Source organism: Aliiglaciecola litoralis (assembly GCF_039523355.1).
In the GTDB taxonomy this organism is placed as follows: domain Bacteria; phylum Pseudomonadota; class Gammaproteobacteria; order Enterobacterales; family Alteromonadaceae; genus Aliiglaciecola; species Aliiglaciecola litoralis.
In genome coordinates, this window is the sequence record NZ_BAAAFD010000004.1 from 173,015 (window position 1) to 230,685 (window position 57,671).

A 57,671-nucleotide genomic window follows, 5' to 3' on the forward strand; every position below is an offset into this window, starting at 1 on the left:
TTGTCGACTAAGATGAACAATAATTATGATATGTCGACCAACGCGCTCACTGCCTTTGAAAATGCTCGATTAGAGGAATTTAAAGGGGCAATTGCAAAAGCAGATTCTAATGCCAGTCGTGCTATTTGGGTTGGCGTTATCATGGGCGTTATTACTACCGTTTTGCTGTTTGCCACGGCAATTCCAATCGTTAAAGGGATCAGAGACAGTATTGTTAAAGTGGTAGAATCTTTAAAAGATATCGCCCAAGAAGATGGCGATCTTACGGTTAGAATTCAGACCAACAATGAAGACGAAGTCGGTGATTTAGTACATTGGTTCAATCAGTTTATGCAGAAATTGCAAGGTGTCGTCAAAGACATCGTAAATGCATCATTGCCGTTATCAGAACTGGCGCAAAATCTCAATCAGTTAACCGATGACACCAATAAGACAATCGTGGTGCAACAAACCGCAGCTAATCAAGCCAAGCAAGCAGTCGATAATATGACCAACAGCGTATCCGCGGTAGCAACTAGCGCAGCAGAAGCTGCTAAAGCTGCGGGTGATGCTTCCAGTGCCGCAAGCGATGGACAATCAGTGGTTAACCACACTGTAAGTAGCATTCAGCAGTTAGCAGCAAATGTGCAAGAAACGGCAGAAGTTATCCGAAAACTGGAGTCTGATTCGAATCAAGTAGGTGTTGTCTTAGATGTAATAAAAGGCATCGCCGAACAAACAAACTTATTGGCGTTAAATGCGGCTATTGAGGCCGCTCGAGCGGGAGAGCAAGGACGAGGTTTCGCTGTCGTAGCAGATGAAGTAAGAACCCTAGCGTCACGAACTCAACAATCAACAGAAGAAATTCAATCGACTATAGAACAATTGCAAGGGGCGGCGCGTTCTGCTGTGAGTGTTATGGCAAAGGGCACAGAGCAGGCAACTGAAAGTGTTGATACTGCCAACGAGGCTGGCGCAAGCCTTGATGTGATTACCCAAACCATCAATAAAATTACCGCAATGAATGATCAAATTGCCGCCTCTACGGGGGAGCAACAAAAAGTAGCAGATACCATTTCTTCCAATGTAGATGAAATCCATGATCGCACTGCGGAGACTTCTTCGAGCTCTGGCAAGTTAGCATCAGTCAGTGCTGAGTTAGCACAATTAGCTCAACACTTAGAAGCTATCACCAAGCAGTTTAAAGTATAAATTGCTGTTACATTCTTGGGCTGGTTAGACTAGACTTGATGCCAGTAATGCTAATTAATTGAGAGCTGACTACTTGTCACTAAGTTGTAACCTTACGAAACCATACAGGCTACCGGCGTGTTAAAAACGATTAAAACGCCTCTTACCGTTTTGACCATACTCGCTATTTTGTGCGTCAGTGTATTCACGATTGTCATTTCCATCAAAGAACACGAAAACCTGTATCGAGAGTCTGTGACTAAAGACTTAGACGGATTATCAGAAAATTTGTCTAATGATCTTGTTACCCTGATTGCAAACGAAACCAGTGATTTTGAATTACTAACGGTACTGTTGCGTTTAGACCGCTACGCTAACGTAAAGTATGCTGGTGTATACGCTGAGCAAGGGACTAAATTAACCAGTTATATCGGCAATGCCCAAGGTGATTTGGGGGGCTGGGAAAAGCTAACCTTAACTCAGCTTCGCGATAAATATCCCCTGGGCATGAGTATCGATAAGGCCAATTTAATCGCCTTTAAAGTGATAGGAGATAAGCGACTGCCGCAAGGTTACTTGTTGATTGTTAATGATTTAGACAAACCATTATCGATAAGCAAACGTAACATGCTGGTTAATATTCTGCCTTTGGTGCTGATCGCCGTTTTCGTTTCTTTATTGTTAACTTATCTATTGCTGAATAAGCTGCTAAAGCCACTTATTCAGTTATCCCATTTTGCCAATTCGGTCAGAAAAACAAAAGACTATAGTTTACGTCCAGAAAGCAAAGGCTATTTCGAGATCGCCAAGCTGACTGCCAATATCGAAGCGATGATGGACACCACCAGTGAGCAATTGGAGAAGAACAAAGAATACACCAGACAACTGCTTGATCAGCAAAAGGCAATGGAAAGGTTAGCAAACTTTGACAGTTTAACTGGCTTACCAAACCGACAATTTTTTGTAGAAACCCTTAGGGTCGAATTAGCTCGCGCGAAACGCGAAAAATCCGACGTTGCACTACTATTTTTTGATCTCGACGGGTTTAAAAACATTAATGATTCGTTCGGTCATGAAGTGGGTGATAAATTGCTGGTACAGGTTGGACAGAAAGTAAGGGGTTACTTACGAGATGGAGATGTTATTTCACGATTAGGCGGTGATGAGTTTTTGGTGTTATTGCACAATAACCCGGATCAATATGTATTGGCCAATATCGCCGACCGAATTATAAACGGACTCAAAGACAGTTTTGAAATTGACGAATGGAAACTCTCTGTGGGCGCAAGTATTGGTATTGCCAGAGCCAGCGAATCTAACTTCAATTTGAGTGAGTTTATTAGCAACGCCGATCTCGCCATGTACCGTTCCAAATTAGAAGGCCGAGGTAAGTACACCGTGTTTGTCGGATCTATGATGGAAGATGCCAAACGCAAAATGCAGATAGCCGGAGCCATAGAAGATGCGATTCGAAACAACCACTTTAAAGTCTATTACCAGCCGAAAGTGAATGCTGATGGTCATACTATGGGCTATGAAGCATTGATCCGCTGGATAGACGAAGACCTTGGGTTCGTTTCACCCGCTGAGTTTATTCCAATTGCAGAGCAAAGCGGGAAAATTTCGGCAATCACATCATGGGTGATGACACGCGTGTTTACCGAGTTACCGGATTTCGTAAAGGAGAATCCGAACATCAAAGTGTCAATGAACCTGTCTGCTATTGATATTAAAAACAAATCATTGTTTACAGAAATTCAGACCAAGATGTCGCAATACCAAGTTGCTGCTGAGAATATCGAATTCGAAGTGACTGAATCCGCGTATTTAGAAAATTTTGAACAGGCCAATCAAGTTTTCAGTAACTTACAGAAAATGGGATGCACTATCGCATTAGACGACTTTGGTACGGGCTACTCGTCATTGGCTTACCTTACCCAAATTAGCCTAGATACGTTGAAAATTGACAAGCAATTTGTTGATAACTTGGGGCATTCCGATAGCAGCACGTTAATTACCTCAGCCATTATTGATATGGCTAACCGTTTAGAGCTTCAAATTTGTGCAGAGGGGGTGGAAACACGTGAACAAGCTGACTTCTTAATTTCCCAAGGCTGCCAACAACTGCAAGGGTACTTTTTCGGAAGACCTGCTCCCCTTGAAGACGTGCTGTCAAAATATAATTGATCTTGCCCAATGAAATTCTTTAGTAAACCGCAATTAGTTGAGAGGTTGTAGGCAAACTCTTAACCATCTATCTACCAAAACGCTTTATTGAAAGGTTTCGTGTATTGCCGGTTCCACTACTTAGTTGTTTGCGCTTGAGTAAACAACCGTCAAGTTATCGGGAATGGCGGTGGATGCTGGTAAATAAGCAACCGCGCCGGGCGTGTTATTCAGAAACTCAATTAGTTGATTTTCATTATCAAATTGTAAGGGTTCTGTTTTACGCCCACTAAAGCGCATTTGTGCCCAGTATGATTGAATACGAGATTCAGTCATTCCTATCACCTTAGTATTAAATTCAACACGTGTGAGGCTGCTCGGAGGCAATGTGGCTACTTTCAAGTCGCGACCCACGGATGACCCCATGAACAAACTTCTAATTTGCTGCTTCGATAATGTCAAATCGTTGTTGCTAATATTGGCCACCACAACGATGCCGTTAGCATTAGCAATCTGCGCAAAACTCAGGCTTGCAGGGAAAACGAAAAGTGTGGTGAGTATTAACCAGTGCTTCAAAATACCCACTCCCATGCAACTTGAACTAGATTTGCGCGATAATCAAACTCCGCTGGATTGGTAATATTGAAAAAAGAACGCGCACCTTGTTCACCGCGAAGGTGAGTTACTTCAGCCTTAAGCGCCATGTCGATTCTAAAGTCCCAGCGCACCCCAAGTGTGAGGCTCTTAACGGTATCATTTTCTAAGTTATCGTAAATTTGCGCATATCCGGCTGCAAGGGCATCTACCTCTGGGGCTAATCCTGTGGGAATTTCAACCACTGCAGGGGCATATTTAGAGGTGTTGTTGGCATAAGTTGCATGGAAGGTGAAAGGATAAACCATGTAGCCAGCAGTGAGGTAATAGCTATCAATATCGGGCACCACTAAAATCGGAGAGGAAATGGTGATAAATTCTGCTTTATAAAAGTAATTTAGTTCATCGTAAGAAATACCGATCTGATTAACTTCAGCATCGCCTGAGGTAATTAAAGAGTCAGCGGTTAAATTGTAATTGGCAGAGCGCAGAATATCGGAAAATCCACGTAACTCGGGAAAATCTATATCTACCCCCCCTTTATTAGAGGAAATACGCGCTTGGATTTTTTCGCCGCGGATATTTAACGCAATGCCCCGCAAGTTACTCGTTTTTGCCGTTACTTCCTCTAAGCTGCTGTTATTAATCAAGTCATCATAGGCGCCGTAATACACTTCTAATTCGGCACTAAAATCCGGTGCCGACAGCTCGTAACTTGCTATGACGCCGTCGAAATAATCAAACAGGTAGGCTTTATAAACCTGTTGTGGTGGACTTATCCAAGGATAAGCAAATCCGACATCAATTACATCACTGTATATAAAAAAGGGCGTACGCATCCTTCCTGCTTTAAAACGCAGAGATTTATTCGGCTGATAGGTGGCGTATAGCCACTCGATCCCCGAATTTCGATCATCGGAAGAGTGGGCTAGTAATTGAGTTGTAATCGAAAATTTATCGTTTAAACGCAAATCAGCTTGAAGACCAAGCAACGACCCTTGACCGAAGCTTACCGAATTGTCGTATCCTTGATAAGTTGCGTTATTGTCGTCTAGTACACCAGCAACTACTCGAGAGAATCCAGAAAAATTGAAATTGTCTGACGTGTCATCTGCGATTGCCGATGACATGCCACCGAAGAGCATAAGAGCGCTAAACCATGTTTTTGCGATACCGTTATTCAAAATCATTTTTTCTTCAAGTTAGGTGACGGAATAATTGACCATAAAGAGAAATAAATCAACCGGTATATATTTGATTAGCGGGATTAAATAATACCCAAGAGGTCAAAATGTACTTGTCATTCGATACTGGCACACTGCCTCTGTGAGTATGAGTGAAATATGCAGGTGCAATCACCATACGTCCTTTTTTCGGTTGTACTGATTTGTCTTGATAATAGAAATCTGTGGTGCCGCCTTCTTCTACGTCATTTAAATAATACATAAACAACAAGATTCGATGCAGGGCATCGTTGTGGCCAGCTTGGGGATAGACTTCTGAGTGCCAGTAAGGGTAACCACCTTTGGTCGCATCGTATTTTTGAGCATTAATATCGCCAATGCGGAACAAGTATTGAACCAAGTTAGCTAAATTAGGTTTGCCGACGCTATCGAAATTTTCATGAGTGAGTTTTACTGGTTGACCGGTTTTAGGATCGGCTACCGTTAACCCAATTGGCCCAATCAAGGCAAAAAAGTACTTCTCAAAATAGGCCATTAACTGACCTGATAAAAGCGGCAGCAATTGTTTATATTGCTCACTAAACTCGGCGTTCTGGACTACGGATACGTCTTTGCTGCGTTTTTTGTCGACATCAACACCGCCCCCCGTTCTACCCGCAGTGGTGTTTTTGCTGCTTTCAAAGCGCGCGATAAATTGATCGCATAAGGTGTCCGGAATCGCGTTATCAATTACTTCGATAAAATCCGTCATGGCTTAAGAATCCTGTTCAACTGCAAACATGTGCTCATTTAATTGTGTCTTGATATGCGCATCGATGGCGACGGCTTTTTCTGTTGAAAAATCGTAGCGCACCATAGTAGTCGTGCCTGATGCGCATTTGATATTGTCTTGCCAAACCTCTTGATAGGTATCGAAAGAGCTATTTCCGATACGGCTTATATAGGTTCGGATCTCAACCGGTTTGCCGTAAAAGATTTGGCTTAAAAAATCGACTTTGTAGCTGGCCAAAATCAATGGCCAATTTTGTAAATCTAATTCAGGAGAAAACAACTTGAAAACGGGCTCTCTGCCAGTTTCAAACCAACCGACAACGACGGTGTTGCTGACATGCGCCAAACCATCGGTTTCATAAAATCTGACGTTAAACTGCTCTTTAAACAAATCTTACCTCGCTGTCTTTATTTTGCTTTTGCTAACATGGGACCCAGGAAGTGTGCGGTGTGAGATTTTTTACTCTTACACACGTCTTCAGGTGTTCCTTGGGCGATAATTTGGCCACCGCCGGATCCGCCTTCAGGACCTAAGTCTACAATCCAGTCAGCGGTTTTCACCACGTCAAGGTTATGCTCAATCACAACCACCGTATTGCCATGGTCGCGCAGTCTATGCAAAACCTGCAGTAACTGTTTAATATCGTGGAAATGCAGTCCTGTTGTGGGCTCATCTAATATATACAAGGTTTGACCCGTATCACGCTTCGACAATTCTTTTGCCAGCTTGACCCGTTGCGCTTCGCCACCTGAAAGGGTAGTCGCTGATTGCCCTAATCGAATATACGACAAGCCTACGTCCATCAGGGTTTGCAACTTACGTGAAATAGCCGGGATGGCATCGAAAAACTCACGGGCATCTTCAACCGTCATATTCAACACTTGGTTGATATTCTTGCCTTTATAAGTCACTTCTAAGGTTTCTCGATTGTAACGTTTGCTTTTGCACACGTCACAAGGCACGTAAACATCCGGTAGGAAATGCATTTCCACTTTGATTAGACCATCGCCTTGGCAGGCTTCACAGCGTCCGCCTTTAACGTTGAAACTAAATCGACCTGGTTTGTATCCACGAGAGCGAGATTCCTGGGTATTGGCAAACATCTCTCGAATTGGTGTGAAAATACCAGCGTAAGTGGCTGGATTTGAACGAGGGGTACGTCCAATTGGACTTTGGTCAATATCGACCACCTTATCCAACATTTCCAACCCAGTGATTTCTTTATAAGGCGCGGCTTCACCTGTGGTCGCACCATTAAGTTCGTGGTGAGCTAGTTTATAAAAGGTATCGTTAATCAAGGTCGACTTGCCAGAACCTGAAACGCCGGTCACACAGGTCATCAAGCCGATTGGAATATGCAGATCGACATGCTGTAAATTGTTGCCCGAGGCGCCGGTAAGCTTAACCCACTTGTCATCTTTCACTGGATTGCGTTTTTCCGGGATTTCAATTCTTTCTCTACCAGACAGATACTTCCCAGTAAGTGAGTCTTCACTGTCTAATATGTCTTGTAGTGAACCCTGAGCGACGATTTCACCACCGTGGACACCTGCACCTGGGCCAATATCGAGAATATAATCGGCTTCTTTAATCGCATCTTCGTCGTGTTCAACCACAATCACGGTATTACCCAAATCACGTAAATGCCTGAGGGTCTTTAGCAGTCGTTCATTATCGCGCTGATGAAGACCAATTGAGGGCTCATCCAAGACGTACATAACGCCAACCAGCCCAGCTCCAATTTGACTGGCTAAGCGAATACGCTGAGCTTCGCCGCCCGATAAGGTGTCAGCACTGCGCGACATGGATAAGTAATTAAGTCCAACATTGACCAAAAAAGTCAATCTATCACTGATTTCTTTGAGGATCTTTTCGGCAATTTGCGCCCGCTGTCCCGTTAGCTTCAAGGCTGCGAAAAACTCTAGCGCCTCGGCAATCGACATTTCAGTGATAGTTGGCAAGGTGGTTTGTTGAATAAACACGTTTCGTGCTTCTAATCGCAGCCTCGCTCCACCACAACTATTACAGTGTTGCTGACTTAAATATTTGGAGAGTTCTTCACGTACAGCATTAGACTCCGTTTCTCGGTAGCGCCGCTCCATGTTGGGAATGATCCCTTCAAATGGGTGCTTGCGCTCCATAATGTCGCCACGATCATTAATGTATTTGAATTTAATCGCGGTGCCTTTACTGCCGAATAAGATGACATCTTTGGCTTTCTTATCAAGCTCACTAAAAGGTGCGGTTAAACTAAATTGGTAGTGATCCGCGACCGCTTGCAACATCTGGAAATAATAATAGCTACGTTTGTCCCATCCACGGATAGCGCCACCGGATAGACTTAATTCATCATTACCGACAATACGGCTGGGATCGAAAAACTGCTTTGTGCCCAACCCATCACAGGTTTGGCATGCCCCAGCTGGATTGTTGAAGGAAAACAGCCGTGGTTCGAGCTCCGCCATACTATAACCGCAATGGGGGCAAGCGAAATTAGCTGAAAAAACCAGTTCTTCTCTATCCGTATCGTCCATAAAGGCAACTTTGGCAGTGCCAGAAGACAGCTGCAACGCAGTCTCAAATGATTCTGATAAACGCAAGGCTAAATCGTCGCGCACTTTAAAGCGGTCAACGACCACTTCAATGGTATGTTTTTTGTGTAGATCCAATTCAGGCGGATCAGATAGGTCACAAACCTCACCGTCGATACGCGCTCGAATGAACCCTTGTGCTGCTAAACCTTCGAGCATTTTAATGTGCTCGCCTTTGCGTTCTTGCACTACGGGCGCAAGCAACATGAGTTTTTCGCCCTCTTGCATTTCCAGCACTCGGTCAACCATTTGGCTCACAGTTTGCGCGGCAAGGGGGACATCATGGGTAGGACAGCGAGGCTCACCTACGCGGGCAAACAACAAACGTAAGTAATCGTAAATTTCGGTAATGGTGCCTACCGTTGAACGTGGATTATGTGAGGTGGATTTTTGTTCAATGGAAATTGCCGGTGATAATCCTTCAATGTGATCCACATCGGGTTTTTCCATCATCGATAAAAACTGTCGCGCATAGGCTGATAAGGATTCAACGTATCGACGTTGACCTTCGGCATACAAAGTATCGAAGGCTAATGATGATTTCCCAGAGCCAGACAACCCGGTGATAACAATCAGCTTGTCGCGTGGAAGCGTGACATTGATGTTCTTCAGATTGTGAGTGCGTGCACCGCGTACTTCAATTTTATCCATGGTTCCCGATTATACTGTTGCGCCAAAAGATCAATTATTACACAAACCACATTTTTGCTCTATTGGCATCGTAAAAAACAGGTAAAAAAAGCATTCGCCAGAAAAAGCAAACAGCAAAGCTGGGTTTATACCGAGTTTCATCTGTTGGGCGATTGTTTTTGCTGTGCTAAACTTCGCGCGATTTGTAACTCAACCCTAAACAAAAGACGCATAACCTGTTTTGAACTCAATCGAACTACGCGCTGCTATCTCCCTTGCCTTGGTTTACGTGCTCAGAATGCTCGGGCTCTTTATGGTCATGCCTGTACTGGCAGTGATGGCGCAAAACTTTGCGGATTATTCGGTGTTACTTGTAGGACTAGCAATTGGTGGATATGGCTTAACTCAAGCACTATTACAAATTCCGATGGGCATGTTGTCAGACAAGTTTGGCAGAAAACCGATCATCATAGCCGGGCTCCTAATGTTCTGTTTAGGCAGTTTAGTTGCCGGTTACGCGGATAGTATGTGGATGTTAGTCGTGGGGCGGCTATTGCAAGGTGCAGGCGCCATTGCCGGCGCAATTATGGCCTTGGCTGCCGATGTAAGCCGTGAGTCACAGCGAGCCAAAGTTATGGCGATCATTGGTATTGCCATTGGTTTTTCATTTTATCTGGCGTTATTGTTGGGGCCAATGATTGCAGAACAGTGGGGCTTATCTGGGATTTTTCTCATAACCGCGCTACTGGCGGCATTATGCTTACCGCTGGTTTGGATTGTAGTACCAAATGCCCAACATCAGGCTCCAAGTGGCGATACCTTGCCTTCTTGGCGAGATCTTCGGGCGCTTCTGGCTAATTCTCAAATTAAACGTCTGAATATCAGTGTGTGTATTCTGCACTGTTTGATTACCCTGTTTTTTATGCAAATTCCAATTATGTTGGTAGAGATGGGGCAACCTATTGATCAGCATTGGCAGCTCTACTGGCCCATTCTCCTTTCATCAATTGTTGGATTGACGATATTGATGGGTCTGAATCGAAAAGTGTCACGAAAAATGCTGATGTTGATATCGATTGGCTTGCTCATTGTTGCCTGTATTGGTATCTCTAGTGTGTCCAGCGCGCTAATGATTTCGCTATTTGCGGTGCTGTTTTTCAGTGGCTTTAATTACCTTGAAGCTAACTTACCCGCTTGGCTGTCGAGTATTGCTCCAGCCGGCAAAAAAGGCTCAGCAATGGGCATGTTCGCGAGTTTCCAGTTTTTCGGTGCATTTGCTGGTGGCGTGATTGCAGGTTGGTTGAATCAGTATTTTACTCCTAGCCAAGTGTTGTGGTTCGGGGTTGCAATCTGTGTCATATGGCTGTTGGTTGTCGCTGGGTTAAAGGCCACCGAGCATGTTCGTCGCTACAGTTTGATTGTCCGCAAAGCAGACAATAACAAGCATAAGGTATTGCACAAACAGCTTAGCGCTTTGCCCGGGGTGATTGAAGTGCGCTATGTTGACCTTGAGAACACTTATTACTTTAAGACCGAAAAAGAATTCAACTATAAAGCCGCTCAGCACTTAGCTGATACTATCTAGCGCTACCGAGTACCACTACATTAATGCGCCATTCAAATTTTCAAACCCTATTTCAGCTTGCAGCTGAACATAGCGTTGGTGCTTAAATCTAGACCCAATTCTGTACCTCTTTAGCGCTAGGATGTGGCACACTAAAATCAAAGTGTTTCGAAATCAGGCTATTTTAAATTTGTCTGGGCTCGCGAGGTAAATAACTGCGTGCACGAATAGCAAAAGCATAGCTATTCGTTATACACTATAGCGATGCAAACAATGGTTATTTTTGTTCGTTTTATGAACAAATAGATGTCGCATTGACAGTGATGGGTAGGTAAATTACCGATTAAATAATCTAATCATTCGGATTTTTAATCGTAGCGTATAAATTGCCGAATTAACGCCCAACATAGAGCAATCGACTTAAAAGATTATTACGTAATTTCAGGAGTTATCATGGCAACAAAAGGCGTCAACAAAGTCATCTTAGTGGGTAATATTGGACAAGATCCAGAAGTCAGATATATGCCTAATGGAAACGCTGTTGCCAATTTAAGCTTAGCGACCAGTGAAAGCTGGAAAGATCAACAGGGTCAAATGCAAGAACGTACTGAATGGCATCGATTGACCATGTACCGACGTTTGGCTGAGATTGCCGGCGAGTACCTGCGTAAAGGCTCACAAATTTACGTAGAAGGTAAACTGCAAACGCGTAAATGGCAGGACCAGCAAGGTCAAGATAAATACACCACTGAAATTATTGTTGACCAAATGCAAATGTTAGGTGGTCGTGGTGGTCAGGGCGATAATTCAGGCGGCGGTTACAATCAAGGCCATTCTAATCAAGGTCAAGCTAATCAAGGTCAGCAGCGTCCAGCGCAAAATGCGCCTCAACAAAACTATCAGCAACCAAGCAATGCGCCAGCGCAATCGCCCGCAAATCAAGGTGGTAAGCCAGCACAGCAGCCTCCCATGGCTGAACCTGATTTCGATTTCGATGACGATATTCCGTTCTAAAATTCCAACTTTTTAGTTGTATATTCAAATAAAGCAAAGTCTATATAAAACCCTGTTAATTCAGGGTTTTTTGTTTTTAAACTATGTATATACAAGGAGTGTGTTGGCAAAACTTATTTTTATAAACTACTATTGGTAAAAGTGTATACTCGTTTTAACATAAACAGACTTATCATTTTATTATCATGGAGAGCAATTTGAGAGTAAGGCAAGCAAGAGTGACAGGGAAAAATGAACGAATTGCGCTCATTGTTGATGATGATGGTTTGCCAATTGATCGATTGAATTTCTTTGTGATGGAAGAATTGCGTGGTTATGCAGATTCAACAATAACACTTAGAGCAGGAGTTATTATACACATTGAAAAATGGGCAACATCGCGTGGCATATCATTAGAAGAAGAAATGGCAACAACATGTCTTTCAAAAGATGGACTTTTTAATTCTCTGATTTCGCATTTGCATAAAAAATCAACACCTAAACTTGCTGATAACATTTTCCAATTGAATACAGAACAAGTGGCTGTAGATTATTTCAACCTTCGCCTTGCTGTTTGTGAAACCTACTTCGAATATTTGAATAACAAATTCTTATCTAGAATCCGATTAGACAATCCATCTGTAAGAAATAATAAAATATTATTCGAAAAATTACTTAAGCGATTGAATAAGAGAAAGATTTCTGGTCAGCACGTTTCTACAAATAATGGATTAACGGAACTCCAGCAAGCCTCGATATTTCAGGCACTCTATGTAAAAGGGTTTTTGAATTGGAATGAACCAACACGGATTCGAAATAAGCTGATTATACTCATGCTTTATGAAACAGGGATTCGCAAAGGTGAGTTATTATCTTTAATAATTGAAAATTGCCATACAAAAGTTGATAAGCCTTATATCTCCATCAAGCAGAACATAAGATATTCTGATCCTCGAAAAATTATACCCGTAATCAAGACTTTAGAGAGAGTGATCCCCATTTCAAAGAGGTTGGCAGAGTTAATTGATGAGTATAAAATTATTCGAAGTAAAGACGAAGAGGCAAAAAAGCAGCCGCCGTTTTTATTCTTATCAAGCAAAGCACCATTTTTACCGCTTTCAATCAGTTCATTTAACAACATCTTTGAAACAATAAAAAAAGCGATTCCAGATATCACCAAATTATCATCACACACTTTACGACATACTAGATTTGAAAATCTTGACAGGTATATGTTTAGACATAAGTACGATGATGCACTGAAGGCTAAATTAAAGAATTCGTTAGGGGGTTGGAGCCGTAATTCAAGAACCAGTGAAAATTATGAAAAATTAGCCACTGAAGAACAGGTGTTTTCTGTGATTACAGGTATTCAAGATGAAATAGATGGGGATATGTATAAGTGATTGATAATAATATTAAATCAGTCAATTTCACTGTAGATGATATTGTCGAAACCATTTCATACGAACTCTACCCCATCAGTTTGGCTGGTGATCGTTACGACTTAACGCAAGATTTCATTCACTTGAAGGAAGAGAGACAAAAAATTAATTTTGGGTTGATTGATGACGCATTGGTTGAACATGTTAAAGCTTTTTTTTCATATGCAATAACAAAATATGCCGAAGTCACAGTATTTAATTTCTGCACTAATATTAAAACTCATATCAAGGTTGATAATAGCAGTAGCGATTCAATTGAAGAACAGATTAAGAGAATTTACGTAGATGTCGTAAACAATATTTCACAAAGACCAGAATTAAAGTCCACTTTAAGGGTCATCTATCGTTTTTTTGCTGATGAAGGAATGCCTTATTTTGATCAAGATTTTGTTGATTTTTATCTCGATGAAATGAAGTTTGGATCAGGAAACAAAGGATTAGATGTCCTTGTTGAAATGAAGGATAGAGGTTGTTTAACATTATCTGAACAGCGAAAGTTTAAAGACGCTGTTGGAGCTTTTGATTATAAATCCCTGTCAATCATTGAGCTTCAAGGTTTTATTGCATTGCGGATTGGTCAGTTAACAGGTGCAAGAGATATTCAAGTACGAAAATTGAAAGGCAAGCATTTTGGTAAAAATGTGAAAGATGGAAAAACAGTCTATTTTTTAAAAATTCCAAGAGCTAAACAACGTGGTCAGAGTAGAAATAACCAAACAGTCACTAGACCAATCACTCAGAGGTTGGGTGAACAGATTGAATATTTGATTGGTGTAATACGTTCATTTGATATTGTTCATAATATTGACGAACATCACTTGCTATTTTTGCTCAAGCCACATAGTACAAAAATTGTTAATAAAACATTAACAGGAAACTCTTTATCTGCGAGAATTTTAGCGGTAACAAAAAAACTGGATCTAGATTTTAAAGTAACACTAAGAAGACTTAGAAAAACATATTGCTCATCGTTAGTAGCAAGGGGGGTGTCTATGAAAGTCATTGCTCACCTTATGGATCATTCAGACCTTCAACAACTAGGTGTTTATTACCGCCAAACACATTCAGTAGCCGAAAAAATAGATGTAATTCTACGGCAAGAAGCTAGTGATATCTTAGATGCTTTTGCAGGTAAAATTATCAAAGAAGGTGAAGAAAGTCTCAAAGGTCAGTCTATTTTTGCTCCTACAAAAAATTCAAAGCTAATCCTAATTGGTTCATGTGGCAGTGGTAAATTGTGTCTATTAAATCCCCCTCTAAGTTGCTATGGATGCAAGTCTTTAGAAGCATTTGAAGATGCTGACCACTCTGCAATTTTGGAATCATTGACTATCAATGCCAAAGAGACTTTTGGTGAAAACCACGCCTTACAGTTAGCACAACATAAAGATTTTATTGCTGCTGGTGCGCTAATTCAAGTGATTGAGGCTGGTGACTATGAATAATGTAATTATGTTGCCCAAAAGCTTAGATGATTCTGATAGAAACCTAGATAATCTAGTACAACATTATAAAAACGTATTTCCGTTCAAAACTGTCGATTGGTCAAATTTTGTTTGGAATGTAACTGGATTTGTTCAAGACACCGCCAGAAAAGCACAATCCAAAAAACGTTTATATTTCACTCAAGACAATGGTTTACCGAATAGAGTAAAACAAGCTTTGGAAGATATGCTTCCCTTCCATTCTTCTTCATTGAGTGAAATAGCTAAGTGCCATATTTGTGCAAAACAGATTGAGAAAGTAAAAACAGTAGGTAATCTGCAAATCAAAATCGGTGTATACCGATATTTAGATAATGAGCTACATAAAAGAAATCTACCAGCATCATCTTTAACTAGCCGTATTTTTAGTGATGCCTTACAAAAAGCAGTTAATAAACTTGAATTATCAACAGCATATCGTATTGGTACTCACCTAAATGAAATCTCTAAATTCATTGATAAACATGGGTTAGCTGACGTAAAAATTAAGTTCAAATCCTCACTTAAAAGATCGCAGGTTCAAACTGAATCAGATACAAAGATGGATGCTGAATCTATTACGGAGCGAAGCGAAAAGCTACCAACACAAGCAGTTTTAATGGCTGTAGCCAAATTAACCAACATGGATTTACAAGGTGCAGATCGCTTGTATCATGCGATAACAGAGATTTTATTTGCAACAGGATTAAGGTTTGACGAAGTTATCAGTTTATCTGTTGATTGCTTGTATGAGAAAGAAATCGAAGAGCTTAATCAGTTAACAGGAGCGTTAGAAACATACAAATTTTGGGAATTGAAGTATTTTTCCAAAAAGTCACAGTGTGTATTTTCAAAAGTTATAGCAAAATCGATGGTAAGCATAATAAAGCCAGCGATAGATTTTGTAATCGATTACCAAATTCCTGTTCGAAAAGTTATAAAAGACATTGAAAATAATAGTTATTATAATTTTTTTGATGAAATATCTGGTGAATGTTTAGCAAGTGATAAAGCTGTTTATTCATTATTCGCTTCAAGTCGCAGTAATGCTGCCACTCGATTGAGAAAATTGGGTGTGAAAGTAAAAAAAGATGAAGATGATAATAATTCTTTTCTTGCAGAAGAATTACAAGCTGTCACTTCTGATTTAGCGGCCTCAAGCATAAGAAAACTATGGCTTGAGTTAAAGTCAAAGACCACATCAACGTGTTTATCAGAAATGTTATTTATTACTCAACATCAGCGTGAACATCAAATAAAGTCTTCTAATTCATGGGATTTTAGATTGATTGCTCATACGCCATATAGCGATTTTATGACAGGTCGCATAACTAATACTGCTGAAATAAAGTCTATTTTTGAGCGTAAGAACCTACTTATTGATGATAAGGCATTTATTGTAACATCCCATCAATTCAGGCACTTTCTAAACACAATTTGTCAGTTGCATGAGGGTATTACTGAACTAGAAATTGCACGTTATTTTGGACGAAATTATCAAGCAGATAATCAGGCTTATGATCATACAAATAAAGTTAAGATAGTTATGGATAATGCTCAGCAAATTCTTGCCGCCAATTCAATTACTGAAGATCAAGCTGTTGAAGCAATGGTTAACTTTACTTTGGTTGATAGCGAAGAAGCTCTTGAGGCGATACAAAACTTATCAACAACCCTTGTAACGTCTATAGGGCTTTGTAAGCATGATTTTGCAGATTCACCATGTGGTAAGCATTATGCGTGTTTGCGAGGTTGTTCTAGCTATACCAGAACAAAAGGTGATCAGATTGAAATTAAAGAACTTAATCGAATTATAGAACAAGAAAAAAAACACCTTATACATGCCAAAGAGTCTGTAGCTAAGGAATATTGGGGTTCAAACAACTGGTTGCTATCACATCAAGACTTGCATGATGGTTGTGTAAAAGCTTTATCCATTGAAGATGATAACAACATTGATGTTGGTGATACCGTTCAGATATTTCCAGAAGGTAATGATAGCTGTTTAGCATTAGAAGAAGAAAATAATTCAGGCTCTAAAGGGTTATTATCATGAAACCGAATAGATATATAACACCTGAAATTGAAAATGGAATCGTTCATTATATTGAAATCACTGCATCAAGAAATGGAAAGATAACATGGCAACAGATTTCAGAACATTTTGGATACACTCGTGCTGCTTTGTCACGTAATAAAGTTATTGCAGATGCTTATAAATCATCGAAAGATGAATCAAAAACAATCATAACTGATGCGGAAAGGATTGAAACTTTAACTACTGAAAATGCAAAGCTTATCAATAAGCTAAGTAAGGCAAATAAAATTATTGAAGAGTATGATAGTAAGTACATAAATTGGCTGTATAACGCTCAATCTGTAGGACTGACTCCTGAAAAAATGAACATGCCAATTCCAGAAAGCTTTAAAACTACGATGCGAAAAAAAGGAAGTAAATAATCAACAACATCAGCGCTAAAGCTCGGCTCTCAGTTGATAAATTCTTATCCTTTGTTGCTATGCAAAGTGATAATGATTGGCATGAATATTGTGACAATGGCGCTTTAAATCTAAAGTTAATTGCAAATGAATGTGACCTTTCAAGAAGTGCTGTGTATCAAAATGAGCATTTGAAAAAAGAAATTAAGCGGGTTGCTATTGAGTTGTTTAATAACAACATAATAGACCGTTTGCCATATGAAGAAAAATCATCAACATCTGTATCATCGGCAATAAAAAGGGATAGATCAAATAGGGAAATAGGTAAGCTTCATGAAGAAAATAGGAAGTTGCAAAATAAAGTTTCAGAGTTACAGGCAGGGCTAAGTGATGCCAAGAACAAATTGGCACGATATGAAGCAATGGAGGCTATTTTAGAAAACACAGGAAGAATGCCTAGATGAGTAATTTAGATATTCAAACCGAGCCACTTTTTCTTCGGATAACAAAGAAACCAAGTTTTAGAAAAGATAAGATAGTTTTTTTTGCTGTAGAAGTTCAGCCTGAAACGTGGAGTAAGGTTGATAATAAGACACACTATATTATTGAATTGCTGGCTAATGATCATGCTGCATATGATGAATTAGATTCTGGCGCAATTTGCAGGATCGTTCCTGAAACGTTACTTGAAAAGCAAGTCACCATAAACGATTCCAGCTACAACCGAAGATTTGTCACAACAACTAATTTCACACTAGTCCGTTCAACAGGTTCTTTGATTATTAAATTACTTGCTAACAGCAATAAGTTTAAAAGCATTGGTGAACGCAAAGCAGCAAGGCTATGGGAAAGGTTTGGTGAAAAATTATACAGCATCTTAGATCAAGGTGAGATTGATGAATTAGTAAAAGTGCTGTCACTTCCTATTGCTGAAAGCCTAATTGAAGCATGGGAGTTATATGCCCATACTGATGCCCTGCTATTTTGTAGCAAGTTAAAGCTCACAGCGTCACAGTCCTTTCGTATTACAAGGTATTATAAAGGCGATACAAAGGCAAAAATTGAAGATGATCCTTATAGGCTTTTGGCTTTCAACATATCTTTTGAAAAATGTGATGAAATCGCAACCAAGCAATATGGTATCCCTTATGATGATCATAGACGATTAGCCGCTACCGTAGAAGAGGCACTGTACCAAATTTTAAATAGTAACAGCGTGGTATCTGATCACGATACTTTACGCAAAAAGATTGAAACATTCATACCAGAAGATGAACTTGTTACATTGGCATTGCAAGGTGGTTATGAAAACAATAATTATGTTTTGCTTGCCAATGGTAATTATCAGTCAAATGGTTCTTATCTTATGGAAACCTTCATAGCTAATCGTTTCAGATATTTATTGAATACCCCTATACAGCTAGAGTTGTCAGATTCAAATATCAGTGAAATTATTTCTACCTATGAATCTAAAAATGAGCTTTGTTTAACAGCAAGTCAAAAAGAAGCCGTTTTAAATGTTGCTCATAATAGATTATATATAATCAATGGTGGTGCTGGTGTTGGCAAAACTACTGTGTTGGATTGTATTTATCATGTCTTTGATGATGCTGGCATAACTTCTGTTCAAGTTGCATTAGCTGCAAAAGCAGCAAAAAAGATGACAGAAGCAACTGGTAGAGAAGCTTCTACTATAGCTAGATTTATCAAACGTTTTAATCGTAAAGATATAAACCCTGACAAGCTTGTTCTGGTGATAGATGAAAGCTCAATGGTTGATTTACTTTCAATGTATAAATTGCTTAGTTTTTTGCCAGAAAATGTTCGATTAATTATAATTGGGGATGATGGGCAGTTGCCACCAGTGGGCTATGGATTGATTTTACATGAACTGCTAAAAGTACCAGATATACAAAGCACAACCTTGACTGAAGTTAAAAGACAAGGAAAAGAGTCTAATATCCCTGCTGTTACACAAGATATTCGAAACGGTATTGTTCCTCTATTGGATTTTCCAGACATCACTTTTATCAACAGCAATTCAAGAAAGAAAGTATTGCAAGACGTTTTAAGTGTTTATCAAGAAGATGTTCATAATACACAAATCATATGTGCGACAAGGAAGATGGCAGATGCCATAAATGAGCAATGTTCTAGCTTGAATGAGTCAAAAAAGCTGTTGGCTTACAATGAGTATTATGATGCTTTTGAATTCACTGGATTTAGGCTTTCAGACAAAGTTATGTGTACTGCAAATTTGTATGATCTAGATGTATTGAATGCTTCCATTGGTGAAATAGTAGATTGTTATAAAGAGACTAAAGAGGTTGAACTTGAAATTAATGATAATAAAAAAATGATTTCAAGTTTTGGTCAGATAAAATGGGATGATGGTGTGGTAACAGAAATTACGGATGATTTGTTAGATAACCTATCTCATGCATATGCAATGACTATCCATAAAAGCCAAGGTTCACAATTCCCTACTGTCATCATTCCTGTTTTTCAGGCGAAATATATGGACAGGACAATGCTATATACCGCCATTACTAGAGCACAAAAACGAGTCGTATTGATAGGTTCGGAAATATTATTTAATAATGCTATAAGTACAGTTCATTCAGATGAAAGAAAGGCTGATTTAGCAAACAAGATACTAGGCTCTATTCATGATAATATAGACAGAATTGCCACTATCTGATTAAGTCATAATATTATATAATTCAGCCAAAAATATTACCCCATAAATAATTTCGTTTCACCCCCTAAATCTAGTTTTACTAAAATCTATTAGCCTTGAGGGAGGGATGTGTTTAGAACATAAACTTTTTACTTGAAGTAGAATATGACCATTGAAAAACAAGTTTTAACTTATCAAAAAGCAGATACTATTGAACCACTTATGTTTCAGGGTGACTCATTGTATACACTACAGATGCTTCCTGATAAGTGCATAGATATGTGTATCACCAGTCCACCGTATTGGGGGCAGAGGGAGTACGCTGGCGGGGGGATCGGCCTTGAAAAAAAACCAGAAGAGTTCATCGATAATTTATGTGAAATCTTTCAAGAACTACACAGAGTATTGAAGGATGAGGGTTCTTTTTGGCTGAATCTTGGAGATTCCTATAAAGCCAAGTCACTGCTTGGTATACCGTGGCGTGTCGCTTTAAAACTTTGTGATGAACAAGGATGGATACTTAGGAACAGCGTTATATGGAACAAGTTAAAAGGTTCGCCTTGTAACTCTAAAGATAAATTAAGAAATATACATGAAAATGTATTTCACTTTGTAAAAAAACCAAAGGGGTATTATTACAATGTCGATGCAATTCGTAAAAAACCAAGAGATTCAAAAATTGTTAATGGAGCTGTAGTATCTGGAACAGGGGTCTCTGGTGTGAGATATAGAAGGCATATTGAGCTTTCTACAGAATTAACTGACCAAGAAAAAATAACTGCCACAAAAGCATTAGATGAAATTTTAAAATTGATTTCAGAAGGGAAATTATCAGACTTTAGAATGGTAATCCGTGGGAACCAGCGGGGAACACATTCCGATTCTGAGAAGGTTTCAGGTCGAGCAAAAGAACTAAGGGACAAAGGTTATTATTTTCTTAAATACAACCCAAAGGGCAGCAAGCCCTCCGATGTTTGGGATATTGTGCCTGAAGATACTCAAAAACGTGTCAAGCATTATGCCCCATTTCCTGAAGATTTATGCAAAATGCCAATACTTTCTACTTGCCCTGAAAACGGCATTGTTTTAGATCCTTTTGCTGGTACAGGCACTGCTCTATACGTTGCAAAAATATTAAACAGAAAATCTATCGGAATTGATATTTCTGATGAATATATAGAATTAGCTAAGGAAAGATTTGATAATGTCTAGTCAAAAAAATGTCGCTGAACTTTATGGTTACTCAATTTCGAAAGATATAGATTGGAGTGAATTGTTCAATTCTCAGCAATGCAGTTACATTAATCGTAAATGCGTAAAAAACAGGAAAAGCGAGCCTAAAAAGACTATTGGAACGTGTTCAGTAACTTATGGAAAAGAAAATAACAACGTTATTATTTGCCCACATCGTTTATTGGAAAGAAAACAAATTTTTACAGATTGTATTCACCTCTTAAATCTCCACGAACCTGGTAATGAACTACACATAGTTCCTGAAGTTGGTATTCCAGGTGGTAGTGTTGATTATTTTCTCGTTTCTGTACGACATAATAAAGTAAAAGATTTTGTTGGGATTGAACTTCAAACCCTTGATACTACTGGTACAGTTTGGCCGTTTAGACAACGGTTTGTAAACTCTAAAGGGATTGAAGTTCACTCTTTGGATTTAGAATCCAAGAAACCTTTCGGTATGAACTGGAAAATGACAGCAAAAACGATTCTTGTACAAATGCATCATAAGTTAGGAACATTTGAACACTTAAACAAGCATTTAGTTCTAGTAATTCAAAATCATTTGCTTGATTATATGAAAAGAGAATTTTCTTTTAGTCATATCTCTGATACTGCGCTTACTGGCGATTCATTACATTTTCATTCATATGTAAATGCCATGCAAGACGGTGATTATCGTCTTGATCTTCATGAGCGTAAAAGCACTAATGTTGATGGAATCAGTACGTGCCTTGGGTTAGAAAGTGAAGCGAAAGTAGAGCTAGAACAAATAATTACCAAGTTAGAATCTAAAATTAGTGAATTAACTCGGTTTACACTTTAACCGTGAGACCATATATCTATTGGAAGATAATAAAATTACCTAGTTAATTGTATAGTCATTTTAAATATATTCCTGTTAACTTTACACATGGTGTAAGCATTCTTTTGAAATGAAGATAATTCACATACAGGTTTTTATACTTATTAGGACTAGCAATGCATACAGTGGCTAAAACACACACACACGAATGAGTATACAGTTTTTTTGGTTGTTTACCGTTCTGAGGAATACATAAATAAAAATTGTAGATTAAAATTATCAAGGGCTTGTTTTTACAAGCCCTTTTTTATTTTTGGCGAAAAATCCGTAGTCTGAAAATCCGCTTTCTCAAACTTTGCCGCCTCAGATTGTCTCAGGAGCTAAATGGCGATCCACTCACATTCGTTTAAAATATATACAAAACTCCAAAACACTCGTTATACTTTTACGTAAATTGAAATTAACAATGCAAAGACTATGGAAAGAATAAGTAATTTAGCTGAGGGGTGGGGCGTACATCCAGTTAATTTTGATCGTAAATGGATGGACTTGTCCAAATTGCCATTAGACCTAAGCGTGATCGACAAATTGTTGCGGGAAATGCCGGCGTCAAACGTGTTTGTCAGAGTGACTTCTGCAGATCCGGCTAACTCCAATATTAAACGATTAACGCTTGCTGAAGTGCCTGATTTGGTAACTAAGCTTGAAAGCGGCGCAGGCAACATTCACCTTCAAGCAATTCAGTTGGACGAACACCTACCTGTTTATCGCCAATTTAAACAAGCGTTTATCGATAAAGTGTCGAATAGCGTACCTGTTTTTAATCCTGAATTGCTGCGTCACAGCAGTGTTGGGTTATTTGTTTCCACGCCTGGTGCTACGGCGCCATTTCATGCTGATCCTGAACATAACTTTTTACTTCAAGTCATTGGCGAAAAAGTGATGCATAGCTTTCCACCAATGGATTTTGAAACATTTCCTAGCGAGGCCAGAGAGTTACTTGCGTCAGACAAACTATCGATGCTTAAAACTTATGTACCTGAGTTTGAGGAGCGTGCGATAGAGTTAGATTTGCAGCCCGGTGATTTAATCTACCATCCACCTATGTCCCCACATTGGGTGCGCACAGGCTCTAAAGGCTTTAGTTTGTCCTACACCATTTCACTGGTTACTCCAGATGTCGAACAAACACTGTTACTTCACAAGTTGAATCGAAAATTACGAAAAGTGGGTTTAACCCCCAGCCAAGAGGGGCTGCATCCAGTATTGGACAAGTTGAAGATAGACATTGCCAGTACTGGGAAAAAATTAAAACATTTATTTGTATCCTAATTAGAATTCACGAATTTACAGTTTGAGCCAAATGCTTCTCTAGCATGATTGTCGCTTTGTCACTGGCTAAATGCGCTACCGAGTTAGGTCCTTTTTGAGCCATAGTTCCAGCTAATTGCGGATTCTCAATTAGCGCCTGAATTGCTTCTGCAAGTGCATTGATGTTGCCAGGACTTATTAATACGCCATTTTCATTATCAATTAACTCAGCAGGTCCTGTTGGACAATCGAAAGAAATCGCGCAGGTTTGCAATGAAAGTGCCTCAACTATAACACTAGGGAAGGCCTCAAACCTTGAAGTTACGACCAATAAATCGGCTTGTTGAATAAGTGGAAACGGATTCTTAACAAAGCCTTCAAAATCAATTTTATCTGATATTCCCAATGATTCAGCTTGTTGCAGCAGTGCATTATGCATACTGCCGGTGCCAATGATTTTGGCACGCCATTCAAGTCTTTTTGGCAGTAACGCAAGGCTATCTAAAAAAAGGTCAGGTCCTTTAACCCATTCAAGCCGTCCAACAAAGACTATTCTGCCTTTTTGCTCTTGAGACCAACTACTTTGGTTTTGCTCCGCGCTTTTAAGAATAAAATCGAATTCAAAGGGATTGTGCTGCACGAAGGTTTTGGCGGATTCCCCATTTAACAACAACTGATTAATTTCATCGACGACGGATTTTGAGACTCCCAATATTCGGTCAGTCCTTGCATAAAGAGACTTAAGAAGCTTGATTTTAAGCCAGCCTAAACGATCTCTGGCTATTTCGCTCGGAACAGTATGGAAGCTGCAGATTGACTTATGAGAACCTTCCGTTTTACCAAGCAATTGGATGGCATCTGCATACCACAAAAAACTAATGACGATATCTGGGCGGTTGTACTTAAGCCATTTTTTGAAACGCCATATTAAGGCTAGGAAACTCCAGCGAGACTTTTTTTCTAAACTAAATACCGGCACATCCTTAGGTACTGATTGACAATAAAACCCCGTTTTTTCACATAAAACCAGCATGGGCTCAAAGTGTTCGCGGTTAAGGCATTCCAGGAAAGTGATAAGAATACGTTCTGCACCACCACCGGCTAAATCCGGTGCCATAAACGCTACTCGAAGTTTCTTTGCTTGAGTCATCAGATCCATCTTTTTGCAATCACAACTTAGCTAAAATCATAGCAGCAAAATCGTTTATCGGTTTTGAGGATTAATATCCTCCCAAATCACTTGAACTGCTTAGCTCTATCATAGGCTGATTATTAAGGGCGCATTCTCAATTCCACAAAATTTCATTTATTAATGTCACAGGTGTTAAAAAGTTGACTATAATTTGTACTTCTGTAGGCTGGTTTTTATACAGTTAATGGTGTCGGTATAGTCCTGCAAACAAATAAAACGCTTCTGAATCAATAGCAAACAGGAAATAGTAAGCGAATATTATGGAACAATTAAGCCACAGAGTGCGAGCCAATATTATGGGGCTCGCGATAGATCCTATCGAGTTTGACGCCGCTGTTGAAAAGATTTTATTTTTTGCACATTCTCGTCCCGCTAAATATGTTTGCGTAAACAGCGCCCAAGATGTGGTTATTGCGCAACACGACCCGCGTTTCCGCGATATTGTTAATCAAGCCGATCTCGCCACTGCCGATGGTTGGCCTGTCGTGTGGAGTATTCGTTCGCGTGGAATGCAGCAAAGTGGCAGGGTCACTGGCCCTGATTTAATGTTGGCAACCTGCGAAAAGAGTGTGGCTAAAGGTACTAGGCACTTTCTATATGGCGGCGCCGAAGAAGTCCCCGCTCTGCTCACTGGCAAACTCGAGCAACGTTTTCCGGGGATCACGATTTGTGGTGCACATTCTCCACCTTTTAGAAAACTCACCGAAGCCGAAGATTTGGCAGAGATTGATATGATCAATCAATCAAAAGCTGATGTGTTATGGATTGGAATCAGTACACCCAAGCAACATTTCTGGCTACAAGATCACATTCATAAGCTAGATGTTGGCGTTGTTATCACTGTGGGTGCCGCATTTGATTTCCATAGTGGAAGAGTAAATCGAGCCCCGAAATGGATGCGAGACCATGGCCTTGAATGGTTGCACAGAGCAGCAAAAGAGCCAAAACGTCTAGGTAGCCGTTATGCTAAATATTTACCCCAATTTTTTTATATGAGCCTCGCTCAAAGATTGGGTTTGAAAGAATATTCAATTTTAGATTGTAAGACCAAGTAGATGTAACAAAGACCTGATAACAAAAAAACAGTAAAGGAATATTATGGAAACGGCATTAATAACAGGTGGTTGTGGGTTTGTTGGCAGACATTTTGCGGCAGAGTTAGTCAATAGAGGATATCAGGTCACAATTGTGGATGATCTGTCGACTGGCATGCATCCAGATAATTGGCCTGCTTTTATTAAACCGAAAGGAAAATTTACTTTTATTCATCAGGATGCTCGGCAGTACTTTGCATCTTCTACGCAATCATTTGATTTAATTTTGCATTTGGCCGCGGTAGTTGGTGGCAGAATGACCATCGAAGGTGATCCATTAAAAGTAGCTACAGACCTAGCAATTGATGCAATGTTTTTCAATTGGTTGCCACGTTTATCGCCTGCACCTCAAGTTGTTTTAAATTTTAGTTCTTCAGCTGCGTATCCAATCCACTTTCAAACATCCCAAAGCCAAACGTTGTTAAGTGAAGATATGATCGATTTTAGTAAGGATATCGGTGTACCCGATATGACTTATGGCTGGTCTAAGCTCACGGCCGAGTTTTTGGCTCAATACTGCGTTCAGAGCTATGGCATGAAAGTATTGAACTACCGTCCTTTCTCTGGTTACGGAGAAGATCAGGATTTGAGTTATCCCTTTCCGCGCATTTGTAAGCGCGTATTAGACCGAGAAAATCCTATGGTTATCTGGGGCAGTGGCGAGCAAGCTCGTGATTTTGTGCACATCGATGACATAGTGGAATTTGTTTTGAAATCTATCGATTTCATGGAACCTGGCGAGTCGATCAATATTTCCAGTGCCATAGGCACCAGCTTTTTCAGTTTGGCACAAAAGATTCAAGACATCAGTGGCGTGGAGTTGGAACTGAAAAACGATTTAAGCAAGCCTGAAGGGGTGTTTTATCGTGTAGGAGACAACACAAAACAGCTGAAGTTTTACCAATTAAGAGTAAGTCTGGAGGAAGGTATAAGACGCACTTTGGATTATCTGCAAAAAGGGAGTTAAAGCGAATGTTAAATTCACATGACCATCGAGAGTTACTTGCCACTGAAGCAGCAACCCTGGTCCCGGCTGTAAAAAGTTTTCCAGCGGTTATGTATCTTGAGTCGCAAAGAGGCTGCCCTTACGATTGTATTATGTGCACGGTACCGAAAACTTATGGAAGAAGGCCATCGGAAATGCCAGATGAAATACTAGATAAACTTAATCCTTATTTTAAGTACGTAGAAACTCTAGCAATTCATGGAAATGGCGAAGCATTACTTAGTCGAAAAATGGATAAGTACATTGAAATTGCAAATGAAAACGGTAGTTTTTTGCACTGCAATACTACTGGGTTTCCATTAAATCAACGCCTAACAAATAGATTGGTTGATGTAAAACTAGACTTGCGCTTCTCTATTCATGCAGGTACGGCTAAAACCTATAAACGGGTGATGGATAATGATTTTGAGAAAACGATTAAAAAAATTGGTCGCCTGATCGATTTGTCTCACCAAAAAGGCCATAAAGAGAATACTTTTTGGTTAAGCTTTATTGTTATGAAAGACAACGTAGACGAAACAGAGCAATTTATAAATTTGGCATATAAATTAGGCATAAAAGAAGTAAGGTTTATGTGCTTACATCCTAATAAGCGCACTATTTTCGGGACTCGTAGGAATGAGAAGGATGAAAAGTTTTCACATTTCGAACAGGCTAATTCCACCGTATCTGCTCGTTTCAACAAACGCTTGCCGACTTTAAAAGAACAGGCCGCAAAGTTGGGGATCAATATTGGCTCAGGTAGCATGAATTATTGGTCAGGTGTAAATGCGGGTTTGCGAGACGTTGCTAATCGTTTTAGCAACAAAATCGTAAAACAGAATATTTTCCCCATTTCTCGGCCGCGAGGATCGTGTTTAGCGCCTTGGACAGGGCAAATTCAAGTAGAGCAAAATGGTGATATTGGGCTGTGCTGCTCTGTCAAACACGTTATCGGTAACATTTATAAGCAGTCATTTGCAGAGATATGGCATAGCCAGCATATGAATGAAATACGTGATTCTTTTAGTCATAAAAAACAGCCTAGGGTGTGTGGCTATTGTCGTGGAATTGGAACAAGTGAATATGCAATACCAGTTAATCAACTAATTGATGTGAAATGCATAGAGGCTTGAGAATAATCATTTATTCAGGCTTCAAATTGTTTAAATACGATATTAACAATAAAGAAGTTGAATAAATTAGTAGAGGCGAAATGAGATTGAATAATGTCAATTTTATAAAGATTATACAGCTGATTTTTATGAGTGCTTTTTTGCTGGTCTTGACCGCTTGTAGCAGTCGCTCACCCATTCCCATGGCGTCGGCAGAAAAAGTACTTGCCGCCACTCCAGCACCAAGTGAGCCTATTTTGAAAAACGGTGATGTGATTGATGTTGGCTTTGTGGGCTCAAGCGATTTGATCAAAACGCCATACCGTATTGCAGCAGGAGATATCTTGCGAGTTGATGTGATGGACCACCCATCACTCTCCAAAGAGCGAGTGGTGGTATTGCAAGACGGTTATATCTCGGTACCGCTTATTGGGCGTATTAAAGCCGCCCAGATGGGGGTTGATCAACTTGGAGAAATACTGCGAAATGCTTATAAAAGCGAAGATATTGTAAAACCAAAAGTTGTCGTCTCAGTTGAGCAGAGTCAGGACCCAATCACACCTTTACTACAGTTAGTTAGTCGCAACGGTCAATATGTTCCACTTCGCTTTATCATTGGTCATTCAGACACCATAGATCTGCCCTTTATAGAGCCCGTGAATGTCCAAACAACCTTGTCTGATTTACGCCGTTCAATTAAGCAAAAGTATCACGAGCAATACGGTGAGCGCCTGTATGTGATGGTGAGATTATTGGAAAGGGCGCCTCCTGTGGTGTATGTGATTGGAGAAGTGACTCGCCCTGGACCAGTTCCATACACTATGCCGTACAGTCCTTTGATGGCCGTTGCTTCTGCTGGTGGCCTGATACCGACAGCAGAAAGCTCCGATGTCAGATTATTTAGACGTCAAGCTGATAACACCTATTTGAACTGGTCGATTGATTTAGCAGCTCGACTAGATAAAGGAGAGTCCGCCAGTGATCAGTTTGAACTATTACCCAGTGACATTATTTACGTACCTAAAACGGGTATTGCCGAAGCCAACCAATTCGTAGAACAGTACATTCGTAAAATGATACCGCTGCAATTTGGCGTGGGGTTCTCCTATTCAATTAACGATGGAAGTAACAATTAATGGCCAGAAAATCTCTTTCCGTCGACGATCTGGCCAATAATACGGCTTATCAACACCTAAGATTAAAATTGCTATCTGAGAATATAATTGGCAAAAATCATCAGGCTAAGGTAATCGGTTTATTATCTCGAACCTCAGGTGAAGGTGTGACAACTACCGCGATAGGATTGGCGTTAGCGACACATCTTCGGGCTCCGGGAAGTACGTTGCTTATTGACGCTAATCCTTCAGAATTCCGTGTGGCAGATGTTCTGAAGTGTGAGTCAAAGCACGTTGCTTCGATCGACTTTCGGGCTCCAGAACCGAATATAGAAGATTACGTTGTGAGTACAAACTCACCTGGATTGCCACTGTTAACAATAGCCCCAGTTGGCAATGCATTCACCTGTAGCAGCGCAGAATTTGCAGTGTGCTGGCCGAGTTTAAAGCAAAGCTATGAAACCATTATTGTCGATATTGGAGCGTGGAGCACTGAAGCTCCATTGGGTTGGATAGAGCAACTTGACGATTTAATCTTGGTACTTGATGGCAATCATACTACTCAAGAAATGTTATCTCACTTTAAGCGGACTATTGACCGATGTGGCTGCAAACTGAGTGGTTTTATAATGAATAAGCATGAAAGACCGATTCCTAATTTCGTTTATCGGATGATTACCTGATGAATGCCAGCAATAGAACTTGTGGGACAGCGCTGTGACAAAACGTGACATATTTATTTTTCTTTTTAAGTGGCACCGCCGAATCATTGCCATGTTCTTGTTCATTATGTTGGTAACTATTGTATTGCAATATGTTACTCCTCAACCATTCACTGCCAAGGCGGTAATATTAGTGGAGCATAATCGTGCCCCTATGATGCGCTCTGACATCGCTCCGGGGATGCAGACTTTGGATGTGTTAAACACCCAAGTTGATATCATCTTATCTCACACCGTAATCGCCAACGCGGTTGATAAGGTTAGGCCCCATGAACGTCCTGAGAAACCAAGCATTGTGCGCGATATTAAAAAATCTTTTCGCGCCGGACTTGAGACTCTTGGGCTGGCAGACAAATCCACTAAACGTGACAACTGGATCCGATATTTAAAAAAGAATGTCAGCGTTAAAGCGCTTGTGAGCTCAAGCATTATTCATGTTAAATATACAGATGAGGATCCTAAGTGGTCGTCTGATATGGTTAACGCGATTGTGCAAGCCTATATCGATCATCATGTAGAGTTATATCGCCCTCGCGGCACCGCGGAAGTTTACAGAAAACAAATGGAGCAATTGCGACAACAACTCGACCAGCATAGGGACCAACTTGAGTCTATTAATCAGTCTGAAGATGTCACTGCTGCGACAGAACAACGCCGAAGTTTGATTTTACAAAAAGCCGCGTTTCAAGAGCGTATTGCTGCAGCCGAGCAAACCCTAGCTGAGTTATTGTTGCGTTTTACCGCAGAGCACGAAAAAGTGAAAAGTCAACGCCAACAGCTAGCATCATTTAGACAAGAAATTGAAACCTTAGATAACCAGCTGCGTAAGCTAGAGCTAAATCTCTCTAAAACTACGCAGATGCGGCTTAATATTGCAACAGAAGAGTCGCTGTATCAGGCATACAAGCGTCGTTATGATGAGGAGCGACTCAAAGAATTAGCCAATGCTGACTTAATCAATGTGCGGGTTGTCGAGATGTCGACGCCCTCGGTACGACCAGATCGCTCGAGGTTATTTTTTATCGCTATTGCGGTTATCGGTGCGTTGATATTTTCCATTGGTATAGCGTTTATTTTTGAGTACTTCGATCGACGGGTAAATAATTCTGGAATTGCCGAAGAGATACTCGGTGTACCTGAGCTAGGTTCAATCGACGCTTATTAATTTGAAAATCAAATAACAGCGCAACTGGGAAATATGGCGTGAAGCATCCTTCATTGAGTACAATGACGAATTCCTATTTTTGGGTGATCCCAAGCTTTTTTTTGTGTTCATTATTCGCCTTCTCGGCTGGAAGCGGAGCCCTAATCGGTATGGCAGCACTGATTGGATTCGTGTTTTTCATATTGATGTTATTTTCTGGTATCCGCGTGATTGCAACCATACTGATCATAGGCGTTCCAACCGCTTTCGTATTTCCTAATCAAGCAATCCAAGCGCTGCCTTTTGTTAACACCGAGCGACTGCTGTTTGTCTGTATGATTGGACTGCTGACGCTCAATTTATGGATGACCCAAAAACCACGACAACCCTGGGTACGCACAGAAAAATATGCATTCGGTTTCTTGTGTATCGCGATTGCATCCTATTGTTATGCCGTCTTCACTGGCGAATATGTCTCAGATTTAAAGAAAGATATATTCTATATTATTCAATATGTTATGGGGTTTTCCGGCTTTATTATCGCTACAAGAATAGACTGGAACAAACAAGACATTATTCGATTGGCGGATATTTTATTATTTGTCGGTGTATTTATGGCAGGGCAAGCTGTTGTGCAATATTTCTTGGGGAGCGATATCTTTGTGCCATCGTATCTTGAAGTACCGCATGCCACTGAAGGCCGAGCAACGGGCACCTTTGCCAATTCATCTGAATATGGCGCTGTTGCGGCAACTATTTTGATCCTCGGTATTTATCGCTATAGCGTGACAAATGGTGCATTCATTAAGACGTTGATTATTGGTATCTTGGGGGTTATCTGTATCGCTATTTTTCTGTCTAAAACGCGCGCTCCCTGGTTGGCTGTCGCAATGTCATTGATGTTAATCACCTATTTTGATCGCAAGGTTCGCCCCATGCTCGTCTTCTGCGGCACCATTGGCGTGATTGCAGCAATCATCGTGCTGCCATTTTTCATCGACATAAATACCATTCAAGAACGCTTTTCTTCACTTGCTCCAATTTATAATCGACTCTCATTGTGGGTATCTGGAATTAGCATGGGATTGCAAAATCCTGTGTTGGGTGTTGGCTTTGGTGCAGATGGATTTAAAACCGCGCATCCATTTTACACCATCGATATTGCTGGTATATCGGCATACTGGGCAAAAGGAGTTGGAATACCACACAATGAGTTTATTCATATCCTTGCGTTATCAGGTTTTACCGGCTTATATCTGTTCTTAGCGACCTTTGTGACTGCATTTAAACAACTAAAAGCTATCGCATTAAACGCTATGATAAATGAACAAGCGAAATTATTAGCTGTATATGGAAATATCATCCTGTTTAACTTTTTAATCAATGCCTTATTCGTTGATACAGGGTCATTTTGGTACCTATTGTTTTTAGTCATGTTCATTATGGGGTGTGCGATCTCTTATGCTAATCATCGTCACCAAGCCAGCTAAGTCACATGTCAGAAGTTAAAACTATTCTCGACCATGGGAAAATCTATCTGATTGCTAATATTACGCATCGTGCAGCTGGATTATTGCTATTACCCATATACACCCATGTATTAAGCACCCAAGAATACGGACTTTACGCCATTGTGATGGCGGTGACAGATTTATTCACTGTTATCTTTGGGATGGGTTTTTCAGGGGCCATGAGCCGTTTCTACTTTGATTCCAATAACAGCATTGCCGATCAAAACAAGGTTGTTAGCACCACATTGATAGGTTTTTTTGGGATTGCGGCACTCATCATTATTTGCGCTTACCCCATGGCGATGATTACGGTAAACATCATGTTTGATTCGCAACAGCACTTAGCATTATTTGTTTTTGCAATCGCCGGACTGGTATTCACAATTCTGTTTGAGTTACTCATGGGTTATGCCGTGATCCGCAAGCGCGCTTGGAAATACTTTGCAATGGCGTTAAGTAAAGCGTTGTTGTTTATTGGTTTGAATTTATATTTTGTCGTGTACTTAGAGCTAGGTGTTCCCGGAATTATCTACGCAACCATTGCTTCTTTGGGCAGTTTGGGAATTGTTTTACTGGTTTTGACCTTGTCTCGTGTTGGAGTGACGTTTTCATTTCCATTGTTTAAACAAATGGTCTTATTCGGTCTGCCTTTGGTACCTTCAGCCTTTGCTAATTCAGCGTTAACTACAGTGGAACGTTACTATATCAATTTGTTAGTTGGTCCCGCAGCTGTGGGTGTTTACTCGCTTGGACATCGTCTTGCTTCTATGTTGCATATGTTTATTGCGGCACCATTTTCGCAAATATTTTTTGTTAGACGATTCGAAACCTTGTCCAAAGGAGAAGATCAAAGTGCATTTCATCGAATTTTATTATTATTCGTAGCGTTGATGATGACGTGCGCGGTTTTATTATCCTTATTTGGTACTGAAATCATTTGGTTAATTGCGCCCGAGGATTATTACGATGTTGTAATAGTTCTGCCTTTGCTAGGCCTGTCTTTCGTATTATCTTCGCTTAATCTGAACATTGAATTGGGTATTTTCTACAATAAAAAGACTTGGGCGATCCCGATTATTGGTTTTGTCACGTTAGGGGTTGGCATTCCTGCCAACTATGTGTTCATCAGCCAGTTTGGCATTATGGGGGCCGGATTAGCCTTAGTGGCGGTGAACATTGTGCGGATATCGACCACTGTGTTAGTCAATTCAGTATTGGGTTCACCTTTAATTCGTATCGATTGGAAGCGCGCAATCGCCATTATGGCGCTTGGCACTATTCTAGGCTTAGTGGTAAATCAACTTATCCAACAACAGATAGCGTTTCAGTGGATAGCATTAAAATTGGGTCTTGCCGGTCTGTTTATCCTTTTGCTGCTGAAAACGCACCTGTTAGATAAACACACTAGGCAAGACCTCTTTAGGCTGCAACCTTAGTTAAGCTCGGCCTTACCTAGTGTAGTAGTATTAAACGAAAAATTTACAGTCCAGAATCACTTACGCGAATATCATCCATATACAAAACCGTATTCATATTGGGCGGCGCTGCTGTGATCCCTACTTGCAAACTATTATAAACGGCATCAAACATAGTCAATGTCCTACCCGCTTGGTCGATCAATTTAGTGTTGTCCATCCACAGTCTTACTCGACCGGCATCAGAATCCATTAAATATATATGTAGTCTAAGGTGTACCCATTTTCCTGTCGGCAACGAATAATTGGTTTGTTGAGGCATTTTAAAAGCCGGTTTGTAGGCAAACTTCAACTGAACGCTGGGGCGCAATTCATCATCTAGCATTAGCCGAATTCCAGGTCCTTCTTTCATGTATGCGCTTTCCAAATCAATAAGGCTGGCCGGTTTGCCTTGTTCAAGGAAAAACCATCCACTGAACCAAAAATCATCGCCGCGAGCGAAAAATGTAAGCTCGGTATCTAAACTTGATTTATTAACATCCAGACCATTGGTAGTTGCTTTGGTAAAGGTTCTCAATGACTTAGTGCCACTGTGCTTTCGTTGCGTTGAAGGATCGATGCGGTTATCTAGGAAATCAGACTGCCCACGCAATATTTTATGTCTTAAGTCGACGTAAGAAGCTACGGTTGGAGATCCTTCACCTTGAACTGTCATCGCTGTCCAATTTACGTCCGCACCTATAAGATCGCGAACAGTATTTGCGGAATCAAAATTTTCAGTGAAGTTACGCTTAACTTGCAAGTTGCCGTGATTAGGAATAATACGATAAATAATGTTAGCGTTTTTGGTATAAGTATTTTGCACGAAATTAGGATCATATAGCTGCTCAATTGGTGTGCGACTCTCGCCCACCTCATAAACAATGCCTTGTTCGACTTCTAAGGTTCTGTTGCCTGCGACTATTCGTGTTTTGTTACCAATAGTAGTAATAGAGTTAGTCGCCCAAGCGGTTGAAGCGGAGCCAAAAGCAACCACACTAAAAAGGCTGATGAGTAAGTTGGGGATAAAACGACGTTTAATTAACATGATATTTCCAATAATGTATTTGGTGACTCACTGAAAATGGCAATCAATCCTAATTTAAATAGCACTTTGTAATAAAACTAACCAAATACTAAAGGCTACCAGTGGAAGTAATGTAAGCTTAGCAAAATCTATTAACCTACAGCAGTCATTGTATATAATTTGATCGGCTAAGGGTGCATGCTATATGCACAATACGTATAGCAATACATATCCAAAAGAGCGTTCGTTAAATAAGTTACTAACCTGCTATTGGATATAAAGTGGTTGTGATTACAAGCAGTTAAAGGCAAAGGGGAAAAGTTTTAAATTGATGCTAATCAACAGTATTAGGTATCGTAAATGTAATTTTCACATTTTTTTGAGGTAAATGATTTCGACTTGGTGGCAGCTTATCTGTCTACAGTCGCTAAGCTAAACACGGTAGCAAGTCTCTTCTAATAGCCTGTTATTCAAGGCTTAAAGGACGTTCAGCCAGTTCAGTGTCACGCACATATGATTCAAATTTGCGCTTAAATTCGGGCTTGAATAACCAATCACCCCAACCAAGAATGCTACCCGCCAAAATACCTAAATCTCTAGCAAGCACGATCTGGCTTGCATAGAATATAAACGCTTTTTTATGGATTCTTCCGTCAACTTTCTTAACTTTTGATACGCCGGATTTCCATACGTATAGGGCTGCCATAAAACTGACTGGCAGGATGCTAGGTGGGAAATTAATGATGAAAGGGATACTAATTAACAAGCCAATATACATGAGCATAATTTTGGCCACATGTTTGTGTACTAAGCGGGTCCTTAAATTTCCCCGTGAGTACACTTTCATCTGCTCGAATACTTGCCAGCTTGTACTTCGCATATGATGACTGATTTTTGCATCGGGCAACAAACAGTATCTTGGCTTGAATGTCATCATTTTGCGTCCGAACAATTTATCCTCAGCCGCTCTAAGCCATCCTGGCATGCCGTCCAGTTTTTCCCACATGGTGCGACTTATGGCTAGACTCAAAGCTCCAGGAGAGTGATCTTTGGGCATTTGCTTCATCAGTTCTGCTAATGGAATTTTACCCATCAAGGAATTGCTATGATATAAAATACAGGCAACTACATGTTCAAAGTCTGATTGGGATTGAGGCAAGAATGCGCCACTGACAAAATCCATATCTGGGTCTTGTTCGAACGGCACTGCCATTTTTTCAATCCAGTCGGGTGCGGCACAGTTACCAAAATCCATTAGCATTAAGATATCACTGTTACTGACTTCAAATGCGCGATTGCGGCCGGCACCAGCATAGACCTCAGGGTTTTTTACTATCTTAAGTTCAACGCCTCTATCGCTATACTGTTGCACAATTTCAAGGGTACGGTCACTACTGCCACCATCGGCTACAATAATCTCGTCAGGCAATCGACTGGATTGAAAAATTGAGTCTAACGTGAGTGCAACCGAATCTTCTTCATTTAATGATGGCATCAATAGCGCAATTGTTTTAACCATGCAAAACATCATCCTTTTTGTGGCTTGGCTTGGAGTCTGTTGATTAGAGATAAAAGCCTTAGTCCAAGATAATATTCTCGGTGTTTCTCAAAAAAACAGTCAATTTTGTTTATTAATTTTAACCTGCTATGCAATATATTAGCTCAAAATTCATACTCTCGACTTAAAGATTTAGCTAAATACGTTACAAAAAGTGACTGCGGTTAAATAACACTGCAAATTAAAATGATGAGCTGCGTTTTCGGTGCAAAAAATTAACAACGCATTTTAAGTTTCATTTTATTCCGAAAGGGTGTAGAGACTAGGAATAGGGGATTTGAGACAGTTGCTCATTTTCCATTAAATGCATTGGCAACATTATACGCACATGTAAAGGGCCAACTTTTATTCAATTTAAATCGGGGGAGTCGGTAGCGGTGGCTATCGCGAGTCACTATGCCGTGAGTAGTCGTGAAGGCACAATGATAGCCTACGTCGATAACTGCTTGAGTCGAGTCATCGGTATAATGAGATACAGAACCATAAGGGTATGCGAAGGTGATAATTGGGTCGTTTAAACTTGAGCGTAAGGTTTCCGTGGCATCAAATATTTCATGGTGATGCTCACTACTTTCTGTTTTCCCTAAGTTGACATGGTTAGCGGTGTGCCCGCCAATATCAAAGCCACAATTATTTAGTTCCTTAAGCTGTTTCCAATTCATTAACGGGTGACTGCGACCAGTGCTGATTAATTCCACCTCAAGTTGTTTTGATAATGCCTGCATAATATCCGGAACGAGCTTTGCTGGCGTTTGCCTAAGTGCTTTGGCAAGCTGACGTTGCGCATGATTTTTTTGTTCGTTGTTGAGTAAAATAAGCGGTTCTAAATCGTTCCACTCAGTGCAAAGCTGACTGGCATCTAGGCTTTTGCATTCAGTGTTTTTTAATAGATAAGCTAATTGTTCCCACCAAAATAACTTATCAGTGCCGACGAAATCACTTACCACATAAAATCCACCTGAAATACCCAATTTGCTAAGTATCGGCGCTGCAACACTATAGTTATCTTCAAAGCCATCATCAAAGGTGACTGTAAAATACAATCCTGGCTTGTTTAATACATCTACAATTTCTGAGGGTTTGATAGGAGTAAAGTGTTTCAACATGAATTGCATATGCTTTTCGAACACGTCCGCAGCAATGCCAACTTCATCTGCAAGCAAGCCTTTGTTGACTTCTTGACAGGCAACAATCCGATGATAGTAAAGAACCGCTATACAGGCTTTGTCTTTTGACTGCCTTTGCCATTGCCATTGATATATGCCTAAGCCATATAAAACCGGACTTAGCGCCTTGTGGACGAACTCTAAAATCTGCATCTACGTACTCCCTGTGATGGTAGCTGCGATTAAAAAATAGACAGTAAATGCCTTGCTGATGTAATTTTATACAATATACTGAGAGGATAGCAATAATTCGAAAATACAACACGGAATTTGGTTAACCTTTTGAAATAGAAAAAATTGACCTGCTTGTAAGCCCCGTGTTTAAAGCGTTTCATGGATTAATAGTCGCTATTAAATAAAGGATAATATTCGCATGGTTGGCATTGACATAGAGTTATTGATAAAAAACATTCCGGGTGTATCTGATTGCTGCGTCGTTGATAAGCGAAATGGCGCAGCGCAAAGCAAGATAGTTCTTTTTTATGTTCCGACTGACACAGAGGTTGCTGAAGATGTTGAGCATGCAATTAAAAAGTCGTTACCTAACCCACAGTTAATTGACTATTTCGTCCCTGTTACTTGCATTCCCGCTGATAAGAATGGTCATCCTGATGTGCAAGCGTTACTTAAACTGGGCGTGTTTGATCAGACCTGCCTTGAGCAAAATTTAACGCAGTTTTTATCTCAACAAAATCCGCACGATGCTATCAGCGTGATGATCCCAAGCCAGTTCAGTGCGCCGCCCTTGTATCTTGATGAATTGAACCAGTATCAGACCAAATTGGTAGATCAATCTCGTTCGCACATAGCTAATACCCCAAGTAAATCGACGTTAGATGCAAAAAAAGCCTTTAGTGATGGTGGCAAACTTAACATTCCTGACAATGCGCCTAATGTGCTGGTGGACTGCTTACTGCGAGCAGCTGATGCAGTGAAACCAGAGGCTATTATAACCGTGAATAATCGATGTGAAACTCGTTTTAATTATTCTCAGTTACTTACAAAGTCAAGCTGTGTTCTATCCGGCTTGCGGGCGAAACAGCTGAACGTTGGTACGCCCATCGTCTTTCAATTCCGTGACAATGCAGAGTTCTTAACTGGATTTTGGGGCTGCTTACTTGGTGGCTATGTGCCAGTTCCTATGGCCGTAGCCGCTGACTATCAAGCTGATGTGGCATCTATAGAAAATATCCAGCGAGTCTGTGCCATGTTGGGGGACGCGCCAATTCTAACGTCTTCGTCAATGGTTAACGAAATCCGGCAGATGCCCTGGCCTGATGGGCAATCTCCTTTGGTGGTTTTGGATCTGGGTCAGTTACAGTTGGCCGACGCAGATAACGACTACCATGTGGCAAGTCCAGACGATATAACACTTATTATGCTGACATCTGGTACTACAGGTGCGTCTAAGGGCGTCCCTTTATCTCATAAAAATCTAATATGTCGCTCCATCGCAAGCGTTCAAGTGAACCAGTTTAGTCGCCAAACGGTATCGCTCAATTGGATGCCATTGGATCATGTGGCCGGTATTATCTATTTTCATCTGCGTGACGTTTATCTTGGATGTCAGCAAATTCATGTTGCCGCCTCAGATATTCTGGAGTCACCTTTAGTTTGGTTGGATTTACTGCATCAATATCGAGCCACAGTAACCTTTGCACCTAATTTTGCATTTGGTTTAATTGCGGGCTTAAGCGAACAGATAAAACAGCAGAGTTGGGACTTGTCGGCACTGAAATTGGTACTAAACGGTGGCGAAGCAGTGGTTGCATCTACGGCAAGGCAATTTCTTAAAATGTTGGCTAGATTTGGCTTGAGTAAGTTTGCTATGTGCCCTGCATGGGGTATGTCAGAAACCTCCTCAGGTATTACATATGCACGAGATTTTGCCCTTGATAATACCAGTGACACCGACTCCCATGTCGCCGTAGGGCCTCCTATTCCAGGCGATTTCATGCGCATTACTGATCCCAACAATCAAATATTAATGGAAGGAGAAGTCGGACGGTTACAGGTCAAAGGTGACACTGTGTTTAGCGGCTATTTCAACAACCCAGAGGAAAATGCAGAAGCCTTTACTGACGATGGGTGGTTCAATACGGGAGATTTAGGGATTTTGATGGACGGTAAGCTGACGATTACTGGCCGTGAAAAAGATGTCATCATTGTCAATGGTGTCAATTATTCTGGTGCTAGTATCGAAAGTTTAGTCGAAGACATTGAGCGTATCACCCGTTCTTATGTCGCCGCTTGTGCGGTCAGTGACCCACGACAAGGTGGAAGGGAGTGTTTAGCGCTGTTCTTCGTATGTGATAGCCCACAACCTTCAGCAGAATTATTAAGAAAGATTAAAGGGCAAGTCACCAGTAAAGCCGGAGTGAGCCCAGAATATTTGGTCCCTTTACAAATTGACGATATCCCAAAAACGTCGATTGGTAAAATTCAACGCACCAAACTTAAAATCAAGTTTGAAAAAGGTGAATTTAGTGAACAAGTAAAACAAACCGATTTACTACTAGGTAACCGTTGCATGCCTGCTTGGTTCTTCAAACCAATTTGGCAAGCTTATCAACCTCATGTGCAAGCAAATATTTCGGGACATAGAGTTCTAATGCTTGTAGCAGATCTCGGAATCGGAAAGCGTTTATCCGAGCAGCTTCAGCAGCGTGACTTGAATGTTACCTTGGTGTTGTTGTGCGATCAGTTCAGTTTATCGGATCCCTCGGCACTGCGAGTTCGAAGTAACCATCGTAGCGATTACCAAGCACTTTTTGAATACATAGCACTCAAAGGCGATTCGATTGATCATGCAATGATTGCTTGTAATCAAACTGCCACTATGGATAACTCTGTCGAGCAGCCAAGCGGATTTTGGGAGTGTGCTATATCAGCCTGCGCACAAGGACTAATAAGCAACAAAAACTTCCGTACACAAACTTTATCGATCCTCACAGATCGAGTTCAATCCGTAGATCATCAGCAGATTATTGCCCAGCAACTTGCGGGTATTCCGGCCGTTGTTAAGACCTTAAAACAAGAGTTAGCTCAGCTCAATTATCAGCTGATCGACCTAGACTTTAATGAGGAGACTATGGCCGAGAATCTGTATTCTGAATTAACCCTAATACAGCATGAAAAAGACATTGCGTGGCGTAACAACCAGCGTTTTCGACACGTATTGCAACTCAGTCAACCGCAGCCTATACATCATGATCCGCTCAATCCAAGCTGCCCAGCTGGTTTTGTGATTTCTGGAGGCTTAGGCGGAATAGGCCGACTAATCAGCAGAACATTGCTACAAAGCGATCATTCTCGATTATTAATTCTAGGTAGTAAGACCTTAAAAACCATCGAAGCGGAATATGCGCAACTGGATGCATTTTTACAATCTAGCCCTAGAGTGGATTATGTCAGTGTGGATGTCGCAGATCAGGAGGCGGTGTTAGATGCCGTCAACAAATGGAACGAGCAAACAGGCGCTCCTCTGACTGGTATTTTTCATCTAGCAGGACAATATCGCGAATTGCCCTTAGAGCAAGAAACAGCGGAAAGTTTATTGCAATTATCACGCAGTAAAGTGCAAGGTGCGTTGTCTCTTTCAAAAGTTATTGAACAGCACGCTAATGCATACTTGGTGAACTTTTCGTCTACCGCAGGGATCTTTGGCGGAGCCTTAATTGGCGCTTACGCCGCCGCATGCAGTGCCCTCGATGGAATTTCCCAGAACATCAGAGCGAGAGGATTTAAGTGTTTTAGTATTAATTGGTCTTCTTGGCGGGCAACCGGGATGAGTGAAGGAAATACCGCCATTGATGCCCTTCGTACTCGCGGAATACTTGAGTTGGATGTTGAAGCCGCCCTCACCAGTTTACGTCTCATTTTGGGGCAGTCGCAGCCATGCCAAATCGCAGTGGGGCTTGATCCAGCCAATTCGGTCATCCGTCAAGCCTGTGAACAAGGGGAAAATTTGCGGCAACCCTGTATTTTTGTCGAAAACACGCTTGCTAAAGACGTGCAAGCGATAGAGTTTAACGATGCCTTCGGTTTGGCTAATAACGCGTATGTGTACACAGTAGAACATATGCCTAGACTAGAAAATGGCGATGTTGATAAATCTGCCTTAGATATTATCGCCGCGCAAGGAAACGTAAGAGTTGTAGCGGCTAAAACCGCAACTGAACAGCGGCTTGTACAAATTTGGCAAGAAATTCTCAAGATTGAGACGATTAGCACCGATTGGAACTTCTTTGATGTAGGAGGCCAGTCCATTTTGGCAACTAAACTCATTGCCAGAGTGAGACAAGAATTTGCAGTTGAATGGACCTTAAAAGATATATTTAGTGCGCCTACCTGCATTCAACAAGCATTAGTGATAGACCAACAGCTAGCTAATGTAGAGACTCGACCACAAAGCAATGATTCAGTCATCCCAATATTGTCAAGGGACGAACCACTGCCGTTGTCCTCTGCACAACAAAGGCTATGGTTTATTGACCAACTTGATATTCCTTCGAGTGCTTATAATGTCACTGCTTGTATACGTTTTTCACAGCCGCCCGACCGATTGAAATTAGCAAACTGTCTTAATCAAATTATTGCTCGACAAGAAAGTCTACGGGTTAGGTTTCCTTCCGTTAAGGGTATTCCAACTCAAATAGTATCGTCAGAATCACAAGTCGGTATCCGATGTGTGAAGGTTCACAATCAGACAGATTTAGACCACACATTAATCGCAGAAGGACAGTATCACTTTAATCTTAGCGAAGGTCCGTTGCTGCGAGCGGCGCTCATTGAAGATCATCTCGGTAGGTATGCGCTTGCGCTTACGCTTCATCACATCATCAGTGATGGATGGTCTATGCGTGTGCTGTTTGAGCAGTTCGAAACGCTGTATGTAGGCGATACGTTGGACGAATGCCACCCAAACACAGTGCAATATGTCGATTATGCCGCGTGGCAGCAATCGAGAATCGATACAGGCAAGTATGATAATCAATTAGCATTCTGGCGTGAGCAATTACATGGTGGTTTAGCCGGTTTCGATATTCCCACTGATTATCCCCGACCGTTGGTGCAAACCTACTCAGGAAGTCGCTTCACTCAGAACATACCACCGTTGTTGGCCGGACAACTGCGAGAACAGGCCGCTAATACTAACGTCACATTATTTGTTCTGTTGCTCTCCGGGTTTAAGGCGCTTTTATCACGATATGCACAAAAGCAAGATGTCATGATTGGTACCGTAGTCGCTAATCGAGACTATGCAGAAATCAAAGACTTAGTGGGTTTCTTTGTGAATCCAGTGGTGTTGCGTTCAAACGTTGATCCGAATATCAGTTTTGCGGCCTTGGTAGAACAAGTGAATCAAAACACCCTTGATGCTGTGGCAAATCACAATTTACCGTTCGAGTACTTGGTCGAACAATTAGCGCCGCCAAGAGACACCAGTCGCTCGCCTTTATTCCAAATAGCCTTTGATCTGCGTGACCCTGATTTAACCACAAGCCGTAGTGGCGATCTTGAATTTAGCGTCATGGAAGCAGATTTAGGCACAGCGAAGTACGATTTGCACCTAACGCTTGAAGAGCGTGGCCCTGAAATTTTGGCGTTTTGGGAATTTAATACAGATTTATTTACCCCCCAGCGCATTAGTAATATGGCTGCAAATTTCCAACGATTGTTAGAATGCGCAATGACTGCCCCTCAGACTCTTATTACTGATTTGGAGGTGCTTGCTCCCCAAGAGATCAGCCATCAGGAAAGTTATAATCAAACTAGCGCGCCCTTCAATGCTGATGTTTGCATGCATCACTTATTTGAAGCTGCAGCCAAACAGTACCCAGAGCGCGATGCTGTGGTGTTTGGTGATCAACGTATTAGCTATGCTGCGCTGAATGCAAAAGCGAATCGATTAGCAAGATTGTTGGTGGATAAGGGAGCGCAACCAGACAGTCTTATTGCACTTTGTTTGGATCGCTCTATCGATGCGATGGTCAGTATTTTGGCTGTGCTTAAATCCGGAGCAGCCTACTTGGCGTTAGATCCTACCTATCCTCGGCGACGTTTAGCTTATATGCTGAAAGATGCGGAGGCGCAGATTCTGCTAACCTCTGAATCTATCGCTGCAGATTTAAAACCGGCAAATATTGAGCTTATCTATATTGAGCAAACCGCCTCAACGACCGCACATTATGCTCAACATAATTTGGACGTAGAGGTTAGGCCAAACAATTTGGCTTACGCGATCTACACCTCAGGCTCCACCGGTCAACCCAAAGGCGTGTTGCTCGAACATAAAGGTTGGTGCAACGTTGCCCAAGCGCAGATAGATAGCTTTGGATTGCAACAAGGTATGCGTATTTTGCAATTTGCCTCAATGAGTTTTGATGCTTCAGCATTTGAATTTGCAATGGCTTGGGGCTCTGGCGGAACCTTGTTTATGGGCGACAAACAAACGCTCTTACCGGGCCTCTCGTTGGCTAACTTTCTGGGAAAACATCAGGTCCAAGTTGTCACGCTACCACCCACAGCATTAAGTGCATTAGCCGACATTCAGTTGCCCGATTTGACCGTGGTGACGGTTGCTGGCGAAGCCTGCCCTGCCAGTTTGGTTAAAAAGTGGGCTGGTAACACACGTCGGTTTTTTAATTTGTATGGCCCCACTGAAACAACAATTTGGGCAAGTTATGCAGAATGTTTTGTGCAGGATGAAGGTAGCCCGGTTATCGGATATCCAGTTGCCAATACTCAGCTCTATGTGGTTGATGAATGGCTAAATCGATTGCCTATTGGTATGCCAGGAGAACTATGTATAGCCGGAGTGGGAGTGGCCAGAGGGTACCACGGTAAACCTGAGCTAACAGCACAAAAGTTTGTCAAGGATCCTTTTTCTCGTGACCCAAATGCACGCCTTTATCGAAGTGGTGATTTAGTTCGTTATCGCAACGACGGAAGATTAGAGTTCTTAGGTCGAATTGACCATCAAGTGAAAGTCAGGGGCTATAGAGTAGAGCTTGGCGAAATAGAAGAGCAACTACAAAAGTATCCAGGAATTAAAGAATCTGTTGTGACGGCACATCAGAACAAGTCAGCAGAAACCCAGCTTATTGCCTATGTCGGTGCTCAACAGGTGACTCAAATTGATATCCAAAGTATTAGGGCCCACCTGAGATCTACGTTGACAGACTATATGGTTCCTGCCCACATATTTGTGCTTGATAGTTTGCCCTTAAGTTTAAATGGCAAAGTCGATCGTAACGCCTTGCCTGCGCCTGAGAGTCTGCTTAACAAGCAGGTTTCAATCCAAACTGCTGATTCAGATATGGAGCGCATCGTTATTGATATTTGGAAGCAAGCGCTGGACACAGATTCGATAGATGTAACTGCAAACTTTTTTGATATAGGGGGCCACTCGCTAAAAATGGCTCAGGTTCAAACACTGCTCAGTAGTGAGCTAAAGCGAGAGGTATCTTTGGTGGACTTGTTCCAGCACACAAGTGTTAAAGCACTGGCTCGCTACTTAGAATCAAGCTCTGATTCAGCAATTGCGGGGCAAGTAACGAACGCTGAGCCATTAGATAGAAACCAACACGTACTTTTAGCCAAAGTGAGTGGTAGAGAACGAATGGCAAAAATGGCAACGATAAAACGCCGACAAGGAAGATAAAATGAGTGATCTAGAAGACAGATACAGTGGCTTTGAGATTGCAGTAATTGGTATCGCATGCCGTTTTCCTGGTGCAGATAGTCCCGAAGCATTCTGGGACAACTTGAATAACGGTGTTGAATCTATTCGTCGTTTTAGTCAGCAAGAATTGATTGATTTAGGCCACGACCCACAAGTCGTCTCACAAGCTAATTTCGTTCCTGCTCACGGTGTAGTAAACAATTACGATATGTTCGATCACAAGCTGTTTGGCTACACACCAAGAGAAGCCGGTGTAATGGATCCCCAACAGCGCCTTTTCTTAGAATTGTCCTGGGAAGCATTGGAAAACGCCGGTTATGCGCCCAAATCAATGCAAGTGCCAGTAGGAATATTTGCCGGGACTTCCACCAATACTTACTTAGAAGCAAATGTTCGGAAAAATCATAAAGTACTGGCTGCTATTTCAGAATTTCAAGCTAACGTCTTGAATCAAAGTGATTTTCTTTCTACTCGCGCGAGTTACAAATTAGGTTTAAGCGGCCCGAGTTTTACCATTCAATCGGCCTGTTCAACGTCTCTTGTTGCCACTCATGTGGCTTGCCAACAGTTGATCGCCGGTGCATGTGATATCGCTATGGCTGGTGGTGTGTCTATTACTTTACCCGAAAATTGGGGATACCAGTATCAAGAAGGCATGATTTATTCTCCAGACGGTCATTGCCATGCATTTGATGCTGATGCGAATGGCACTTTGAAAGGTGATGGAGGGGGCATAGTGGTGCTTAAGCGCCTTGCCGATGCAATTAATGACGGCGATCACATTGAAGCTATTATTCTAGGTTCAGCTTCTAACAATGATGCTCAAGCTAAAGTTGGATACACAGCGCCGGGTATGGACGGGCAAGTAGATGTGATTCAAACAGCCATGTTGATGGCAGACGTAACAGCTGATTCTATTACTAATATTGAGTGTCATGGCACGGGCACACCAATGGGCGACCCTATCGAAATCTCGGCTTTGTCGAAAGCCTTCGCCAACGAGGCTCAGATAGGATCTTGTGCTGTCGGCTCGGTCAAAACTAACATTGGGCATTTGGATGCTGGAGCCGGTGTTGCAGGATTAATTAAAACCGTATTGGCGTTAAAGCATAAAACCCTTCCGCCGAGCCTTAATTATCAACGTCCCAATCCCATCATAGAGTTTGAAAAAACCCCCTTTTATGTCAATTATCAAAGTACACCTTGGAAATCTGGCCGCTACCCTAGGCGTGGTGGCGTTAGTTCATTCGGAATAGGCGGCACTAACGCCCACATTATTGTTGAAGAAACGCCAGAAGATCTCTTGCCGGAAATCCATGAGCCACCCGAGAACCCTATTTTGCTAGGCTGGTCAGCTCAAAGTAAAAAAGGGTTAGACCAATATGCTGAAAAACTAATTAAGTTGTTAACCCAGGACACCAGTCCAGCGCTGCGTGATATTGCTTTTACTTTACATCAAGGCCGAGAGAAATTTGCTTTTAGGCGCGCGTTAGTTTGCAGCAGTAAGCAAGATGCTTTGGCAAAACTACAAGAGCACAATTTACCCTCTGTGGTCAGCTCCCAAATAGAGTGTGAATCCACAGCTACTGTATTTATGTTTCCTGGGCAAGGCTCACAATATATAAACATGGGCCGCGACTTGTATGATAACCAACCGATTTTCAAGCAACAAGTCGACTTGTGTGCAGAGTTATTGCTACCCCACTTGCAGTTTGATATTCGACACATTTTGTATCCACAAGATGCTCAACAAAAAAGTGAAGGGGCTGAAAAATTAACTCAGACCGCTTGCACCCAACCGGCGTTGTTTGTGATTGAATACGGTCTGGCCAAGCTCTGGCAAGCCAATGGTTTAGAGCCATCTATTGTGGTTGGTCATAGTATTGGAGAATACGCAGCGGCTTGTATTGCCGGTGTTTTCAGCTTAGAAGATGCCTTAATGTTGGTAGCAAGGCGCGGTGCGCTGATGCAAGCGCTTCCCGCCGGTGACATGTTGTCAGTTCAGAGCTCAGTTGATGATGTCGAGCCCTTTCTAGACGATTCACTTTCCATTGCTGCATTGAACTCACCTGCTCTATGCGTTGTGTCAGGCCCAACTAATCGGGTGGCCGAGCTTGTTGATATTTTGGCAGCAGAGAATATCGCATGCAAACGGTTAAACACCTCTCACGCTTTTCATTCCGGCATGATGGAGCCAATTTTAGCCCCATTCCTAGAAACGTTAGATTGTTGCACGTTGCATGCACCCTCTATTCCAATAGTGTCGACTGTTACTGGCGATTTAATTGATAGCCAGCGGATCAGAACGCCTCAATATTGGCTGGACAACATACGTCAAAGTGTCAATTTCGCAAGTGCAGCTAATACACTGATGCAGCAAAATAACTATACTTATTTAGAGTGTGGTCCAGGCAATACATTAAGTTCACTGCTGAGATCATGTTCTGACAAGCCGGCTCAAGTACAGTGTGTGAGCTCGTTGAAACATCCGCTGGAGACGGCCTCAGATAATGACGTTTTTGAAGCTGCGCAAGCGAAACTTTGGACGACAGGTATCCATTTACCAGATACATTGACCCCTCCAACGGGGCGGCGAGTGGCCATTCCAACCTACCCATTTCAAAGAACGAAATGCTGGGTTGAGCCTTTACCTGAAAACGTTGGTAAGTTGGCGCTAGCGTATAAGCAAAACATTGATATAAAGCAACCTTTAGATAAATGGTTTTATGTTCCGAGCTGGCAGTCTTGGCACTCACCAATGACATCGTCCCCCATATCCGAAGAGTCATGGTTATTAGTCTCTGCGAATTCAAAGCGATTAGGCGACCTAACGAAGACCCTTACTGAACAAGGTGTCGCCTCGATAACGTCAATTGTCTATTCATCCGGGAGCCCCTTGGATCTTACGCAGATCAATAACCACAAGTCCGCTGTTCAACAGATAACCCATCTGGCTATTTTGACTGAACAGGGATCCGAGCTTGATTTGAGTACTGCGCCTACAAGTCACGCATTTTATGATTTGCTCAATGTGCTGCAGCCATTGCTTAATCTGCTCGACTTAACAAAGATAAATTTAAGTTATGTAACAACACTCGCATGCGCGATGAATCCTATGGCTGCTGTGGATCCGCAAAGGCTTATGCCATTGGGTTTGTTACGCAGCATAAAAGCTGAATATCCGGGCATTAACCTTCGCTTTATCAATCTCGCTGAAGAAGTGAATGAACAAGACTTATTGCGTGAAATGCGTGTCCAAGGCGATGCAATGTTAGTCAATTTCGAATTCGGAAATTGCTGGACCCAAGTGTTACAACCCACGTGCCTGCCTGATCCCAAGGTAATCCCCTTAAGATTTAAAACCGCTGCAACTTACTTGATTACCGGTGGCTTAGGTTCCATGGGGCTGGCTTTTGCACACTATTTAGTTGAGAATTTTCAAGCTAATTTGATTTTGGTTTCTCGACAAACTTTACCTGAAGACGACGATGCAAAAAAATGGTTAGCACAAAACCCTGATGACAATCCCACAGCAAAAAAACTCCATGCAATCAGCCAGTTAAAAGAGAAAAGTAGTGGTGAGATTTGCGTGCTTGCTGCAGATGTGTCAGATCTTCGTGCAATGCAACAGCTAAAACAAACCATACAGGATCGGTTTGGTGGCATTGATGGTGTTATCCATGCTGCAGGTATTCCCGGTGGCGGTATCGTGGCTAACTTGCAACAAGGTGAAATAGAAGATGTCTTTGCTGCAAAAGTTAAAGGTACTTGGGGGCTATGCGAAACCTTTGCTGACCAATCGTTAGATTTCTTGATCCTTTGCTCATCATTGACCTCATTTATTGACCGGCCAGGGCGCGGTGAGTATGCAGCGGCAAATTATTACTTAGATGCCCTAGCTAATAGTAATTTGTATACGAACAACACTCCAATCATCAGTATCAATTGGGATGCTTGGTCCGGAAGCACAATGAGTCAAGCCGCCGGGGCTCCCAGCGCAGAAGGCAGAATTGATCCTCAGCAAGGTACAGAAGCAATGGTGCGCTGTTTGCACTCTGGGCTTCGCCAAGCCGTGGTTTCTACCCGTAACCTGATGCCCAGCTATGGCTTTATCAGCGGATTAGAAGAAGCCTCTTCTGCGAATGAGTTAAGGTCGGTTGATGAGCATGCTGAGATCGAAGATCCATCACTAAGCCCAGCAGAACGCATATTGATGTCAATTTGGCATGACCTTCTAGGCGTTGAAGAGGTAACGACGCAGGATAATTTCTTCGAACTTGGTGGAGATTCCATTGTCAGCCTACAACTCACCTCTAGAGCTGCACAGCAAGGGCTGAAAATTACCGCCCGACAAGTATTTGAAAACCAAACTATAGCTGAATTAGCAATTTTAGTTGAAGATCAGGTGACTACCAATACGAAGAGCGTGGCAGTAACGGAGCAAACGTCGTCCAATCCCATTAATATTGTCTGCGGGGAAGTGCCACTGACGCCAATCCAAAATTGGTTCTTTGCCAATGATTTCAATCATCCACAGCACTGGAATTTGTATCAGGTTCTAGCGTTGCCGAAACAAATTGAAACCCCACAATTACGTAAACTACTCGACATCATAATTCAGCAACATGACATGCTTCGCGCTCAGTTTTATGCCAAAGGTAGCCAATGGACACAGCAAATCCAAGATTACGTATCCATACCTGATGATGGGTTTCTCGCCATTGACGTATCAAGTTGGAAGAAAGACGATTATCAACAACGATTGGAACACTATGTTAACGAACTGAGTGCACAATTCGATTTGAATGGCGGCTGTTTGTACCGATTTGTGCACCTTCAAAATAGTCATGATAATTCCGCACAACTGTTGGTGTTGATCCATCATTTATTGATCGATATCGTTTCTTTGAATATTTTGGTCAATGATTTGCTGACTGCTTGGCAACAACTTTCAACGAGTAAAGCCATTCAATTGGCGCCTAAAAGTTCGTCCTTTAAACACTGGTCAAACGCGCTACTTACGTTCGCTGAAAGTACAGATTGTGTTTCACAACGGGAGTATTGGCAGAGGTATCAAGGATTAACGCCATTACCGTTACCCAAAGATGTGTTTGGCTTATTGAACAATGTAGAATCAGCCCAGCAGTCGACGGTATTACTATCGTCATCAGTAACCAAGCAACTTACCAAAGAGTTGGTCAAATTTGGCGTTCAACCCAAGGATGTGCTGCTGTGTGGTTTACTCATGGCAATGGCTGACTTTACCGGTCAGTCACGATTGTTAATTGAGTTAGAAGAGCATGGTCGCGACGCGCTCGACAGTGAACTCGATATGAGTCGCACTGTGGGATGGTTTACTAAAGCCTTCCCGTTTTTTTGTGAGGTACCAAGTCAAAATGACGCCAAATCGGCAGTCGAATCAATTCGCCTCAAGGCAGATTACGCCAGTGATTTTGGTTTAGGCTTTGGTCTATGTGCCGCTGAATTATCCTTACCTAAACCAGAAGTGGTTTTCTTATATTTAGGAAATGTTAGCCAATCTAGTACTTTGAGCGCCTTCTCTCCCACCACAGTATGCAAAGCCAGTCGTCATCCGACCCAACAACGCACGCACACTTTTGAATTTAGTGTGTGGATAGCAAAAGGACAGGTGAATATTAATTTAGGCTATAGTGAAAATTATCATCATGTCCACACGATTGAGACATTGTTGAATAACTACAAGGCTCTTGTTGAGTCTTTGGTTGCTAGATTAACGCCATCACTTGATTCTCTGTTTCCAGTAGGAGAGCCTGACTCGGTTTCACTACAGGAAAATGCACCGCCAGAACAATCCGATTTGTTACCCTTGTCGTTCGCTCAGGAACGAGTCTGGTTTTTAGAGCAAATAGAACAACAATCAACTTTGCACAACAAGCATTCCGTACTGAAAATCTCCGGTAAACTCAATCATCAGCACTTGAGAGACGCTATTAACGCAATATTAGCGTCTCATCAAAGTTTGCGCACTTGCTTTGCTAAACAAGCGGGCGAACCTCGACAAAAAATATTGCAAAGTGTAAAGATAGATTTGCCGATCGAAAACTTCGACTCCCAAATGGAAATGTCAGGTGCGCAGAAAATCGAAGATATTTTGTCGATCATCTCCGAGCATGAAATAGCCCAACCTTTTGATCTGCAACAAGGGCCATTGTTACGTTTTAAGCTATTGAAGCAGAATGAAGCGAATCACTATTTGTTGATTACGATTCATCATATAGTTGTCGATGCATGGTCAATGCAATTGTTCTTTAAGCAATTGCAAGATGCCTATCAGCAACTTGCCAATGGTTTGCCTCCCGCCATTACTACCAGTTCTCAATACACCGACTTTGTAACCTGGCAACGTGCGGCAATGGATACCCCTCAACTTAGTCAAAGTTTAGATTATTGGTGTCAGAAGTTAGCGGGTATTCCTACGCGATTAACGCTACCCACAGACAGACCCAGACCACCTTTGCAGACTTTCGAAGGGGATAGGGTTGATCTAAGCCTTAGCGCTCATGTCATCACTAAGGTACGCGCTTTTTGCATCGCGAACGGTGTTTCAGTCAATATGGTTATGCTGGCTATCTTTAAAGTCTTGTTGGCCAAGTACAGCGGCCAAACCGATATTGTAGTTGGAACACCGGTAGCCAATCGCTCGAAACGGGAGTTTGAAAGTATTATAGGTCTGCTCGTTAATAATCTGGTCCTTCGCAGCGATCTCAGTCCTGATAAAACCTTTAAACAATTATTGTCACATGTAAAAAATGAAGTGCTAGATGCTAATGAACATGCAGATGTGCCCTTTGAAAAAGTGGTACAGGCGATTAACCCTGAACGGGATAGAAGCCAGTCCCCGCTTTTTCAGGTAATGATGGTATTCATGAATGCCCCGCAAGGCGATGCTCCAGAATCTCATAAAAACATAATCAATATGCAACCCGAAGAAGTCCATAACCGGATATCTGAATTCGATTTGAGTTTATATGTATACGAAAAAGGCAGTCAATATATTAACCAAGCAGCATCATTAAACGCCTGGATTGAGTTCAATACCCAGTTGTTTGATAAACAGCGAATTGAACAATTTTGTCTACATTATTGTTATTTGTTGGAACAAGCGACGGACAACCCGCAGATCAAGATAAAGCAACTTCAACTTCTCACTCAAGACCAGCAATCACAGATGATATTATCGCAAAGCAAGAATCAGTTGCCATTTTCCTTTGCACAAACACATTCACCTGATGCCGATACCAGTTTAGAGTATTTGCTGACTGCTAAATTGTCCCAAAATAATCATCCAAAGGCGCTACGTTGTGGTAGTGATAGTCTTTCATATCAACAACTAGAGCAACAGTCAGCTAGTTTGGCGAAGCAACTGCAGGATTTAGGTGCCGAGCCTGAAGTCCCGATAGCCATTTACATGGACCGCAGCATCGATATGTTGGTGGCGATGCTAGCTGTGTTGCGCTCAGGCGCGTGCTATGTGCCATTGGATCCTAGTTTTCCAAAGGATCGCATTGATTACATGTTGCGGGACGCCGAAGCTAAGTTATTACTCAGTAATGAAGCATTATTTAACACTCTAACCGATTGTCCTTGTGACGCGTTATTAGTCGATAATTGGCAACGAGGTGAGGAGGGCAGTGAGCCCCTGCAAAGCGCTGCGAAAAGCACCGATTTAGCTTATATAATTTACACATCAGGCTCTACTGGTATGCCTAAAGGCGTGCGTATAGAACGTCGAAATGTGGTTAATTTCCTGTTGAGTATGGCGCTAAAACCGGGACTAAATGAACAGGACGTTTTTGTTGCGGTGACCACCATAAGTTTTGATATTCATGTGCTTGAGCTTTGGTTACCTTTAGTGGTTGGGGCTCAATTAGTCATCGCCGAGTCCAGTCAAACGGCAGACGGTAATAAGCTGTTAGATTTGTTGCAAACTTGTCAAGCAACGGTCATGCAAGCTACCCCTGCCACATGGCAACTGTTATTGCAGTGCGGTTGGAGCAAACCTCTTGAATTGAGAGCGCTTTGTGGAGGAGAGGCTCTCACCAATGAATTGTGCAATAAATTACTACCGCTAACTCAGTGTATTTGGAACATGTATGGCCCAACCGAAACCTGTGTGTGGTCATCTGTGAAACAGATCACCACTGCTTCTAATCAGATCACTATTGGCGAACCAATACACAACACTCAATTTTACGTTGTTGATAACAACATGAACATGTTGCCAGCTGGTATCACAGGCGAATTATTGATAGGTGGCGAAGGTGTGGTGAGGGACTACTACAAACGGCAGGAATTAACTGAAAATCAATTTGTCGAGAACCCTATAAAAGGTTTACGCACGGGGCGAGTCTATCGCACAGGCGATGCTGCTCAGCGTTTACCTAATGGTGAATTCACCGTGCTCGGGCGTTTTGACAATCAAGTCAAACTCAGAGGCTATCGAATTGAGTTAGGGGAAATCGAAATGCGTCTTAGTGCTCACCCAGCGGTATCAGAAGCGGTGGTTGGCATTCGAGGTGAAGAGGAGAGCAAAAAGCTGGTGGCTTGGTTACGTCCCTCATCTGATAGTCCACCTAGCAATCTAGACTTGCGTGACTTCTTACTTGAAGTCTTGCCGAATTACATGGTACCGGCAACTTTTGTTTGGCTGGATGAGTTTGCCAAAACCCCAAACAATAAGATTGACAGAAAAGCCCTAGTTGAACCATCCATAGAATATGAATTGCCGGCCTTAATAGATGCATTAGAAACAGACGCTGAGCGGCTTGTTGCTAACGTGTTTGGCGAGGTGTTGAATACCTCACAAGTGGGTCGGTTCGATAACTTCTTCGACTTAGGCGGGCATTCTCTGTTATCGATGAAAGTCGTGGATGGTATTGAGCGAGAAACTGGCGTTAGGATCCACCCAGGCGAGCTTTTTCAGCAATCAGTGGGACAAATTGCCTCTATTTATCAAGATCAATTCGTTCCACAAAAGGAGTCGTCGGATGTATAAGGAGCATAACGAGGAGTTTGCTGTAAAGTCTCAAGAGAAAATTCAACCATTGTTTATTGGCTTTAAAGAAGAGAGTTTGTACGGCTGCCATCATGAGGTATTGCATACCTTTAAAAAAGCAACTCCGATTATTATTTGCCCACCCTTAGCTCACGAATATGAGCGTTGCCATCGAGCACTAAAGCAACTTGCTTCAGCGTTAGCTAAAGCCGGGTTTAATGTGTTGCGTTTTGACTATGTCGGGACCGGAGATTCAGCTGGACATTATGAACAGGTTGATTTTAACAATTGGCGTGCCGATACCCATAGAGCCATCGATTTTTTTAAACAACGCACCGGCGCCCAGCAAGTCGTGTTATGTGGTCTTAGGCTTGGTGCTACTATCGCACATCAAGTGACCTTGGAGCGGCGTGATGTTGTCGGTTCAGTACTGTGGTCTCCGTGTCTAAAAGGGAAGCAGGTTGTTGCCCATTGGCGAGATGTGCAAATAGCCCATCAGCAAGCGCTGGGATATGACTTGAAGACAGATCAAATTACCGAAGTATTGGGTTTCCCGTTGTCGGCAAAAGTGCAGGACCAATTACACAAACTAAATCTTACCCAGCAGAAAATATTAACTGAAATCCCTAAGTATCATTGTATTGTTGATGAACAAACCCACCAATGGCAGTCGCAACAAGCGCTCCTTAACCTCGGCCACAGCTTTTTTATAGATAGCAAAGGTAGTCGAATATGGGATCAAGAGGCAATGGAAGCTCGGGTGCCTATGCACATAGTGCATGCTATGGTGAGCTGGCTTCAAGGAGCATTTAAATGAATGAAGAAGCACTATTGGTAGGGCCAACTAAAAGTTTAGCCGCGATTTATTCGGCCGGCTTGGTGACCGAAGGTAAAGACCCTAAAACGGCCGTGCTGCTGTTAAATTCGGGTTTAATACATCACGCCGGTCCTGCAAGGTTGTATACGCGTTTAGCAAGATGTCTTGCCAGCAAGGGAAAACATACTATTAGGTTTGATTTATCTGGAATCGGCGACAGTATCGCTAGGCCAGACAATTTATCGATTTACCAAATTGCCACTCAAGAGCCAAAAGAAGTGATGGACTATTTGCAAAGGCGAGGTTTTACCCAGTTTATTTTGGCAGGAATCTGCTCGGGCGCTTATTGCGCATTTAAAGCTGCCTTGGTTGACCATAGAGTGATAGCCACTGTCTTAATCAATTATCAAGATGACACTGTCAATAACCAGTTGACAGAGCAAGCTTGGTCACAGCGATATTGGCGAAACTCACTGTTTAGATTAGATGCTTGGAGAAACCTCGTAACTGGCAACGTAAACTATCAACGACTGTTTTCTACTTTGGGGAAGTCGGTTAAAAGTGTAGTAATGAAGACTGCTGATCCTCAGAATAGTGAAAGTGACAAAAACAACGCGCAATCAGCTTCTTTTGCTGACGAAATGGAACGGCTCCTTGAGCGTGAAGTGCGTGTTTTAATGCTAATATCTGGCTTGGATATCAGTCAGGAGTTTTTACGAGTTTTAATGGGCGATAAACTGAATCACTTCCAGCAACATCCAATGGTAGAGGTTTGCGTTATTGATGGGGCAGATCATTTGTTTACCAATCTTAGTCATCAACAACAATTTATCGATATTGTCGAAAGCTGGATAACACCGATTCAATAATTTATCAGTCGAATATTCGGAGTGGCAATAGGTGTTGCGATAGCGCATGAGTAATTAGTAAAAAGTAGCGGAAGATGAAAATACCAATCAATGCTAGTTGTTTGTGTAGGTGCGCTTAACAATGTTCGTGTTGCTAAATCAAAGGTAAGTAGTCTGGGATCAACTGAAAGCCCCAGCCCAATTGCTTTTAAATAAGCCTCCTTCAAACACCACAAACTATAAAACGTATGGTTTATCTTGCAAGGATCTTGTTGATTTTGTAGTTCGGCAAATTCGCGGGAGGAGAATACTGATTGGCCTAAAGTAATAAACTCATCTTTTAGGTTTTTATGATACTCAATGTCTATGCCAATAGGCAGATTACTGATGCCAATAAGTGCATAGCCCGCAGTCACAGAAGTATTAAATTCAACACTGTAATGAGGCAATACTGGTTTATGTTGCTTTTCTCTGTTAATCACCAATTCATGTGCAGAGATGCCGCTGTATTTGGCCAAAATATGTCGTAATGCTACTCTGCGCAAATAAAAGCTTCGTCTATCACGATCATACTTAAAGCGATTTAATTGCGCAATTTCCTGCTGATCTAAAGGGCTTGATGACATATCGATTGCGTTAGAGGGAAGAAGCTCCAGTTGTGTATGAAGATCAACAACCCAAAGATCAATGCAATCCTTGGTTAGCGGGATGAATATGTGCTCATTCAATGTCATGGTGAAATTTCACGAATCATAGATGCAGCCTCGCATTGATTATAGTGGTTAACATCCGCGCAGCGCTTTGAAGGTAAAAGTGAGGTCCATTCACTTCTATTTGTTCAAATTCATCATTGGAATATCTGCTCCATTGCGACATTTGTTGGGCGTCCACGGAGTGGTCTAGGCTGCCATTAAAGGCCGTAATAGGTGAGGGAATTACGTTCAATCTACCAGCGAACGGTGATTCAATCAGCCTGAAATCAGCACGCAGAGTAGGTAGCATCAACTCGAGTAATTCCCGCCCCGGAGTCGACACATCAGCTTTATAGCGCTGAGCTAATGTCTCGATCAGCTGTTGATCCGGCAAATCCCCGATCAATTCAGCGCTTGGGGGCATATGTGGAGGCGTTTTTGCAGAGACAAATAAACGGATTGGTGGTGAACAACCGAGTTCGGTTAGCCTATTGACTAACTGATAACTTATCGCGGCCCCCATACTATGCCCAAACACCGCCCATGGGGTTAGCGTGAATGGGGTGAATAACGGTGTAAGAAGTGCTAGTAGCTCGGCCATGTCACTAATGGCAGGCTCAGAAAATCTATTCTCTCTACCTGGTAATTGTACTGATATCAACTGGATGTCTGGATGCAAATGCTGTTGCCATCCCTGATATGCAGAAGCGCCAGCACCGGCAAATGGGAAGCAGAATAGTCTAATTTTGCCATTAGAGTTGGTTGCTTGGGCTTTAAACCACGGGCTGCAGAGAGAAGTCATTGTGAAATTTTCATAACGTGATTAGTTAATTGGACTGATGTCTGCTAGTAACGCATGCCATTTTTTCTCGGCTGCTGCAAAACTGTGGTGTTGCTCGATTTCGGTTCGAGCATTGCGACTAAGGCGTTTAATTTCACTTTGCTCAGAAAGTAATTTTTGCAGTTGCTTAACATAGTCAGCTACTTGTGCGTCTTGCTCTAATATAATGCCGTTATGGTCTGATTTGATCGCGTATTCCATATCGCCACAACGTGCAACAATTGGCACGACGCCACATGACATGGCTTCTAAACTCGCCAACGATAAACCTTCATTCACGGAACATAATAAAAACAATTTTGCTCGACGAAAAAAATCAGCCACATCATCGGTTTCCAGCCAAATTAGATTGTCTTGTAAGCCTTTTTGAGTGATAGCCACTTTAAACTCGTCGTGCATCACGCCGTCACCTAGCCAACACACCGTAATTTTAGGGTTTGCTTTGACCATTTCTTGAATGACATCTAATGTAAACATCGGTCGTTTTCGCTCTCTTAGTTGAGCGCAAACAATGATGTCTATGTCTCTTAATTGATTTTTTTTAGGCAAGCTGTATTTACTTAGATCGGATGTACTATGCAATATTTCAATCTGCTTCGAACAAATTCCATTTTGTAAAAGTGAAGCGG

General features: G+C 41.7%; 37 protein-coding genes (2 of these 37 running past the window's edge). 25 read left to right on the forward strand and 12 right to left on the reverse strand.

The features are described from left to right. Positions 1-1,191, forward strand: the 3' portion of a protein-coding gene (locus tag ABD036_RS09270; RefSeq protein WP_343859035.1) for a methyl-accepting chemotaxis protein. It extends 429 nt beyond the left edge of the window; 1,191 of the gene's 1,620 nt are visible here — the last part of the coding sequence; the start codon falls outside the window, past its left edge; it ends in the stop codon at positions 1,189-1,191. Positions 1,192-1,308: 117 nt separating this feature from the next. Further along, positions 1,309-3,357, forward strand: a complete 2,049-nt coding sequence (locus ABD036_RS09275) for a putative bifunctional diguanylate cyclase/phosphodiesterase (protein ID WP_343859037.1) — start codon at positions 1,309-1,311, stop codon at positions 3,355-3,357. Positions 3,358-3,477: 120 nt separating this feature from the next. Here the strand turns inward: ABD036_RS09275 and ABD036_RS09280 are convergent, their stop codons facing one another. Genes ABD036_RS09280 through uvrA form a run of 5 tightly spaced genes read right to left on the reverse strand, consistent with a single transcriptional unit; the run spans position 3,478 to position 9,128 of the window. Beyond that, complete coding sequence (locus ABD036_RS09280) at positions 3,478-3,921, reverse strand: hypothetical protein (RefSeq protein WP_425542565.1); 444 nt, start codon at positions 3,919-3,921, stop codon at positions 3,478-3,480. Then, positions 3,909-5,120 carry a hypothetical protein gene (locus ABD036_RS09285; protein ID WP_343859041.1) on the reverse strand — a complete coding sequence of 404 codons (1,212 nt, stop codon included), beginning with the start codon at positions 5,118-5,120 and terminating at the stop codon, positions 3,909-3,911. Before ABD036_RS09285 ends, ABD036_RS09280 begins: the two co-directional genes overlap by 13 nt. Before the next feature lie 49 nt (positions 5,121-5,169). Next, complete coding sequence (locus tag ABD036_RS09290; RefSeq protein ID WP_343859044.1) at positions 5,170-5,865, reverse strand: 2OG-Fe(II) oxygenase; 696 nt, start codon at positions 5,863-5,865, stop codon at positions 5,170-5,172. Between the two features lie 3 nt (positions 5,866-5,868). Continuing rightward, complete coding sequence (locus tag ABD036_RS09295) at positions 5,869-6,276, reverse strand: acyl-CoA thioesterase (RefSeq protein ID WP_343859047.1); 408 nt, start codon at positions 6,274-6,276, stop codon at positions 5,869-5,871. 17 nt (positions 6,277-6,293) lie between these two features. Next, complete coding sequence (uvrA, locus tag ABD036_RS09300) at positions 6,294-9,128, reverse strand: excinuclease ABC subunit UvrA (RefSeq protein ID WP_343859048.1); 2,835 nt, start codon at positions 9,126-9,128, stop codon at positions 6,294-6,296. Positions 9,129-9,348: 220 nt separating this feature from the next. On the opposite strand from uvrA, the gene ABD036_RS09305 reads away from it, so the two are divergent. The 11 genes from ABD036_RS09305 (at position 9,349) to ABD036_RS09355 (ending at position 23,058) form a co-directional block, all read left to right on the forward strand. Then, positions 9,349-10,692 (forward strand): MFS transporter, encoded by a 1,344-nt coding sequence (locus tag ABD036_RS09305; RefSeq protein ID WP_343859050.1) that lies wholly within the window; start codon positions 9,349-9,351, stop codon positions 10,690-10,692. Positions 10,693-11,124: 432 nt separating this feature from the next. Next, positions 11,125-11,685, forward strand: coding sequence for a single-stranded DNA-binding protein (locus ABD036_RS09310; RefSeq protein WP_343859052.1), 561 nt, complete (start codon positions 11,125-11,127; stop codon positions 11,683-11,685). A 197-nt stretch (positions 11,686-11,882) separates the two neighbouring features. Then, positions 11,883-13,070 carry a tyrosine-type recombinase/integrase gene (locus tag ABD036_RS09315; protein WP_343859054.1) on the forward strand — a complete coding sequence of 396 codons (1,188 nt, stop codon included), beginning with the start codon at positions 11,883-11,885 and terminating at the stop codon, positions 13,068-13,070. Beyond that, complete coding sequence (locus ABD036_RS09320) at positions 13,067-14,554, forward strand: tyrosine-type recombinase/integrase (protein ID WP_343859056.1); 1,488 nt, start codon at positions 13,067-13,069, stop codon at positions 14,552-14,554. Before ABD036_RS09315 ends, ABD036_RS09320 begins: the two co-directional genes overlap by 4 nt. After that, positions 14,547-16,628, forward strand: a complete 2,082-nt coding sequence (locus ABD036_RS09325) for a hypothetical protein (RefSeq protein ID WP_343859058.1) — start codon at positions 14,547-14,549, stop codon at positions 16,626-16,628. The genes ABD036_RS09320 and ABD036_RS09325 overlap by 8 nt, the downstream gene beginning before the upstream one ends. Continuing rightward, positions 16,625-17,032 (forward strand): hypothetical protein, encoded by a 408-nt coding sequence (locus ABD036_RS09330; RefSeq protein WP_343859060.1) that lies wholly within the window; start codon positions 16,625-16,627, stop codon positions 17,030-17,032. Before ABD036_RS09325 ends, ABD036_RS09330 begins: the two co-directional genes overlap by 4 nt. Positions 17,033-17,091: 59 nt before the next feature. Beyond that, complete coding sequence (locus ABD036_RS09335) at positions 17,092-17,475, forward strand: hypothetical protein (RefSeq protein WP_343859061.1); 384 nt, start codon at positions 17,092-17,094, stop codon at positions 17,473-17,475. Beyond that, positions 17,472-19,712 carry an AAA family ATPase gene (locus ABD036_RS09340; RefSeq protein ID WP_343859063.1) on the forward strand — a complete coding sequence of 747 codons (2,241 nt, stop codon included), beginning with the start codon at positions 17,472-17,474 and terminating at the stop codon, positions 19,710-19,712. Before ABD036_RS09335 ends, ABD036_RS09340 begins: the two co-directional genes overlap by 4 nt. A gap of 144 nt (positions 19,713-19,856) precedes the next feature. After that, positions 19,857-20,903 carry a DNA-methyltransferase gene (locus ABD036_RS09345; RefSeq protein ID WP_343859064.1) on the forward strand — a complete coding sequence of 349 codons (1,047 nt, stop codon included), beginning with the start codon at positions 19,857-19,859 and terminating at the stop codon, positions 20,901-20,903. Next, positions 20,896-21,747, forward strand: a complete 852-nt coding sequence (locus ABD036_RS09350) for a NotI family restriction endonuclease (RefSeq protein ID WP_343859067.1) — start codon at positions 20,896-20,898, stop codon at positions 21,745-21,747. Before ABD036_RS09345 ends, ABD036_RS09350 begins: the two co-directional genes overlap by 8 nt. 456 nt (positions 21,748-22,203) lie before the next feature. Next, positions 22,204-23,058 (forward strand): cupin-like domain-containing protein, encoded by an 855-nt coding sequence (locus tag ABD036_RS09355; protein WP_343859070.1) that lies wholly within the window; start codon positions 22,204-22,206, stop codon positions 23,056-23,058. Between the two features lie 7 nt (positions 23,059-23,065). Here ABD036_RS09355 and ABD036_RS09360 read toward each other — a convergent pair whose 3' ends face one another. Beyond that, positions 23,066-24,187, reverse strand: a complete 1,122-nt coding sequence (locus ABD036_RS09360) for a glycosyltransferase (RefSeq protein WP_343859072.1) — start codon at positions 24,185-24,187, stop codon at positions 23,066-23,068. Between the two features lie 302 nt (positions 24,188-24,489). On the opposite strand from ABD036_RS09360, the gene ABD036_RS09365 reads away from it, so the two are divergent. The 8 genes from ABD036_RS09365 (at position 24,490) to ABD036_RS09400 (ending at position 33,351) form a co-directional block, all read left to right on the forward strand. Then, positions 24,490-25,284, forward strand: coding sequence for a WecB/TagA/CpsF family glycosyltransferase (locus tag ABD036_RS09365; RefSeq protein WP_343859074.1), 795 nt, complete (start codon positions 24,490-24,492; stop codon positions 25,282-25,284). A gap of 43 nt (positions 25,285-25,327) precedes the next feature. Continuing rightward, positions 25,328-26,290, forward strand: coding sequence for an NAD-dependent epimerase/dehydratase family protein (locus ABD036_RS09370; protein ID WP_343859076.1), 963 nt, complete (start codon positions 25,328-25,330; stop codon positions 26,288-26,290). Between the two features lie 5 nt (positions 26,291-26,295). Next, a complete protein-coding gene (locus ABD036_RS09375; RefSeq protein WP_343859077.1) occupies positions 26,296-27,444 on the forward strand; it encodes a radical SAM/SPASM domain-containing protein in 1,149 nt (382 codons plus the stop codon). 128 nt (positions 27,445-27,572) lie between these two features. After that, the gene (locus tag ABD036_RS09380; RefSeq protein WP_343859080.1) at positions 27,573-28,559 is read left to right on the forward strand and encodes a polysaccharide biosynthesis/export family protein; all 987 of its coding nucleotides are present in this window, start codon (positions 27,573-27,575) and stop codon (positions 28,557-28,559) included. Beyond that, the gene (locus ABD036_RS09385; protein WP_343859082.1) at positions 28,559-29,221 is read left to right on the forward strand and encodes a P-loop NTPase family protein; all 663 of its coding nucleotides are present in this window, start codon (positions 28,559-28,561) and stop codon (positions 29,219-29,221) included. Before ABD036_RS09380 ends, ABD036_RS09385 begins: the two co-directional genes overlap by 1 nt. A 34-nt stretch (positions 29,222-29,255) precedes the next feature. Continuing rightward, entirely contained in the window at positions 29,256-30,425 is a 1,170-nt protein-coding gene (locus ABD036_RS09390; RefSeq protein WP_343859084.1) for a GumC family protein, read from the forward strand. A 38-nt stretch (positions 30,426-30,463) separates the two neighbouring features. After that, positions 30,464-31,894: an O-antigen ligase family protein gene (locus ABD036_RS09395; protein ID WP_343859086.1), complete on the forward strand. Its 1,431-nt coding sequence runs from the start codon at positions 30,464-30,466 to the stop codon at positions 31,892-31,894. A gap of 5 nt (positions 31,895-31,899) precedes the next feature. Continuing rightward, the gene (locus ABD036_RS09400; RefSeq protein WP_343859088.1) at positions 31,900-33,351 is read left to right on the forward strand and encodes a lipopolysaccharide biosynthesis protein; all 1,452 of its coding nucleotides are present in this window, start codon (positions 31,900-31,902) and stop codon (positions 33,349-33,351) included. A 43-nt stretch (positions 33,352-33,394) separates the two neighbouring features. Here the strand turns inward: ABD036_RS09400 and ABD036_RS09405 are convergent, their stop codons facing one another. From ABD036_RS09405 to ABD036_RS09415, 3 genes are all read right to left on the reverse strand, one after another. After that, complete coding sequence (locus ABD036_RS09405) at positions 33,395-34,417, reverse strand: heparin lyase I family protein (protein ID WP_343859090.1); 1,023 nt, start codon at positions 34,415-34,417, stop codon at positions 33,395-33,397. Between the two features lie 445 nt (positions 34,418-34,862). Further along, a complete protein-coding gene (locus tag ABD036_RS09410) occupies positions 34,863-35,915 on the reverse strand; it encodes a glycosyltransferase (RefSeq protein WP_343859092.1) in 1,053 nt (350 codons plus the stop codon). 329 nt (positions 35,916-36,244) lie between these two features. Further along, positions 36,245-37,273 carry a polysaccharide deacetylase family protein gene (locus ABD036_RS09415; protein WP_343859095.1) on the reverse strand — a complete coding sequence of 343 codons (1,029 nt, stop codon included), beginning with the start codon at positions 37,271-37,273 and terminating at the stop codon, positions 36,245-36,247. 220 nt (positions 37,274-37,493) lie between these two features. On the opposite strand from ABD036_RS09415, the gene ABD036_RS09420 reads away from it, so the two are divergent. The 4 genes from ABD036_RS09420 to ABD036_RS09435 are packed head-to-tail and all read left to right on the forward strand — an operon-like array spanning position 37,494 to position 55,530. Continuing rightward, complete coding sequence (locus ABD036_RS09420; RefSeq protein WP_343859097.1) at positions 37,494-44,786, forward strand: non-ribosomal peptide synthetase; 7,293 nt, start codon at positions 37,494-37,496, stop codon at positions 44,784-44,786. Between the two features lies 1 nt (position 44,787). After that, a complete protein-coding gene (locus ABD036_RS09425) occupies positions 44,788-53,844 on the forward strand; it encodes a non-ribosomal peptide synthetase/type I polyketide synthase (RefSeq protein ID WP_343859100.1) in 9,057 nt (3,018 codons plus the stop codon). After that, positions 53,837-54,661 carry an alpha/beta fold hydrolase gene (locus ABD036_RS09430; RefSeq protein ID WP_343859102.1) on the forward strand — a complete coding sequence of 275 codons (825 nt, stop codon included), beginning with the start codon at positions 53,837-53,839 and terminating at the stop codon, positions 54,659-54,661. Before ABD036_RS09425 ends, ABD036_RS09430 begins: the two co-directional genes overlap by 8 nt. Continuing rightward, positions 54,658-55,530 (forward strand): alpha/beta fold hydrolase, encoded by an 873-nt coding sequence (locus tag ABD036_RS09435; RefSeq protein WP_343859103.1) that lies wholly within the window; start codon positions 54,658-54,660, stop codon positions 55,528-55,530. The genes ABD036_RS09430 and ABD036_RS09435 overlap by 4 nt, the downstream gene beginning before the upstream one ends. Here the strand turns inward: ABD036_RS09435 and ABD036_RS09440 are convergent. The 3 genes in view from ABD036_RS09440 to ABD036_RS09450 are tightly spaced (at most 21 nt apart) and all read right to left on the reverse strand, a layout consistent with a single transcriptional unit that may run on beyond the window. Then, on the reverse strand, positions 55,524-56,243 hold the full coding sequence (locus tag ABD036_RS09440) for a 4'-phosphopantetheinyl transferase family protein (protein ID WP_343859105.1): 720 nt from the start codon (positions 56,241-56,243) through the stop codon (positions 55,524-55,526). The two genes, ABD036_RS09435 and ABD036_RS09440, sit on opposite strands and share 7 nt — an antisense overlap. A gap of 16 nt (positions 56,244-56,259) precedes the next feature. Then, complete coding sequence (locus ABD036_RS09445) at positions 56,260-57,003, reverse strand: thioesterase II family protein (protein WP_343859108.1); 744 nt, start codon at positions 57,001-57,003, stop codon at positions 56,260-56,262. Positions 57,004-57,024: 21 nt separating this feature from the next. Continuing rightward, positions 57,025-57,671 carry the 3' portion of a glycosyltransferase family 4 protein gene (locus ABD036_RS09450; RefSeq protein WP_343859111.1) on the reverse strand. Its footprint extends 469 nt past the window's final position, so 647 of the gene's 1,116 nt are visible here — the last part of the coding sequence; its start codon lies off the right edge, out of view; it ends in the stop codon at positions 57,025-57,027.

What these genes read in the sequence shown, in the direction of transcription:
- ABD036_RS09345 (WP_343859064.1), top strand. Translation starts at nt 19,857, where the DNA reads ATGACCATTGAAAAACAAGTTTTAACTTATCAAAAAGCAGATACTATT.
- ABD036_RS09415 (WP_343859095.1), bottom strand. Translation starts at nt 37,273, where the DNA reads ATGCAGATTTTAGAGTTCGTCCACAAGGCGCTAAGTCCGGTTTTATAT.
- ABD036_RS09440 (WP_343859105.1), bottom strand. Translation starts at nt 56,243, where the DNA reads ATGACATTGAATGAGCACATATTCATCCCGCTAACCAAGGATTGCATT.
- ABD036_RS09380 (WP_343859080.1), top strand. Translation starts at nt 27,573, where the DNA reads ATGAGTGCTTTTTTGCTGGTCTTGACCGCTTGTAGCAGTCGCTCACCC.
- ABD036_RS09290 (WP_343859044.1), bottom strand. Translation starts at nt 5,865, where the DNA reads ATGACGGATTTTATCGAAGTAATTGATAACGCGATTCCGGACACCTTA.
- ABD036_RS09340 (WP_343859063.1), top strand. Translation starts at nt 17,472, where the DNA reads ATGAGTAATTTAGATATTCAAACCGAGCCACTTTTTCTTCGGATAACA.
- ABD036_RS09405 (WP_343859090.1), bottom strand. Translation starts at nt 34,417, where the DNA reads ATGTTAATTAAACGTCGTTTTATCCCCAACTTACTCATCAGCCTTTTT.
- ABD036_RS09435 (WP_343859103.1), top strand. Translation starts at nt 54,658, where the DNA reads ATGAATGAAGAAGCACTATTGGTAGGGCCAACTAAAAGTTTAGCCGCG.
- ABD036_RS09430 (WP_343859102.1), top strand. Translation starts at nt 53,837, where the DNA reads ATGTATAAGGAGCATAACGAGGAGTTTGCTGTAAAGTCTCAAGAGAAA.
- ABD036_RS09445 (WP_343859108.1), bottom strand. Translation starts at nt 57,003, where the DNA reads ATGACTTCTCTCTGCAGCCCGTGGTTTAAAGCCCAAGCAACCAACTCT.
- ABD036_RS09335 (WP_343859061.1), top strand. Translation starts at nt 17,092, where the DNA reads ATGCAAAGTGATAATGATTGGCATGAATATTGTGACAATGGCGCTTTA.
- ABD036_RS09355 (WP_343859070.1), top strand. Translation starts at nt 22,204, where the DNA reads ATGGAAAGAATAAGTAATTTAGCTGAGGGGTGGGGCGTACATCCAGTT.
- ABD036_RS09365 (WP_343859074.1), top strand. Translation starts at nt 24,490, where the DNA reads ATGGAACAATTAAGCCACAGAGTGCGAGCCAATATTATGGGGCTCGCG.
- ABD036_RS09350 (WP_343859067.1), top strand. Translation starts at nt 20,896, where the DNA reads ATGTCTAGTCAAAAAAATGTCGCTGAACTTTATGGTTACTCAATTTCG.
- ABD036_RS09330 (WP_343859060.1), top strand. Translation starts at nt 16,625, where the DNA reads ATGAAACCGAATAGATATATAACACCTGAAATTGAAAATGGAATCGTT.
- ABD036_RS09370 (WP_343859076.1), top strand. Translation starts at nt 25,328, where the DNA reads ATGGAAACGGCATTAATAACAGGTGGTTGTGGGTTTGTTGGCAGACAT.
- ABD036_RS09375 (WP_343859077.1), top strand. Translation starts at nt 26,296, where the DNA reads ATGTTAAATTCACATGACCATCGAGAGTTACTTGCCACTGAAGCAGCA.
- ABD036_RS09385 (WP_343859082.1), top strand. Translation starts at nt 28,559, where the DNA reads ATGGCCAGAAAATCTCTTTCCGTCGACGATCTGGCCAATAATACGGCT.
- ABD036_RS09360 (WP_343859072.1), bottom strand. Translation starts at nt 24,187, where the DNA reads ATGACTCAAGCAAAGAAACTTCGAGTAGCGTTTATGGCACCGGATTTA.
- ABD036_RS09425 (WP_343859100.1), top strand. Translation starts at nt 44,788, where the DNA reads ATGAGTGATCTAGAAGACAGATACAGTGGCTTTGAGATTGCAGTAATT.
- ABD036_RS09400 (WP_343859088.1), top strand. Translation starts at nt 31,900, where the DNA reads ATGTCAGAAGTTAAAACTATTCTCGACCATGGGAAAATCTATCTGATT.
- ABD036_RS09410 (WP_343859092.1), bottom strand. Translation starts at nt 35,915, where the DNA reads ATGGTTAAAACAATTGCGCTATTGATGCCATCATTAAATGAAGAAGAT.
- ABD036_RS09325 (WP_343859058.1), top strand. Translation starts at nt 14,547, where the DNA reads ATGAATAATGTAATTATGTTGCCCAAAAGCTTAGATGATTCTGATAGA.
- ABD036_RS09420 (WP_343859097.1), top strand. Translation starts at nt 37,494, where the DNA reads ATGGTTGGCATTGACATAGAGTTATTGATAAAAAACATTCCGGGTGTA.
- uvrA (WP_343859048.1), bottom strand. Translation starts at nt 9,128, where the DNA reads ATGGATAAAATTGAAGTACGCGGTGCACGCACTCACAATCTGAAGAAC.
- ABD036_RS09310 (WP_343859052.1), top strand. Translation starts at nt 11,125, where the DNA reads ATGGCAACAAAAGGCGTCAACAAAGTCATCTTAGTGGGTAATATTGGA.
- ABD036_RS09285 (WP_343859041.1), bottom strand. Translation starts at nt 5,120, where the DNA reads ATGATTTTGAATAACGGTATCGCAAAAACATGGTTTAGCGCTCTTATG.